At 58.6% G+C, this 57,671-nt stretch carries 49 protein-coding genes (1 of these 49 running past the window's edge); 23 read left to right on the plus strand and 26 right to left on the minus strand.

Features of this window, described 5'->3' with window-relative positions; translation table 11 throughout:
• Positions 1-267 precede the first annotated feature (267 nt).
• Positions 268-1,104 (plus strand): tRNA cyclic N6-threonylcarbamoyladenosine(37) synthase TcdA, encoded by an 837-nt coding sequence (tcdA, locus tag G5367_RS13515; protein ID WP_421244436.1) that lies wholly within the window; start codon positions 268-270, stop codon positions 1,102-1,104.
• A gap of 21 nt (positions 1,105-1,125) precedes the next feature.
• On the opposite strand, the gene G5367_RS13520 is transcribed toward tcdA, so the two are convergent.
• Positions 1,126-1,560: a SufE family protein gene (locus tag G5367_RS13520; protein ID WP_201948443.1), complete on the minus strand. Its 435-nt coding sequence runs from the start codon at positions 1,558-1,560 to the stop codon at positions 1,126-1,128.
• A 13-nt stretch (positions 1,561-1,573) separates the two neighbouring features.
• Positions 1,574-2,794, minus strand: a complete 1,221-nt coding sequence (locus G5367_RS13525; RefSeq protein ID WP_421244437.1) for a cysteine desulfurase — start codon at positions 2,792-2,794, stop codon at positions 1,574-1,576.
• 182 nt (positions 2,795-2,976) lie between these two features.
• Here G5367_RS13525 and rep point away from each other — a divergent pair, with 182 nt between their 5' ends.
• Positions 2,977-4,989, plus strand: coding sequence for a DNA helicase Rep (rep, locus tag G5367_RS13530; RefSeq protein ID WP_421244438.1), 2,013 nt, complete (start codon positions 2,977-2,979; stop codon positions 4,987-4,989).
• 2 nt (positions 4,990-4,991) lie between these two features.
• Here rep and G5367_RS13535 read toward each other — a convergent pair whose 3' ends face one another.
• The 5 genes from G5367_RS13535 to G5367_RS13555 all read right to left on the minus strand — a co-directional run bounded on the left by G5367_RS13535 (position 4,992) and on the right by G5367_RS13555 (position 11,039).
• The gene (locus G5367_RS13535) at positions 4,992-7,268 is read right to left on the minus strand and encodes a putative bifunctional diguanylate cyclase/phosphodiesterase (RefSeq protein WP_421244439.1); all 2,277 of its coding nucleotides are present in this window, start codon (positions 7,266-7,268) and stop codon (positions 4,992-4,994) included.
• Positions 7,269-7,352: 84 nt separating this feature from the next.
• Positions 7,353-7,808, minus strand: a complete 456-nt coding sequence (locus G5367_RS13540) for a c-type cytochrome (protein ID WP_236348940.1) — start codon at positions 7,806-7,808, stop codon at positions 7,353-7,355.
• Positions 7,809-8,004: 196 nt separating this feature from the next.
• On the minus strand, positions 8,005-9,033 hold the full coding sequence (tdh, locus tag G5367_RS13545) for an L-threonine 3-dehydrogenase (protein WP_005340852.1): 1,029 nt from the start codon (positions 9,031-9,033) through the stop codon (positions 8,005-8,007).
• A gap of 55 nt (positions 9,034-9,088) precedes the next feature.
• Complete coding sequence (locus G5367_RS13550; RefSeq protein WP_005342487.1) at positions 9,089-10,279, minus strand: glycine C-acetyltransferase; 1,191 nt, start codon at positions 10,277-10,279, stop codon at positions 9,089-9,091.
• Positions 10,280-10,394: 115 nt separating this feature from the next.
• Positions 10,395-11,039: a TetR/AcrR family transcriptional regulator gene (locus G5367_RS13555; RefSeq protein ID WP_421244440.1), complete on the minus strand. Its 645-nt coding sequence runs from the start codon at positions 11,037-11,039 to the stop codon at positions 10,395-10,397.
• Positions 11,040-11,197: 158 nt separating this feature from the next.
• Here G5367_RS13555 and rfaD point away from each other — a divergent pair, with 158 nt between their 5' ends.
• The 6 genes from rfaD (at position 11,198) to G5367_RS13585 (ending at position 18,119) form a co-directional block, all read left to right on the plus strand.
• Positions 11,198-12,157 (plus strand): ADP-glyceromanno-heptose 6-epimerase, encoded by a 960-nt coding sequence (gene rfaD / locus G5367_RS13560; RefSeq protein WP_021230709.1) that lies wholly within the window; start codon positions 11,198-11,200, stop codon positions 12,155-12,157.
• A gap of 64 nt (positions 12,158-12,221) precedes the next feature.
• Positions 12,222-13,406 (plus strand): glycosyltransferase, encoded by a 1,185-nt coding sequence (locus G5367_RS13565; RefSeq protein WP_421244441.1) that lies wholly within the window; start codon positions 12,222-12,224, stop codon positions 13,404-13,406.
• Positions 13,403-15,163 carry a polysaccharide deacetylase family protein gene (locus tag G5367_RS13570; protein WP_421244442.1) on the plus strand — a complete coding sequence of 587 codons (1,761 nt, stop codon included), beginning with the start codon at positions 13,403-13,405 and terminating at the stop codon, positions 15,161-15,163. Before G5367_RS13565 ends, G5367_RS13570 begins: the two co-directional genes overlap by 4 nt.
• A gap of 3 nt (positions 15,164-15,166) precedes the next feature.
• A complete protein-coding gene (locus G5367_RS13575; protein ID WP_199416621.1) occupies positions 15,167-16,372 on the plus strand; it encodes an O-antigen ligase family protein in 1,206 nt (401 codons plus the stop codon).
• A complete protein-coding gene (locus G5367_RS13580; RefSeq protein WP_216979751.1) occupies positions 16,369-17,037 on the plus strand; it encodes a glycosyltransferase family 25 protein in 669 nt (222 codons plus the stop codon). The genes G5367_RS13575 and G5367_RS13580 overlap by 4 nt, the downstream gene beginning before the upstream one ends.
• Before the next feature lie 8 nt (positions 17,038-17,045).
• On the plus strand, positions 17,046-18,119 hold the full coding sequence (locus tag G5367_RS13585) for a glycosyltransferase family 9 protein (protein ID WP_199416619.1): 1,074 nt from the start codon (positions 17,046-17,048) through the stop codon (positions 18,117-18,119).
• A 27-nt stretch (positions 18,120-18,146) separates the two neighbouring features.
• Here G5367_RS13585 and G5367_RS13590 read toward each other — a convergent pair whose 3' ends face one another.
• Positions 18,147-19,208: a glycosyltransferase gene (locus G5367_RS13590; RefSeq protein WP_199416618.1), complete on the minus strand. Its 1,062-nt coding sequence runs from the start codon at positions 19,206-19,208 to the stop codon at positions 18,147-18,149.
• A 236-nt stretch (positions 19,209-19,444) separates the two neighbouring features.
• Between G5367_RS13590 and G5367_RS13595 the strand changes: the two genes are divergently transcribed.
• A complete protein-coding gene (locus G5367_RS13595; protein ID WP_083243847.1) occupies positions 19,445-20,644 on the plus strand; it encodes a 3-deoxy-D-manno-octulosonic acid transferase in 1,200 nt (399 codons plus the stop codon).
• 43 nt (positions 20,645-20,687) lie between these two features.
• Here the strand turns inward: G5367_RS13595 and G5367_RS13600 are convergent, their stop codons facing one another.
• Positions 20,688-21,227, minus strand: coding sequence for a hypothetical protein (locus tag G5367_RS13600; RefSeq protein ID WP_199416617.1), 540 nt, complete (start codon positions 21,225-21,227; stop codon positions 20,688-20,690).
• A 179-nt stretch (positions 21,228-21,406) separates the two neighbouring features.
• On the opposite strand from G5367_RS13600, the gene G5367_RS13605 reads away from it, so the two are divergent.
• The 6 genes from G5367_RS13605 (at position 21,407) to G5367_RS13630 (ending at position 26,240) form a co-directional block, all read left to right on the plus strand.
• On the plus strand, positions 21,407-22,228 hold the full coding sequence (locus G5367_RS13605) for a helix-turn-helix transcriptional regulator (protein WP_158114119.1): 822 nt from the start codon (positions 21,407-21,409) through the stop codon (positions 22,226-22,228).
• A 40-nt stretch (positions 22,229-22,268) separates the two neighbouring features.
• On the plus strand, positions 22,269-22,904 hold the full coding sequence (locus G5367_RS13610; protein WP_058059345.1) for a LysE family translocator: 636 nt from the start codon (positions 22,269-22,271) through the stop codon (positions 22,902-22,904).
• 57 nt (positions 22,905-22,961) lie between these two features.
• Positions 22,962-24,092 carry an ABC transporter substrate-binding protein gene (locus G5367_RS13615; RefSeq protein ID WP_421244443.1) on the plus strand — a complete coding sequence of 377 codons (1,131 nt, stop codon included), beginning with the start codon at positions 22,962-22,964 and terminating at the stop codon, positions 24,090-24,092.
• Positions 24,093-24,482: 390 nt separating this feature from the next.
• Entirely contained in the window at positions 24,483-25,139 is a 657-nt protein-coding gene (locus G5367_RS13620; RefSeq protein WP_421244444.1) for a DUF3313 domain-containing protein, read from the plus strand.
• Positions 25,140-25,239: 100 nt separating this feature from the next.
• Positions 25,240-25,602 carry a cystatin domain-containing protein gene (locus G5367_RS13625; RefSeq protein ID WP_042054283.1) on the plus strand — a complete coding sequence of 121 codons (363 nt, stop codon included), beginning with the start codon at positions 25,240-25,242 and terminating at the stop codon, positions 25,600-25,602.
• Positions 25,603-25,727: 125 nt separating this feature from the next.
• The gene (locus G5367_RS13630) at positions 25,728-26,240 is read left to right on the plus strand and encodes a cupin domain-containing protein (protein ID WP_421244445.1); all 513 of its coding nucleotides are present in this window, start codon (positions 25,728-25,730) and stop codon (positions 26,238-26,240) included.
• Between the two features lie 88 nt (positions 26,241-26,328).
• Here the strand turns inward: G5367_RS13630 and G5367_RS13635 are convergent, their stop codons facing one another.
• Positions 26,329-26,829, minus strand: coding sequence for a DUF1993 domain-containing protein (locus tag G5367_RS13635; protein WP_421244446.1), 501 nt, complete (start codon positions 26,827-26,829; stop codon positions 26,329-26,331).
• Positions 26,830-27,139: 310 nt separating this feature from the next.
• On the opposite strand from G5367_RS13635, the gene ydfZ reads away from it, so the two are divergent.
• From ydfZ to G5367_RS13650, 3 genes are all read left to right on the plus strand, one after another.
• The gene (gene ydfZ, locus G5367_RS13640; protein ID WP_005342516.1) at positions 27,140-27,337 is read left to right on the plus strand and encodes a putative selenium delivery protein YdfZ; all 198 of its coding nucleotides are present in this window, start codon (positions 27,140-27,142) and stop codon (positions 27,335-27,337) included.
• Positions 27,338-27,612: 275 nt separating this feature from the next.
• Positions 27,613-28,143: an REP-associated tyrosine transposase gene (locus G5367_RS13645; RefSeq protein ID WP_139394847.1), complete on the plus strand. Its 531-nt coding sequence runs from the start codon at positions 27,613-27,615 to the stop codon at positions 28,141-28,143.
• 427 nt (positions 28,144-28,570) lie between these two features.
• Entirely contained in the window at positions 28,571-28,717 is a 147-nt protein-coding gene (locus tag G5367_RS13650; protein ID WP_421244447.1) for a hypothetical protein, read from the plus strand.
• A gap of 465 nt (positions 28,718-29,182) precedes the next feature.
• Here G5367_RS13650 and uvrD read toward each other — a convergent pair whose 3' ends face one another.
• Positions 29,183-31,354 carry a DNA helicase II gene (uvrD, locus tag G5367_RS13655; protein ID WP_421244448.1) on the minus strand — a complete coding sequence of 724 codons (2,172 nt, stop codon included), beginning with the start codon at positions 31,352-31,354 and terminating at the stop codon, positions 29,183-29,185.
• Positions 31,355-31,860: 506 nt separating this feature from the next.
• Here uvrD and G5367_RS13660 point away from each other — a divergent pair.
• The 4 genes from G5367_RS13660 (at position 31,861) to G5367_RS13675 (ending at position 36,596) form a co-directional block, all read left to right on the plus strand.
• Positions 31,861-32,859 carry a BMP family lipoprotein gene (locus G5367_RS13660; protein WP_005340803.1) on the plus strand — a complete coding sequence of 333 codons (999 nt, stop codon included), beginning with the start codon at positions 31,861-31,863 and terminating at the stop codon, positions 32,857-32,859.
• An 85-nt stretch (positions 32,860-32,944) separates the two neighbouring features.
• Positions 32,945-34,510 (plus strand): ABC transporter ATP-binding protein, encoded by a 1,566-nt coding sequence (locus G5367_RS13665; RefSeq protein ID WP_100644783.1) that lies wholly within the window; start codon positions 32,945-32,947, stop codon positions 34,508-34,510.
• On the plus strand, positions 34,510-35,628 hold the full coding sequence (locus G5367_RS13670; protein WP_005357011.1) for an ABC transporter permease: 1,119 nt from the start codon (positions 34,510-34,512) through the stop codon (positions 35,626-35,628). Before G5367_RS13665 ends, G5367_RS13670 begins: the two co-directional genes overlap by 1 nt.
• Positions 35,629-35,630: 2 nt before the next feature.
• Positions 35,631-36,596, plus strand: a complete 966-nt coding sequence (locus tag G5367_RS13675) for an ABC transporter permease (RefSeq protein ID WP_005340795.1) — start codon at positions 35,631-35,633, stop codon at positions 36,594-36,596.
• Positions 36,597-36,861: 265 nt separating this feature from the next.
• Here G5367_RS13675 and G5367_RS13680 read toward each other — a convergent pair whose 3' ends face one another.
• On the minus strand, positions 36,862-38,853 hold the full coding sequence (locus G5367_RS13680) for a bifunctional 2',3'-cyclic-nucleotide 2'-phosphodiesterase/3'-nucleotidase (RefSeq protein WP_421244449.1): 1,992 nt from the start codon (positions 38,851-38,853) through the stop codon (positions 36,862-36,864).
• 357 nt (positions 38,854-39,210) lie between these two features.
• Between G5367_RS13680 and G5367_RS13685 the strand changes: the two genes are divergently transcribed.
• Positions 39,211-40,152, plus strand: a complete 942-nt coding sequence (locus tag G5367_RS13685; RefSeq protein ID WP_421244450.1) for a hypothetical protein — start codon at positions 39,211-39,213, stop codon at positions 40,150-40,152.
• 81 nt (positions 40,153-40,233) lie between these two features.
• On the opposite strand, the gene mgtE is transcribed toward G5367_RS13685, so the two are convergent.
• The 14 genes from mgtE to argS all read right to left on the minus strand — a co-directional run.
• On the minus strand, positions 40,234-41,658 hold the full coding sequence (gene mgtE, locus G5367_RS13690) for a magnesium transporter (RefSeq protein ID WP_157161738.1): 1,425 nt from the start codon (positions 41,656-41,658) through the stop codon (positions 40,234-40,236).
• Positions 41,659-41,804: 146 nt separating this feature from the next.
• Entirely contained in the window at positions 41,805-43,205 is a 1,401-nt protein-coding gene (cysG, locus tag G5367_RS13695; RefSeq protein WP_421244451.1) for a siroheme synthase CysG, read from the minus strand.
• Between the two features lie 12 nt (positions 43,206-43,217).
• Positions 43,218-44,030, minus strand: coding sequence for a nitrite transporter NirC (gene nirC, locus G5367_RS13700; RefSeq protein ID WP_158114104.1), 813 nt, complete (start codon positions 44,028-44,030; stop codon positions 43,218-43,220).
• A 57-nt stretch (positions 44,031-44,087) separates the two neighbouring features.
• Entirely contained in the window at positions 44,088-44,405 is a 318-nt protein-coding gene (gene nirD, locus G5367_RS13705) for a nitrite reductase small subunit NirD (protein ID WP_041202829.1), read from the minus strand.
• Positions 44,405-46,951, minus strand: a complete 2,547-nt coding sequence (gene nirB, locus G5367_RS13710; protein WP_421244452.1) for a nitrite reductase large subunit NirB — start codon at positions 46,949-46,951, stop codon at positions 44,405-44,407. The genes nirD and nirB overlap by 1 nt, the downstream gene beginning before the upstream one ends.
• 305 nt (positions 46,952-47,256) lie before the next feature.
• Positions 47,257-48,345, minus strand: coding sequence for an ABC transporter permease (locus tag G5367_RS13715; RefSeq protein WP_005355575.1), 1,089 nt, complete (start codon positions 48,343-48,345; stop codon positions 47,257-47,259).
• Between the two features lie 3 nt (positions 48,346-48,348).
• Positions 48,349-49,458, minus strand: a complete 1,110-nt coding sequence (locus tag G5367_RS13720) for an ABC transporter permease (RefSeq protein ID WP_421244453.1) — start codon at positions 49,456-49,458, stop codon at positions 48,349-48,351.
• Positions 49,455-51,224 (minus strand): ATP-binding cassette domain-containing protein, encoded by a 1,770-nt coding sequence (locus G5367_RS13725; protein WP_421244454.1) that lies wholly within the window; start codon positions 51,222-51,224, stop codon positions 49,455-49,457. The genes G5367_RS13720 and G5367_RS13725 overlap by 4 nt, the downstream gene beginning before the upstream one ends.
• Positions 51,221-52,189, minus strand: a complete 969-nt coding sequence (gene hlyD, locus G5367_RS13730) for a secretion protein HlyD (RefSeq protein WP_421213217.1) — start codon at positions 52,187-52,189, stop codon at positions 51,221-51,223. Before hlyD ends, G5367_RS13725 begins: the two co-directional genes overlap by 4 nt.
• Before the next feature lie 85 nt (positions 52,190-52,274).
• Positions 52,275-52,916: a TetR/AcrR family transcriptional regulator gene (locus G5367_RS13735; RefSeq protein ID WP_421244455.1), complete on the minus strand. Its 642-nt coding sequence runs from the start codon at positions 52,914-52,916 to the stop codon at positions 52,275-52,277.
• A gap of 262 nt (positions 52,917-53,178) precedes the next feature.
• Positions 53,179-54,507 (minus strand): HslU--HslV peptidase ATPase subunit, encoded by a 1,329-nt coding sequence (gene hslU, locus G5367_RS13740; RefSeq protein WP_005340773.1) that lies wholly within the window; start codon positions 54,505-54,507, stop codon positions 53,179-53,181.
• A 64-nt stretch (positions 54,508-54,571) separates the two neighbouring features.
• Positions 54,572-55,105, minus strand: coding sequence for an ATP-dependent protease subunit HslV (gene hslV / locus G5367_RS13745; protein ID WP_005342555.1), 534 nt, complete (start codon positions 55,103-55,105; stop codon positions 54,572-54,574).
• Positions 55,106-55,292: 187 nt separating this feature from the next.
• Positions 55,293-56,135, minus strand: a complete 843-nt coding sequence (locus G5367_RS13750) for an SPOR domain-containing protein (RefSeq protein ID WP_421244456.1) — start codon at positions 56,133-56,135, stop codon at positions 55,293-55,295.
• A 3-nt stretch (positions 56,136-56,138) separates the two neighbouring features.
• Positions 56,139-57,671, minus strand: the 3' portion of a protein-coding gene (argS, locus tag G5367_RS13755) for an arginine--tRNA ligase (RefSeq protein ID WP_421244457.1). The gene runs 213 nt beyond the window's last position; 1,533 of the gene's 1,746 nt are visible here — the last part of the coding sequence; the start codon falls outside the window, past its right edge — the gene reads right to left on this strand; the stop codon is at positions 56,139-56,141.

The raw sequence follows: 57,671 nt of genomic DNA on the forward strand, positions 1-57,671 counted from the left end.
GAACTCAGAAGTGAAACGCGGTAGCGCCGATGGTAGTGTGGCATTCGCCATGCGAGAGTAGGACACTGCCAGGCACCCAATACAAGAAACCCCGCTCATCGAGCGGGGTTTTTTATTGCCTGCAATTCAGCAAATAGCCTGATAATTGACCGTTCATTCTCTCTTCTCCGCCGTTTCTCTGTTTTCCCTCCCCGATTTTCTCCGGTTATGCCATCGCCGCTGGCTCTGGTTGCCGTTATAATGGCCGCCCTCAAGCAAGGTGGTGGTATGAAAGCGGAATATCTACAGCGATTCGGGGGCATTGCCCGTCTTTATGGTCAGAACGCCTTGCGTTCCTTTAGCCAGGCCAAGGTCTGTGTGGTGGGGATCGGCGGCGTAGGCTCCTGGGTGGCCGAGGCGCTGGCCCGTGCCGGTATCAACCAGATCACCCTGATCGACATGGACGATATCTGCATCACCAACACCAATCGCCAGATCCACGCCATGCAGGGGACTGTTGGTCGCCTCAAAACCGAGGTGATGGCTGAGCGCATTCGCGGCATCAATCCGGATTGCGAAGTGATCGAGGTGGACGATTTCGTCACCGCCGACAACCTGGCCGAGCATATCAAGCGAGAGTTTGACTATGTGGTGGACGCCATCGATTCGGTCAAGGCCAAGGTGGCGCTGATTGCCTTCTGCAAGCGTAACAAGATCCCGGTGATTGTGGCGGGTGGTGCTGGCGGGCAGATGGATCCGACCCAGATCACTGTGGCCGATCTGGCCAAGACTATTCAAGACCCGTTGGCGGCCAAGGTGCGTTCCGATCTGCGCCGATTGCACAACTTCAGCAAGAATCCGGCGCGCAAATTCGGGGTGGAGTGTGTCTTCTCAACCGAGCAGCTGAGCTATCCGGATGGCAATGGTGGCACTTGCCAGGCCAAGGCAGCCAGCGATGGCACTATGAAGATGGATTGCGCCTCCGGTTTTGGCGCCGTGACGCCGGTGACGGCAACCTTTGGGCTGGTTGCCGCGTCCCGGGTATTGAAGAAGATTGCCGAGCGGGGCGCCCGCGCCGAGAAAGAGGCAGGGAATGAAAACGCCGGGTCGATTGGCGAAGCCTAATCGACCACTGAACAAGGCGGGTTAGACTGCCTGCTCCCGGATCGCCAGCACGATCGCTCTGAGCCCGTTACCTCGTGACGGGCTCAAGTGTTTCTCAAGTCCCAGTTCGGTGAAATACCCTTCCATATCAAATGCCTGGATCGCCGCAGACGATTGGTGGTTGAGTGCCGCCAGCACGATGACGATGAGGCCACGCACGATGCGAGCATCGGAATCACAGGCAAAGTGCCAGCAGCCATCCTCGCTTTGTTCTCCCTTCAGCCAAGCCTGGCTTTCACACCCCTTGAGGCGGAACTCCTCCTGCTGCCATTCGCCGGGTAGCGCTGGCAGCTGCTTGCCGAGCTGGATGATGAGCCGATACTGGTTCTCCCAGCCGTGGGCGGCGGCAAACTGCTGGCGGATGGTGTCGGCGTTGGGCTCAAGGCCAATCTGGGTATAGCTTGCGAGGTCACTCATTCGGTTGTCTGCCTTAGAAGAAGTCACTGAGTTTGTGCAGAGCGGCCAGCAGGGCGTCGATATCATCCCGATTGTTGTAGCAGGCCAAGGAGGCGCGCAGGGTACCGCCGATCCCGAGCGATTCCATCAGCGGCATGGCGCAGTGATGGCCGACTCGCAGGGCGATCCCCTGCATATCGAGCAGGGTGGCGGCATCTTGCGGGTGGATATCCTCCAGCAGGAACGAGACCGCACCGGCGCGCTGGTCGGGTTCGCCGATTAGGCGCAGCCCCGGCACCTGTTGCAGGCCTGCGACCAGATAGTTGGTCAGCGCCTCTTCATGCTTGGCTAATGAGCTCCGGTCTTGCGCCATCACAAAGTCGATGGCGGTGGCGAGGCCGATAGCGCCAGCGATATGGGGAGTGCCCGCCTCGAACTTGAAGGGCAGGGTATTGAATGTGGTGCCGCTGAAACTGACCCGATCGATCATCTCGCCACCGGCTTGCCAGGGTGGCATCCGCTCCAGTAGCTCGGTGCGGCCCCACAACACACCGATGCCGGTCGGGCCATAGAGCTTGTGGCCGGAGAAGGCGTAGAAGTCGCAACCGATGGCTTGCACATCCACCTCGAGATGAGCCGCCGCCTGGGCGCCGTCGATCAGGGTAAGAGCGCCGACTGCCTTGGCCGCTGCCACCATCTCTTTGACTGGATTGACGGTACCGAGGGCATTGGATACGTGGGCCACGCTCACCAGCCGGGTGCGTGGCCCCAGCATGGCGTGATAGGCGGCCAGATCGAGATCGCCCCGCTCATCGAGGGGGATAACCCGGATGACTGCGCCGGTGCCCTGGGCGACCAGCTGCCACGGGACTATGTTGGCGTGGTGCTCCAGGGTGCTGAGGATGATTTCATCCCCCGCCTTGAGCTCGCTCATCCCCCAGCTCTGGGCAACCAAGTTGATCGCTTCCGTGGTGCCGCGGGTCCAGATCACCTCGCGAGAGTAAGGCGCATTGATAAAGCGGGCGACCGTTTCGCGGGCGGCCTCGAAGGCGCGGGTTGCGCGACCACTCAGAGCGTGGGCGGCGCGGTGCACGTTGGCGTTGTCGGCCCCATAGTAGTGAGCGATGGCATCCAGTACCGCTTGCGGCTTCTGGGTGGTGGCGGCGTTATCCAGATAGACCAGAGGGTGGCTGTTTACCACCTGCGCCAAGGCCGGAAACTGGCTGCGCAGTTGGTCGTGCTGTTGCTGATTCATGCTCCCCCTCATCATCCGGAAAAAGTCATCATCTCGAAAGGTCGGCCATGATCCTGAAAATAGCGCCCGAAAACAAGGCGCGATAAGCCGGAATGGCGGTTGCCTGCCATGCAGCAGGTACGGCTCGTCGGGTGATTTCTGGTACAATGCCGCCCCTCATCATAAGCCAAGAGATCCGGCCCATGAAGCTCAACCCCAATCAGAACGAAGCGGTCAAGTATGTTTCCGGCCCTTGCCTGGTGCTGGCGGGTGCCGGATCGGGCAAGACCCGCGTCATCACCAACAAGATTGCCTATCTGGTGCAACAGTGTGGTTACAACGCGCGCAACATCGCCGCAGTTACCTTTACCAACAAGGCGGCACGGGAGATGAAGGAGCGGGTTGGCCAGACTTTGGGCCGCAAGGAAGCGCGGGGGCTGATGGTCTCCACCTTTCATACTCTGGGGCTCGAGATCATCCGCCGGGAGCACAAGAGCCTGAATCTCAAGGCGAACTTCTCCCTGTTCGACGACACCGATCAGCTGGCGCTGCTGAAAGAATTGACTGAAGACGAGCTAGACAACGACAAGGACAAGCTCTCGGCCCTCATTACCCAGATCTCCAACTGGAAGAACGACCTTATTCTGCCTGCCCGCGCGATGCGTATTGCTCGCGGGCCGGACGAGGTGTTGATGGCTCAGCTCTATGAGCGTTATCACCGCCAGATGGTGGCCTATAACGCGCTGGATTTTGACGACCTCATCGTGATGCCGACCCTGCTGCTCAAGAGCAATCAGGAGGTGCGCGAGCGCTGGCAGAACAAGATCCGCTATCTGCTGGTCGATGAATACCAGGACACCAATACCAGCCAGTACGAGCTGGTGAAGCAGATCGTCGGCGAGCGGGCCCGTTTTACCGTGGTGGGGGACGACGACCAGTCCATCTACTCGTGGCGCGGTGCCAAGCCGCAGAATCTGGTGCTGCTGAGCGAGGATTTCCCCAGTCTCAAGCTGATCAAGCTGGAGCAGAACTACCGCTCCAAGCGGCGTATCCTCAAGTGCGCCAACATCCTGATCGCCAACAACCCGCACGTCTATGACAAGGCGCTCTTCTCCGAGCTTGATGAGGGGGTGAAGCTCAAGGTGCTGTTCGCCAAGAACGAGGAGCACGAAGCGGAGCGGATCGCCGCCGAGATGATGGGCCACAAGTTTATGAACCGCACCCGGTTCAAGGATTACGCCATCCTCTATCGGGGCAACCATCAGTCGCGCATCTTCGAGAAGGCGTTGATGACCAACCGGATTCCTTATCGCATCTCCGGCGGCACCTCGTTCTTCTCCCGCACCGAGATCAAGGACATCATGGCCTACCTCAAGCTGCTGGTGAATCCGGATGAGGACACCGCCTTCCTGCGGGTGGTCAACCTGCCGCGTCGCGAGATCGGCCCCACCACCCTCGAAAAGCTTGGCCAATACGCCAACCAGCGCGGTAAGAGTCTGTTTGCTGCCAGCTTCGAGCTGGGGCTCGAGCAGCACCTCTCCGGGCGGGGCCTCACTGCATTACAGGCCTTTACCAACTGGCTGGTTCGCCTTGGCGATCAAGCGCTGCGCGGCAATCCGGTGGAGGCGGTGCGGGACATGATCAAGGAGATCCACTACGAAGAGTGGCTATACGAGACCTCCCCCAGCCCGAAAGCGGCCGAAATGCGGATGCAGAACGTCTCCACCCTCTATCGCTGGATCACCGAGATGCTGGAAGGGGATGAGCTGGAGGAGTCGATGACGCTGGCTCAGGTGGTCACTCGACTCACCCTGCGCGATATGATGGAGCGCAATGAGGGGGAAGACGATGCCGATCAGGTGCAGTTGATGACCTTGCATGCCTCCAAGGGGCTGGAGTTCCCCTATGTCTACATGGTGGGGATGGAGGAGGGTTTGTTGCCTCACCAGACCAGTATCGACGAGGATAACGTGGAGGAGGAGCGGCGTCTCGCCTACGTGGGTATCACTCGTGCTCAGACCGAGCTTACCTTCACCCTCTGCAAGGAGCGACGCCAGTTTGGCGAGTCGGTACGGCCAGAGCCGAGCCGCTTCCTGCTGGAGCTGCCGCAGGACGATCTGGAGTGGGAAAACCAGAGGAAGGTGACTGCCGAGGAGCGCCAGCAGAAGGGGCAGGTCGGTGTTGCCAACCTGCGGGCGCTGTTCAAGAAGGATTAACGTTAAGGATTGGCCGGGGTAAGCAGCGGCACTATGTCTGCTCCCGGCATCGGGGGAGAGATATAGCGCCCTTGCCCCATCCGGCAGCCAATATCGATTAGCTTCTGCAACTGCTGCTGGTTCTCGATCCCCTCGACTACAAGGGTGTAATCGAGATCCTGACAGATATCCCGCATGGCGCGGATCAGAGCCAAATCTTTGGGCGATTGCAGCATCCGCTGGGTAAAGCTGTCATCCACCTTGATGTAATCTACCGGGAAGTGGAACAGGGCGTTGAGGGAGGAGAAGCCGGTACCAAAGTCGTCCAGGCTGATCTGAATGCCCTTGGCACGCAGTTCATGCAGGGAGGCTAGCGCATCGGAATCCTGGCGTGATAGCTCCCGTTCATTGAATTCAAAGATCAGATAGCCAGGTGCTATCCCTTCCTCATCGATAATGTCCACCAACCGCATGATGTGTTCATGGTTGACCAGATGTTTGCCGGAGAGGTTGATGGCGACCTTGAACTTGCTCTGGCCCGAGATTGGCAGCCACACTTTCAGTTGCTGGCAGGTGTGGCGCAGGATCTGATAATCCAGCTCCAGAATAAGGCCACACTGTTCCGCCAGCGGAATAAAGTCGAATGCATCCTTGAGAATGCCCTCTTCGGTCAGCCAGCGCGCCATTACCTCCAGCCCGGTCAGACGGCTATCCTGTAGCCTGATAACTGGCTGGTAGTAGGGGACGATGCGTCCTTCCCGCAGAGCCCGAGCCAGCATCTCTTCCGGCGAGTTCCAGTTTTGATGAACACAATCCTCTGAATAGCTGACGATGCGGCTACGGCCATTACGTTTGGCCTGGTACATGGCCAGATCGGCCTGATGGAGCAACTGGCTGATATCCGATGTCTGTTCGGACACACTCGATACCCCCAGGCTGACGGTAATACTCAGCTCATTGCCGAGCAGCCGGAACGGATAGGAGAGACGGCTGATGATACGGTTGAGCACCGGGCTGATGTCATCTTCATGTTTGCTGCTATCAAGATAAATGACGAACTCGTCGCCCCCCAATCTGGCCACCATATCGTTTTGCCGGATGCAGGTCTGCAGGCGGCGGCTCACCTCTTTGAGCAGTTGATCGCCGGCACTGTGGCCCAGGGTGTCATTAATCTGCTTGAAGTGATCCACATCGATGAAGATCACTGCAAATCCCGGCGACTTGTAGCGGTTGTAGTGGGTCATGGCTTGATTAAGGTGGTTCATCAGCAGTGCCCGATTCGGTAGCTGGGTCAACGGATCATGCAGGGCATCAAATTGCAGCCTGCGCTCCAGCTCCTGATGCTGCTTGAGCTGCTTTTGCAGCCGAAGATTGGTCTGGCGTAGTTGCTGCAAGCGCTGGTTGATGGAGTCTTCACTATTGATGTCGTTGAGCTGCTGGCGGATCCGCCTCAGCTCCAGCAGCAGGGTCAGCTGACCACGCAGGAAGTCGAGAAAGAGCTTGTCGTCTGTCTCCAGCGGTTGCGCTGTGCTGATGATGAAGTGGGCGAAGTACTGTTGTTGCAGCCGTAGCGGCATGCTGTACCAGTCTATCGCCTCTCTGTTCACCTCGATATTGCTGGTGCTGTGGCACAAACTGCTGATGAATTCATCGCTTTGGCGAGGATGTACTGGATAGGTCTTCTCAAGAGCATGGCTGTGGACCCTGACTAGCAGCATATCCTCGATGGCAAGCATCTGGCGCAGCACAGCCTCCAGCTGGGAGAAGAGCGCCTGACCGGGCAAGGTGTTGGCGAGCCGCATGATGCGGCTGATGCTTTCAATTTTCTTTTTCCAGTTCGGGTCTTTGCGGATCAGGGGTGAAGGCAACTCGGTGAGATGGGAGCCCGCCTGGGTTTCGGTCAGCCGCTTGGAGAGACACTCCAGTAGCAGGCGCAGGGTCGGCAGGTCGGCTGGGGTACCGCGCGCCAGCAGCCACTGTATCTGACCATGCTCGATGGGGAAGACGCACCAACCTTCGGCTTCGTCCAACTGGGTGAGCTGATCGGTGATGCGGGACTGCTCCCGGCCCAGCTGTTGCTTGAAGATATCACTGACTTTGTAGGCGTAAAGCCAGTTAAGGCCGGTATCGGAGAGTCCCAGCATGCCGAAGTGTTGCAGCGGGCAGAGTTGGTCAATCTGCTGGATCAGGGCGTCGTAATCGTCAGACGTGGCGGTTTGTGGCGCCGGGAAGTCCATAATGGCAGAAACCAACGCCAACAGAGGAGTTGAGTAGTGGGGTTCGATTAATTGGGACGACATGTGCAACTCCCGATATGTCTACCTTACAAGAGTAGTCGGAAGCCGATAGATTGAAAGGGCCGCAATTGCGGCCCTTTCAAACACTTACAGCTTGTCGATCATGTAGTGGATGGCGTTTTCAATCTCTTCATCACTACAGTTTGCACAAGTGCCGCGTGGAGGCATCATGCCGGACTTGCCGGTAAAGCCTTCAATGGCATGTTTCTTGAGAGTATCAATACCCTGGGCGATACGAGGCTCCCAGGCGGCCTTGTCACCCCGTTTGGGGGCACCAGCGGCACCGGTGTCGTGACAGGCAAAGCAGGCACCCTTGAACACCGTCTCGCCATCGCGTGGGCCGGAAGAGGCGGTTGCCGCAGGAGCCGCACTCGCGCCGGCGATACCTTCCAGATCCTTGGCGGTATAGACCTGACCGATCGGTTTTATCCGCTCGGCAATGGCTTCCGGTGACATCTCATCGGCAGCAAGTACTGCCCCAGACAAGCTGGCGGCCGTCATCCCGACAGCCAGCAAATAGCTCAGTTTTTTCAACACGCTCATATACTCCCAGCAGTCTTTTATTATCCATGTAAACGACGGGATTATAACCGAATAGTTACAGCCATTTAAACGCTTGTGTGTGAAGTGTTAAACACTCTGCGTGCAAAGTTTCTCCTTAATCAGGTCCGTTCAATCGTTGCTGATAAAAAGAAACCCGGCGGATGCCGGGTTTCTTGCATATATGGGCTGAAAGTCGTTATTTGTCCCAGCTGAGGATCACCTTGCCGGAGTGGCCGGAGCGCATCGCATCGAACCCCTGCTGGAATTCGTCGATGTGGAATCTGTGGGTGATGATGGGGGAGAGATCCAGCCCGGACTGGATCAGACTGGCCATTTTGTACCAGGTTTCGAACATCTCTCGGCCATAGATCCCTTTGATAAACAGCCCCTTGAAGATCACCTTGTTCCAGTCGATGGCCATGGTGGAGGGGGGAATGCCGAGCATGGCGATCTTGCCGCCGTGGTTCATCTTGTCGAGCATCTCCTGGAAGGCGCTCGGGACGCCGGACATCTCCAGCCCCACATCGAACCCTTCGGTCATGCCCAGCTCGCTCATCACGTCTGCCAGCTTCTCCTTGGCCACGTTGACCGCGCGGGTGGCGCCCATCTTGCGGGCCAGCTCCAGCCGGTATTCGTTGACGTCGGTGATCACCACGTGGCGCGCACCCACATGGCGGCAGACGGCGGCGGCCATGATGCCGATAGGGCCCGCCCCGGTGATGAGCACATCTTCACCCACCAGATCGAAGGAGAGGGCGGTGTGCACCGCATTGCCGAACGGGTCGAAGATGGCGGCCAGCTCGTCCGGGATATTGTCCGGCAGCTTGAAGGCATTGAACGCGGGGATCACCAGATATTCGGCAAAGGCACCCGGGCGATTGACACCAACACCAATGGTGTTACGGCACAGGTGAGTCCGCCCGGCGCGGCAGTTGCGGCAGTGGCCACAGGTGATGTGACCTTCACCGGAGACCCGATCGCCGATGGCGAAGCCTCGCACCTCCTGACCGATGGCGACCACTTCGCCGACATATTCGTGGCCGACCACCATGGGTACCGGAATGGTCTTCTGGGACCACTCGTCCCAGTTGTAGATATGGATATCGGTGCCGCAGATAGCGGTTTTGCGGATCTTGATCAGCAGGTCGTTGTGGCCGAGCTCGGGAGCCGGCACATCCGTCATCCAGATGCCGACCTCTTTGTGCAGTTTGGAGAGTGCTTTCATGGCTGTTCCTTCAATATGAATGCAGAAAAAAGGGGCTGCAGCCCCTTGATTCAAATCAGATAACGCCGAGTTCACGGCCGATGCGGATAAAGGCGTCGATCGCCTTGTCCAGTTGCTCGCGGGTATGGGCGGCAGACATCTGGGTGCGAATGCGCGCCTGACCCTTGGGCACGACCGGGAAGGAGAAGCCCACCACATAGATGCCGGCTGCCAGCATGCGGCTTGCCATTTCGGAGGCCAGTTTGGCATCCCCCAGCATCACCGGAATGATGGCGTGGTCTGCGCCAGCCAGAGTGAAGCCTGCGGCGCTCATCCGCTCGCGGAAGTAACGGCTGTTCTCTTTCAGACGTGCGCGCAGGTCGTGACCTTCCGCCAGCATGTCGATCACCTTGATGGTGGCGGCAACGATGGAGGGGGCCAGCGAGTTGGAGAAGAGGTAGGGGCGGGAGCGCTGACGCAGCCAGTCGATCACCTCTTTCTTGCCGGAGGTATAGCCGCCGGATGCGCCGCCGAGCGCCTTGCCCAGGGTGCCGGTGATGATGTCGACCCGATCCATCACGCCGCAATATTCGTGGGTGCCGCGACCGTTTTCGCCGATAAAGCCGACGGCGTGGGAGTCATCCACCATCACTAGCGCATCGTATTTGTCGGCCAGATCGCAGATGGATTTGAGGTCGGCGATGACGCCATCCATGGAGAAGACACCGTCGGTGGCGATCAGCTTGAAGCGGGCGCCGTCGGCGTCAGCCTGCTTGAGCTGGGCTTCCAGCTCGGCCATGTCGTTGTTGGCATAGCGATAACGCTTGGCCTTGCACAGCCGCACGCCGTCGATGATGGAGGCGTGGTTGAGGGCATCGGAGATGATGGCATCTTCGGCACCGAACAGGGTCTCGAACAGACCGCCATTGGCATCGAAACAGGAGGAGTAGAGGATGGTGTCTTCGGTGCCGAGGAAGGCAGACATCTTCTGCTCCAGCGCTTTATGCTGGTCCTGGGTGCCGCAGATGAAGCGCACCGAGGCCATGCCGAAGCCGTGGCTGTCGAGTCCCTGATGGGCGGCAGCGATCAGATCCGGGTGGTTGGCCAGCCCAAGATAGTTGTTGGCACAGAAGTTCAGTACCTGCTCACCGCCGACGGCGATGCTGGCCTGTTGGGCGGAGGTGATTATGCGCTCCTGCTTGTACAACCCTTCAGCTTGCACCTGGTTCAGTTGCTCGGTCAGGTGACGATAGAATCCGTTAGACATCCTCGATCCTTATTGGCTATTTCAGCTGCGTATCAACAGAGGGCGACATTTTACTGCAATCTGTTGCGGTAAATTCAAATGATTGTGCTGATATTCAACAAATGTGAAACAGATCTCACACAGCTGGTTGGGCCAGCTGGCGGTAGTGCTGCTCCAGCTGCTGGATCTGTCCGGCTACCTGGGGTTGCACATAGGGGCGCAGCAGGAACAGCACCTTCAACACGCCTTGATAGAGCAGCGGCTTGGTGATGCGGGTGTTGGGGGCCTGGGCAATCTGGAACGGGATCCAGCAGGTCACCACCATCTTGATGGTCTGGCCCAGATCCGGCAGGTCTTCATCGCTGACATCGATAATGCCCCCTTCGCGCAGGCTTCTGAGCAGCGCGACCACGGAAGAACGCATCTGCTCCTGGGCCTTGAGGTACTTCTGTTGCAGCGGTTCGTCACGGCTCAGGATGTCCGGCAGATTGGCGTAGAAGAAGCGGAACTGCCACATCAGATAGAAGATGGCATCCAGATAGCCCATCAGATCTTGCAGGGTGATTTCGCGGTTGCGGGTCGGGACGAAGCTCTCGCTCAGGTGGCGGGCATACTGGTCGAAGATGGAGTGGATGATGTCTTCTTTATTGCGGAAGTGGTAGTAGAGGTTGCCTGGGCTGATGCCCATGTGCGCCGCAATGTGGTTGGTGGTGATGTTGCGTTCACCCTGATCGTTGAACAGCTCGGTCGCGCTGTGAATGATCCTGTCTCTGGTTTTCATCACTCATTCCTCCAACAGGTTCCGCTCGGGGCAGTTTTGAACAAGGTCGAATCCCCGGACGGCCCGTGATAAACTTTTCGGCAATTTCAAATTGGCTCACTATACACAGCTTTAACAAGCAGTCACATGTAGCCATCAACGTACGAGAGGCAAACTCCATGATCGTAGTAACTGGCGGTGCTGGCTTTATCGGCAGCAATCTGGTCAAGCAGCTGAACGCTCAAGGACGGACCGATATCGTGGTCATTGATGACCTGACCGACGGCACCAAGTTCGTCAACCTGGTCGATCTGACCATCGCTGACTACATGGACAAAGACGAGTTTCAGGCGCGCATCGTCTCCGGTGACGAGTTTGAAGAGTGGGACAACGGCATCGAGGTGATATTCCACGAAGGTGCGTGCTCTGCCACCACCGAGTGGAACGGCAAGTTCATCATGGAGGTCAACTACGAGTACTCCAAGGATCTGTTCCACTACTGCATCGAGCGTGAAATCCCGTTCATCTACGCCTCTTCTGCCGCGACCTACGGTGGCCGTAACGACAACTTCATCGAAGATCCCAAGTTCGAACAGCCACTCAACGTCTACGGCTACTCCAAGCAGCTGTTTGACCAGTATGTGCGCCGCTGGATGCCGGAGATCAACTCTCAGGTCGTTGGCCTCAAGTACTTCAACGTCTACGGCCCGCGCGAGCAGCACAAAGGTTCCATGGCTTCCGTTGCCTTCCACCTCAATACCCAGGTGAAGAAGGGCGAGAATCCCAAGCTGTTTGAAGGTTGCGATGGCTTCCCGAACGGTGGTCAGATGCGTGACTTCATCTATATCGACGACGTCTGCAAGGTAAACCTCTGGTTCTGGCAGAATCCGCAGCACTCCGGCATCTTCAACTGCGGTACCGGCCGTGCCGAGCCGTTCCAGAACGTGGCCGAAGCGGTGATCAAGCATCATCAGAAGGGGGCCATCGAGTACATTCCCTTCCCAGATCACCTCAAGGGCCGCTATCAGAGCTTCACCCAGGCTGACATGACCAAGCTTCGCAGCGTGGGTTATGACGCCGAGTTCAAAACCGTTGCCGAAGGGGTAGCGGATTACATGGCCTGGCTCAACCGGGCTTAATTATTCGCTCTTGCGGAATGGCCGCCAATCAGGCGGCTTTTTCATTATTTTCTATGTGGTAAGCATGAAGAAAAAAGTTTTATTTATAATGGAAACATTGGGCGGAGGAGGCGCCGAAAAGGTCCTTATTGAAACGCTTAAGCGTTTGGATTTTAGTAAGTACGCTATAACTTTGCTTTTATTGAGGCGTGAGGGTGTATATTTATCTCAGGTCCCCAAAAATGTAACAGTAAAATTTCTGTTGCCGACCGAACCATCGGGGTGGTTTCAGCGGAAAATTTTATTTTCTATTAAAAAACGTTGGTGGAATTTTGTTGTCAATACCAAATGCTTGGCCAGTTTCATATTTAGCGAACGATATGATGTCGGTGTGGCATTTTTGGAAGGCAATAGCTCGCTGTTGTTATCCCACCTGAATGCGATTGTACGAAAAATAGCGTGGGTCCATATAGACTTGATATGTCATCAAATTCTTCCCAGGAAAGTTGAACGAAAAGTTTATAAGGAAATGGATGAGATTGTTTGTGTCTCTAAAGGTGCACAAGATGCATTATTGAATTTGTATCCTGAGGTGAAATCATATACTCATGTGGTTTATAACCCTGTTGATATCGATGGCATAATGCAGAAGAGTCATGAGCCTATTACGAGTGAAGGGAAAATAAAAGTTATTGCTATTGGACGGTTATGCAATGCCCAAAAAGGATTCGATATATTACTTTCTGCTCATAAGATAAATATTGATGCCGGAGCTAATTATCACCTTACTATTTTAGGGGAGGGTGATGATAGAGCGGGGCTCGAGTTATTTATAAAAAACAATAATATTGGTAGCAGTACAAGTTTACTTGGATTCAAAGAAAATCCATATCCATTTCTTGCTGCTAGTGATCTATTTGTCATGTCTTCATACTATGAGGGTTATCCAGTTGTACTCGTTGAGGCGATGACGTTGGGAAAGGCCATTGTGTCAACAGATTGTACTGGACCTAATGAAGCTCTTGATGGTGGAAAATATGGTGTTCTTGTTCCTGTCGGGGATGAACATGCGCTGGCATTGGCAATACGCCAAATGGTTGAAAATAAAAAGATGCTATCAACATATAGTTCCTTATCGAAGGAGCGAGCCAAGATTTTCAATCTGCGGGAGAGTATGAGACAGATCGAGCAGTTATTGGATGGTGAGAGCAAACACTCTTCCCATTGTGTGATATGTTCGGGTATTTTTGGCGGAGGGCGCACAGGATGAATATATTGATGGCACTCTCCCAGCTCGAGGTAACGGGAGCTGAGGTCTATGCCACTACGGTCGGTAACGAACTGACTCGGCGTGGTCACAATGTTTTTTACGTTTCAGACACCCTGACCAAACCGACTCTTGGCCCCGTCTTCACGCTGAGATTCAACAAACGCAGCATTCTGCGACGCTTCTGGCACGTCTTTTACCTTATATACCTCATCAAGAAACACCATATTCAGTTGGTGCATGCTCACTCCCGCGCCTCCGGCTGGAGCAGTTATGTGGCTTGCAAGTTGACTGGCACCCCGATGATTACCACGGTGCATGGTCGCCAGCCGGTGCACGCTTCGCGTAAAGCCTTCCATGCTCTCGGCTATCGGGCGGTTGCCGTTTGTGAGGATATTGCCCATCAGATAGTCGACAATCTGGGGGTCGATCCCGCGATCGTGCAGGTGCTGCGCAACGGTATCGAAACCGACAAATTCCAGCCTGTGCCTGCGCCGGACAACCCAAAGCCGGTGATCGCCATCATTGGGCGCCTGAGCGGCCCCAAAGGGGAGCTCTGTTACCGCCTGCTCGACGAAGTGCTTGATCTGGATGCCTGTCGGGTGCGGATTGTCAGCGGTACCAAGGTGCCGGAGCGCTTTGCCCGTTTCGAAGGTCGCGCCGAGTTTGTCGGTTATGTCGATGATGTGCCCGCTCTGCTGGCGAGTTGCGATCTGGTGATTGGTGCCGGTCGGGTGGCGATGGAAGCACTGCTCTGTGGTCGGCCCGCCTTTGCCATTGGTGAAGCCAGGGCAATCGGTCTGGTGACTGAACAGAATCTGGATGAAGCGCTGGCTAGCAACTTCGGTGACATTGGACCCAAGGATCTGGCCATTGATTTTGCGGCCCTGAAGGGAGAGATCGCATCTGCTCTGGCCAGCAAGACGGTGCCGGAAGTCATTCGCCAACGCATTCAGGATGAGTATGGCTTGCAGGGGGTAGTATCTGGCCTCGAAACCATCTATCAGGATGCCGTAGTCGAAACCCTGCGCCGGGAGATGCCGATCATCATGTACCACCGCTTTATCGCGCAGGATAGCGAGAAAGGAGTGCACGGCACCTGGATGCCGATCGGCATGTTCGAGAAGCATCTGCGACTGATGAAGTGGCTAGGCTACGAAACCCTGACTTTCCGCGATTTGGCGGACAAAGGTTTCATCCACCGTCTGCAATACGGCAAGAAGTACCTGATGATCACTGCCGATGACGGCTATCAGGACAACCTGACCCGCATGCTGCCGCTGCTGGAAAAATATGGTTATAAAGCCGTGGTGTACGTGGTTACCGGTGAAGGCTATAACCGTTGGGATGTGGAGCATCCGACCAATCCGGATACCAAGGTTTCATTGATGAGTGGTGAGCAGGTCAAGGCGCTGGCTGCCAGCGGTCATGTGGAAATTGGTGGTCATACTCTGACTCACCCCCGTTTGAGCAAGCTCACCCCCGAACAACAAGCCCATGAAATTCAGGAGAATAAACGCCAACTGGAGGCCCTGCTTGGCCATCCGCTGCTCTCATTTGCCTACCCTTACGGAGATATGAACGAGAGTGCCAAGGAGCAGGCTATCGCCGCCGGGTATCGTTTTGCTGTCGCTACCAATAGTGGCCCCAAAGCAATGCACCAGGACCCTTTTAAGATCCGCCGGATTGCCATCTTCCCACGTACTGATGTATTCGGGTTGTGGCGCAAGATCCGCGGGAATTATGTATTCAGGAAGTAATCAATGTCATCTGCCATGAGCGTCTTGTTCGAACGCCTGACCACTATATTATTTTCCACAACATTAGCATTTACTTTTTGTGGTCTTTTCCTATTGCCAAATGGAAAGAGTATCCTTGCTAATTTATTGGTAATCTCGATCGTGATCGGATTCATTAATCTTATCATATGGAGAAAATGGGATATAGGGTTAAAAGATCGTCGCATATTATGGCTATTTCTTGGATATGCCGGATTCATCTTTATTAACCGTATTATACATGGTGATCAGTATGGTGTGATGCGTAGTCTGGTGTATGTCGTTTTATTTGGTTTTTTGGTTCCTAGAAAAGAAATTGTTATAAAAATCAGCCAATACGCCATCATTATTGGTGGGATTAGTATGGGGTGTATAAGCCTATGGCAGCAATATCAAGGGGCGTCTAGGGTTGATGGATTTACCAATGCAATTCTATTTTCACAGGCATCTTTGGTTATTGCTTTATTGGCTTGGGGATTATGCAAAGAGATATATCTCCCAAGATGGGAGAAAGGGGCAGCATTATTGTCTATTTTGATGGCTCTTTACAGTCTCTATGCTTCGCAGAGCCGTGGTGTTTGGCTGGCATTTATAGCCGTTATTGGGTTGATTGTGCTTATCAAATCGATAAAAAAGCCGCTCAAATATTTCATCTTTTTGATTATGTTGTTGAGTGGCTGCACTGCGTTTTACCACCACAGCAATGTGCTGCAAGCACGGGTTCAGGCCAGTATTTCTGATCTCAAGAACGCAGAGGCAGGTTCTTATGGAACCTCTTGGGGGCTGCGTCTGGTAGCCTGGCAAGGGGCGTGGCAAGGTTTTCTCTCCGCTCCCATTTTTGGGGTGGGTACGGATGGGTTTGATGCCATAAAAAAATCATTAGTCGCATCTGGAGTTAGCTCTCCTTTATTACTACATCCGTCTTTAGCTCATTCTCACAATCAATATATGCAAAACTTGATTATTCGTGGTGCTGTTGGTGGTGTAGCAATTTTATTATTTTTGGGACTTCCCATATGGTGGGCTGCAAAGCTCTGGGGTGTAACTTCAATTGCAGTGTTACTACCAATTTCTTTAGCCATTGATGGTTTGAGTGATGTTCCTTTTGAGCATCAAAACATATTGTTTCTCTACACATTGGGGTTATTATTTATCTGGCTCCAGAATCAAGATAATAGAGGTGTTAGATGATTCCTATTTTTGTTATTAGTTTATTGCGCAGCCATGATCGGCGCTTAGCTATTGAAAAGCAAATGGCTCACTTGGGATTATCTTTTACATTTTGGGACGCTGTAGATGGAAAACAGCTAAGCGATGCGGACCTAGCTAATGTTGATATTAATTTGGCAGAGCAACTTTGTGGCCATTCACTAAGCTTGGGGGAGGTTGGTTGTGCACTAAGCCATATTAAATTATATGAGATGATGGTGAGTAAGAAAATCGAAAAAGCCATTATATTAGAAGATGACATATATCTTCATATGCATTTCAAAAGTATCATTGATGTGGCATTACAGAAAATGTCTTCGGATATAATATTTATCCATCATGGGAAGGCAAAGAAATGGCCTTGGACGCGAAAGCTACCTGAGGGATACCGCTTGGCAAGTTATTGTCGGCCTAGTAAAAAATCAAATAGAGGTATTATATCCACAGCTGGATATATTTTATCCTTAAATGGTGCTCGTAAACTTTTACAGCATGCTTACCCAGTTAGAATGCCTGCGGATTATCTTACTGGCCGCTTGCAGTGGAATAAATTGAGTGCGGCTGGCGTAGAACCTTGCTGTCTGGATGTAGGCCTATTTCAGTCTACTATTGATGACAGGAATTATGGTCAGCATATAGAAAAATAATGGAGGTGATGACTGTGATTAAATCCTTGCAGTTTTGGAGGGATATGCTTCGCCGTAAGCTAGGGATCCTGCTATTTGATCGTAGCCCATCGGCGACTTCGTCATCAAATGGTGTCACTGTTTTTGTCCGATGGGATGCAAAGCTTGGTGATGCAATCGTCTCCTCTTGGGTGGCACGGGAGATTAAAAATAAATTTCCAAATAGGAAGGTTTACGTTATCACAACCCCCACAATGGCCCCGCTGTTCAGAGATTTTTTTAATTTTGACTGTGTTTTTGAAATACCAAAGAGAGCTAGCTATATAGAGCTAAAAAAGTTGGCCAAAGAGTTGGGTAACGTGGACTACCTCGTGCATTTTAGCCAAAAAATGAAGATGAAAGATCTTTATTTTGTTTCTAAAGTTGGCAGCAAACATGTAGCCGGGGTTGATGATGAGCTTGATTGTATTAATCTCAAGCTGGGTCAAAAAACGGCTGGGATGCACTTTTCAACAAAATTTAAGGTACTGTTGGAGCATATGGGTGTGGTTAACCCAGACACTAGCTATATTGTGCCTTATATCGAAGATTATGAAGATAGGGTCGAGTCTTGGTGGCCAAGTAATAAAACTTTGTGTTTCAATCCATATGGTAGCGGTACATCCCGTTGTTTCAGTATTGAGAAAACTATAGAGCTAGTCAACACAATGTTGGATTCATCAGACTATAATATTTGTCTATTATATCCACCGGGGCGTGAGAAGGACGTTAAATATATCATGTCTCGTGTTTGTGAGCCGACCAGGGTCGTTATTGACCATCATAGCCCATCCTTGGCTGCGCTTTTTGCACAGGTAAGGCATTGTGCCGGCATGGTGTCTGTAGATACAGCCACAGTGCATATAGCAACAGGTTTGAATAAACCGGTTCTTGGTATTTACAATGAAAATTTTGGGATGCCAGAAAATGTAGAGTGGCATCCAAACAATCCTCGCTCAAGTATTATCTATGCAGAAACAAAGTCTGGACAACAAGATGTGAATTATATAAATATTGCGGAATTTAGAGCGGTATTTGAAAAATGGTCTGCTGATTATCTCTAGAGAGTTGGGGAATACCCCAACTCTTGCTCATAGCGATATAAATTTCCTAGTTACACTTCCACTAGAAAAAAGTCGATAACTGTCTGGATTAACAATTGTTCTTTTATTATCAACAACTTTAATTGCCATAGCCAGTCCATTGATATCTTCTAGCGGTATTAGAAACTTATCAAGTGGTAACGTCAATATTTCAGCAGGTCCAGATGGACAATCTACGCTGATAACTGGTGTGTGGCAGATAAGTGCTTCAATAAGCACTGTTGGCAGCCCTTCAGCATCGGATGTCAGGATAAGTGCCTGCGCAGCTTTGATATAGGGATATGGATTCTTCTGAAAGTCGATTATCTTCACCTGGTTGGCAAGATTCATCTCCGCGATCATGGCTTCAATGTGAGGACGTCGCTCCCCTTTGCCCATCAGGACGAGTGGCGTATCAACGCCACTTAGCTGATATGCCTGCAAGAGGCGATCGTGGCGTTTCCGCTCTTCGAAGGTGCCGACATGGATAAAGTACTTGTCGAATGGCTTGCTGAAAGGCTCATTAGCCAACGCCTGAATTTTCTCGATATCAAACGGATTGTATATAACCTGACACGATTTTGGTGTGGCTTTTACATTTTGTAAAATGTCGTCCACGATGCCACGAGATACGCAGATCAGTTTCTTGCCATTATAGAAACGCTTGAATTTTTCATATCCTTTGGCATTGTCTTTGGCAAAGCCGGTGACATTTCCGTGTATCCAGTAATAAATATTCAGTGTATCAGGCAGGTGTCTGGTAATTTTGTCACATGAGCATGAGATAATTACGTCAGGCGAGATCTCTTTGACTTTTTTCAAGATCAGAGATGCTTGTATTTTTTCAACCGCAACATTGGATATGGCTTTAGTCAGCTTTGTGACAATGCCAAGATTAATCGGGTGAATGTTGTCAGGTAGCGTATGGTCTATTTTTTCCCGCAAGGTAAACAAGGTAACATCGACACCTGCATCTTTTAGCAAGGATGCGGTATTGAGCAGAACCTTTTCCGCACCACCACCATACAAGTCTTCAACAATGAATAAAAACTTTTTAACTGGTGGGGTCATAACTGCTCCGCGGGTCTCATAACTGACTGGTAAATCTACTAAAAATGTGAATCGTAAACGAGCAAAATCAGGTGGCAACTGTTAAAGTCGTTAGCAATTTTTTCAATAGGTGTGGATCAATGATTGGTCTTAGTGGGCGCTACCATAACGCATTATTCGCGGCCTGTATATTTGCCGGGCTGCTGCTCTCCTGGTTGTTTTCTGTTAATCAGCTCCTCACCGGCGACCAGACCCAGATGCTCTACAAAGGCTACCTTGGGGCTTATGAGGGGGTCTGGCTCAGCTATGGCAATGCGGCGAGTGCGGTGGGCAATGTGCCGGGGAGCTTGTCGGCCTGGCTGATTGGCGGGCCGCTGCTGCTGTGGGATTCTCCCTATGCCCCCATGGTGTTGCTGCTGGCGATGCGGTTGGTCGGTTTCCTGCTGTTTGATGCGGTGATCCGCCAGGTGTTTGATGACAGGGTGCGTCTGCTGTTTCTGGTGCTCTGCTGGCTCAACCCCTGGTTCCAGTACGAGAGTCTGCTCTACAACCCCTCCTATCTGTTCCTCTTCTCGGCCATGCACTGCTGGTCGGCCTGGCATATGCGCGAGCGGGCCTCCTTCTGGCACATGATCGTTCACCTGCTGGCCATCGGCATGGCGATGCAGCTGCACTACTCCTGGCCGCTGCTGGCGGTAATGTCCACCTATCTGTTCTGGCGCCGCATTCTCAAGGTGAGCTGGAGCGGGGTGGTGGTGGCGACCCTGCTGATCGGTGCCTCCCTGATCCCTTACGCCATGGAAGTGATGAGCAACAGCCATATTACCCAGAACGTCGATCCCGAGGCGCGCCAGCGCTATATCGGCTGGGGGTTGGTGCATGTCTATCCGGTGCTGAAATCAGTGCTCTACTGGCTGCGCTACGGCTCCTGGCTGTTTGCCAGCAAGCTGGTCAACGACACCCAGTTCATCTGGCTGGCGGGGCACGAATACCTGCAGATGGCGGCAGTCTGGCTGTGGCGGGTGGTGATTTACGGGGTAGGCTCGGCGACTGTGCTGCTGGCGGCCAAGGCCAACTGGCAGCTGTGGCGGGAACTCAAGCCACGTCTGCTGCGTAGCGATCGCGCGCCAGTGGATGGTGAGAGCTGGCTCGGCCTCTATGCGCTGGCGGCGGTGCTGGCGGTACTGGTGAGTGCGGCGCTCTCGCCCATCATCTTCAACTACTGGCACCTGATGCTGATCTTCCCCTACGCCCTGTTTCCGATCCTGCTGCTGCTGGTGCGTTGGAGCCGCCGTTACCCGCAGTGGGTTGGCAAGGGGCTGCTGGCAGCCACCCTGTTCTGCACCGCGGTGAACCTGATCGCGGCGTGCGACAGCACCAAGTTCTCCTATCAGGCGGACTACAAAACCCAGGTGCTGGAGTATCTGCAAGAGATGAAGCTGCAACCCAAGCAGTGAGTCATCCACGGCCAGCTCCCCGATCTCGGGGAGCTGGCTGTCACTATTCTAAACGGTCCATATGGGCGAAGTTTTTGGCTTCGGCAACCCAACCCTCACGCCCCTGCTTGTCCCGGATTTTTACCCACCACTGGCTCTTCGGCGTGGCAACATATTTGATCTGGTTGCGCTCGTAGTCATAGTCCAGGGTATAGGTCTTGCCCTTGTACCAGAACTGCATCGCCCCTTCCCCGAGACTGGCCAGCGTATACAGCTGCTCGCCTGCTTTCAGCTTGAGCAGCGGGCCTTCACTCTTGTCGTTATAACCGAGTGTGACCGGTTTAAGAACCTTCACTATCCCCGGCTGTTCGACGATGACGACACCCGTCAGTCCCTCTACATGCTGGCCGCGTGGCACCTTGAACAGGATGTTGGCGGCCAGCGAAGGCTCTGCTCTGGCGACCACCTCCTGTTTGGTTGTCCATTGCTGATAGGTACAACCTTCAAAAGGGCATCGGCCCCAGTCGTAATAGGGAACCTGTGGCTTTTCATCTGCACTCACCGCCACTGCAAAAAAGGACAACAGCGCCAATAACACTCTCATGAGTTTACCTGTGATAGGGGTTGGTGAATGGAGCCGCCAATATACTCCAGAGATAAAAACAACATCAAAGTTAAGGTTGATTAGCGGTGAGCATAATTGCGAGGTTGAGCAGGACTACTGCACGGCCGAAATACAATAATCTACAAGCCCAAAGCCTGTTTCTGGTGTATCTATAACCCATGAATACCACCGATTCCCTCATCCGCTACTGGCAATCCCCGCACCTGCCGGGGGTCGAGCTGTCACACTCCCACCACAGGGCGTTCAGCTACGGCCGCCATGTCCATCTCGACTACCATATCGGGCTGGTGCAGCGGGGTGGCCAGAAGTTTATCCACAAGGGCAACAGTCACCATCTGGTGCGCGGGGTGCTCTCTACCGTCAACCCGGATGAGGTGCACGACGGCCTCAGCCTGCTGCCGGAAGGGTACGAGGTGCGGGTCTTCGCCATCGATCCGCAGCAGCTGGCGCTCTGGCTGCCGGAGCAGCCTGAACCCTTCTTCGACAAGGGATTGCAGAGCCGCCCCGACCTCTATCAGGGCTTTGCCCAGCTGCACGGCTATCTCGACAACCCCAAGGCCGATGGCCTGCTTATCGAGAGCCAGCTGCTCGCCCTGCTGGGAGAGCTGCTGCATCTGGCCCCCGAGGTACACCAGTTGGCGGATCCCCAGTTGCGATTTCTGCGCGACTACCTGATGGCTACCCTCGACGAACCCCACTCGCTGGAAGAGTTGGCGGGTCTGCTCGGGCTCGATCGCTTCGCCTTCCTGCGCCAGTTCAAGAAACGCAGCGGCATGACCCCCTACGCCTGGCTGAAACGGCTGCGGCTGGAGCAGGGCAAGCGGTTGCTGGCGAGCGGGATGGCGGTGAGCGAGGTGGCGCTGGCGGTCGGTTTCTTCGATCAGAGTCACTTCCACCACGGCTTTCGCCAGGCATTCGGTCTGACACCCGCCGAATTTCGTGCCCAGATGCAATCTTTTACAAGCCGCGCCCCCCGCTGATCCGCCATGCTGGCTCTCCGTCGTTAAAGCGAGAGTTGTTATGCTGACCAGTCTGTTCGTTACCCTTGGCCTGATGCACCTGATTGCACTGGCCAGCCCTGGCCCCGATTTCGCCCTGATCCTGCGTACCAGCCTGCACCGGCCGACCGCTCTTGGCGCGGCGCTGGGCATCTCGCTGGCGATCATGGTACATGCCACCCTGAGCCTGACCGGGATCAGCATGCTGATCGCCAGTCACCCGCTGCTGTTTATGGTGATCAAGTGCTGCGGCGCCCTCTATCTGGGCTGGTTGGGGTGGGGCGCCCTGATGGCGGCTCGCCAGCAGAGCAGTACCGTGATGGCCAGCGCCGCCAACGAGCTGCGCGGCTGGGGTAGGGGCGTGCGCACTGGCCTTGCCACCAACCTGCTTAACCCCAAGGCGCTGGTGTTCTTTATCGGTCTGCTGGCCGCCATGGTGACGCCAGAGGTGGACGGGATGACCCGCAGTCTGCTGGTGGGCGAGCTGTTCATCATCTCCCTCTGCTGGTTCGGGTTGCTGGCGTGGAGCCTCTCCACCGATCGCGCCCAGCGCCTGCTGCTGCGGGTGCAGCGGCCGCTCAATCTGGTGACCGGCGTGCTGTTTGCGGTGGTCAGCCTCTCCATTCTGGCGAGCATGGGCGCCGAGCTGGTGGCCTGACGAGTCGGCGCATGGGCCTATACTCCAGCAAGGTTTACCTGTCAGGAGTGCCCGGCCATGCGTCTACTGCCTCTTTGCTGGTTGCTGGGGATGACCCCGGCGCTGGCGGCCCCGGTTCAGCTCAAATTGCTGGAGTGGGGCTATCTGCCAGCGGGTTATGAACAACAGTTTGCCGACTACGCCAAAGCCCATGGGGTGGAGGCGACGGTCAGCCGGATCGAGCCGCTGCTGACTGATTTCGACAGCGTCTACCGCGCCCTGCGCACCCGCAGCTCCGATGTGGTGCTGCCGACCAGCTACTTCTACAAGGCCCATCACCAGCCGCTGTTCAAGCTGCTGCTCCCCATCGATTTCAGCCGCCTGCAGCACTACCCCGAGGTGAAACCCGCCCTCAAGAACACCGAGTATGACAAGCAGGGGGAGCGCAACTACTCGGTGCCCTTCTCCTACGCCATGTTCAGCCTCGCCTATGACAGCAAACAGGTGCCGCAAGCGCCCACCAGTTGGCAGGTGCTCGCCAACAGCTCGCCGCCGGGCCAGTTTGCCGAGTTCTGCGACCAGTTCGAGCCACTGCTCTTTTCGGTGCTGCTTTCGCTGGGCAAGTCGCCCGCCCTGTTTGCCAGCGGCGAGATGCTGGCCGACAAGACCTTGCAGCAAGAGGTGGAGCAGCAACTCTCGCAGCGGCTGCGAGCCAGTCGAGGCTTCTGGTTCAATCAGGCCAACCGCTGTGAGGATCTGCGCCAGCAGACCTTTGCCACCACCTGGGGGCTGGAGCTGGTGGAGTGCAACAAGCAGAACGAGCAGCAGTGGCGGATCGCCATGGTGCAGGAGGGGGCCATCTATGCCCTCGATGCGATCTCCATCGCCCGCCATGTCGGGGATGATCCCGCACGGCTCAAGGGTGCCTACCTGCTGGTGGATTTTCTGCTGAGCGCGCCGCTGCAACGCCAGATGCTGGTGGGTACGCCCACCATCTCGGCCAGCAATATTGCCTCCCGGCCGCCCCTCAGCCCGCAGGAGCAGGCGGTGCTGCCGGATCGCCCGCTGCCGGAGTTTGACGAGCGGCTGCTGGTGCCCGCGTTGCCCGCCCATATCAAGAATCGCTACAAACGGATGGTGCAGCAGGCGATCGTCGCCAGCGGCAAAGAGGGGCTGGTCAAGCAGTGCCCCTGGGATCTCGATAACTGATGAATGAGCCTGCCGCTTCTCCGGCGGCAGGCAAGTTTGCGCAAGATGGCTGATGATCGGTCATCGCCCGTTCCAGGGCATTTCCCCGTTCAACTCACGCCGCTCGCGGGCCCCCATCGTTTGAAAAAACTGAGCGCTTTCCGCAATCCCATTTAGCCGGATTAAACAACCGAACCCTCGCCAGATTGCCGTTCGTACCCTGGCTGACCCTGTACAAAAGTGCCTCAATTGTGACAACTTGGATGTGAGCTGAACAATCCTGATCCTTCCCTTGTGGGAAAGTGATGAATAGGTTATTTCTCTGTGACATTGGCGGCATCCGGCACGGGTTCTCCAGCCATGTGGTGCGAAATCCACAGCAAAAACAAACAGTAAAATGCAGGAGCAAATATGAAAAAGGTCGTGATGGTTGCCGTGGCTGCGGCCCTGCTGGGTGGCTGCGCCGTCAAGAATCAGGTATCCCACAGCTTGCAGGCGATCCCGCTGACAGCCTTCCAGCAGAACGAGAGCAACCCCAATCAGCGCGTCTACAAGGAGCCGGGTGTTGATCTGCGCCAATACAATGAGGTGCTGCTCGATCCGCTGCAGTTTATTCGTCAGGAGAACGGTCAGTGGTATCTGCTGACCGCCAATGAACAGAACCAGATTGGCCGCTACTACCACGACAAGTTCCAGAGCGAGCTGATCAAGCAGGGCGTCAAGATCGCCACCGCACCCGGCCCGAAAGTCATGCGGATCCAGGCCGCCGTCACCAACTTCGACCTGACCCGCCCCGACCCCAAGCTGCGTGACCTGCTGCCCGCCAAGATCGCCATCAATGTCACCCGCGAAGTGATCGGCAAGGAGCCTTACCTGCTCAAGGTGGGCAGCATGGCCCAGCTGCTCGACTCCCAGAGTGGCAAGCTGCTGGTGCGGGTGATGGATGCCCGTGAGAGCACGGATACCACCCACAAGGATGAGCCCATTACCGCCGAGGAGATGGAGAAGATGATCGACCAGTGGGCGGCCAGCCGCGCCAAACAGCTGGCGGACAATCTGGGGCGCTGAACGATTGGTGCGTCCAAGCGGGGCGCAGCGGGAGCCTTTTGGGCTGCAATAATGGCAAGATGTTGATAAGGTGGTCATTTTGCAGGCAGGAGAAAATGATATGAAACGCGTGTTGTTACCCATCCTTGTTGCTGGCCTGTTGAGTGCCTGTAGCACCTCGTCACCCACGCCGGAGTGTGCGCCGATGGCGGGTGGCTGGCAGAGTCAGCCGTTGCCCAATGCTGAAGGGGAGGCTGCGTTGGCCAGCGTGCTGGCTCGCATGAACACGGCCGCCAAACTGCAGAGCATCCGCGAGGTGCGCAGCCAGGTGGTCTCCGGGGTCAACTACGACATCGAGTTCCAGCTCGACAACGGAGAGGTGTGGAACACCCGTGTCTATCGGGATCTTGCCGGCAACTACCAGATGACCCGCCCAGCTGCACAGGGCGAGCTTCCTCCCTTGCCTTGCGTCAAGGCCAAGTAATTCCTGCTTGTTGAGCCCCTCGTCAGAGGGGCTCATCTGACCAGAAAATTTCTGCTTTTCTCCCCGCATTCTGACAGTCAGGATGACCCTTCCCGTGACCGCATCCTCATGGAAAAGGAACCGCTATGACCCGCCCCCCCTGCATCAAACACTGGAGCGAGCTGCAAGAGCAGACGCCGCGCTACTACTCCGGCAGTCAGGAGCCCCTTTCTCGCGGCTGCGCCCTCGGCAAGCACTTCGGCTTTAGCCGCATCGGCATTCACCACGAGATCGTCGAACCCGGCCATCGCACCAGCTGGCCCCATGCCGAAAAGACCGAAGACGAGTTTGTCCACGTGCTGGAAGGGATGCCGGATGTCTGGCTCGATGGCGTGCTCTATCGGCTGCAACCGGGCGACTCGGTGGGCTTCAAGGCCGGTGACGGGCTGGCCCACGTCTTTATCAACAACACCGAAGAGACTGTCCGGCTGCTTTGCATCGGCGATACCGATCGGGAGGACAACCGCATCCACTACGCCGTTCACCCCGAGCGTAATATCACCCTCGGCAAGCTGCACTGGGACGACGTGCCCGAGCGCGAGCTGGGGGATCACGACGGCCTGCCCGACCAGCTGCGCGAGAGCAAAGGCCCCTTCTAGGGCGGAGCCTTTCTGCGCACCCCGACATAAAAAAGCCTGCCGCGTGGCAGGCTTTTGCTATCTGTTTGCCGCCTGTGGCGAGCGGCGCTTATTGCAGGTTGAGCCCGCCCAGATAGTCGCGCTTGCCGAGATCGACCCCGGCGCGGCGCAGCAGGGCGTAGGTCATGGTGAGGTGGAAGTAGAAGTTGGGAATGCCGTACTCATGGACGCAGGTATGGCCATCCATCCCCTTGCCGCCCGCCCAGTGGGGTACGTAACGGCCGCTGGCATACTGGCTGTAGTCCGCGTCCAGCTTGCCCTGCAGATAGGTGATGGTCTTGCCGATATGGGCGCGCAGATCGGCCATGGTTTTGGGCTCATCGCCCATGGCCGGCAGCTCGCTGTGGCTGGCGGTGGCGACCACGGTGCGGGCCGAATCGCAGCAGATCAGCACCTGCTTGCTGAAGGGCAGCATATCGACGATCAGCCGCTCGCCGAAAAAGTTCTCCACGTTGAACTGCTTCGCCGCGGCGTGGGCCTCGGCCCTGGCCAGACAGTGGTCGAGGTTGGTCAGCATCTTGATGAACTGGGCGGTGATATCGCGATTCATGAGCACTCTCCATCTTGTTGAAACAGCGGCCCGCTTGCGCGGCCACGGTGAATGAGACTGGCTAATCGGCCACCAATATACCCCAACCGCTGCCGGGTTCGAGCCTACCACGATGAAAACGGCAGGGCAGCGCTACTTCGCGCGACAACCGTTGGCCAAGGGGCAGCGCTCGCTTTTTGAGCCTGTGAGTCCCTTATCACCCCTTTTTTGATCTGTGACATAAATCACCTTTTTTCAGGGGCGTAGGCTGAATGCGTTGTCCTGGACACGCGCCTGCACATCCGCCAGGACACAAGAAAAGGAGAATGAGATGAAGATCTATGACCGTAACCGCAATGTGCTGAACCTGGGTCAGCGCGTGATGATTGCCGCCACTGGCGCAGTCGACTTTCTGAAAGAGGCCCACACCGACAATATGACCCCCTATCAGGCGGAGCATGAGAAGTGCGTGCTGCTGGCAAACTCCGGTGAGCGCTACGCCCCCATCGAGTTGATTAGACTAGGCTGATCCCTTTCACTGTCACCCTACTCTTTACAATTCACCCGGCCGCCGCGCCCCATCTGGCGGCCGGGTTTCTGAGTTCCCCTCTCTGCTTTACCCCCATCAATTACATCGACTCAAGCTGCGTTGAGTCATCGTGTAGGTTCGATTAGCGAAGCGTAATCGGACGATCGCGTAATCGAACATCCGCGTAATGGAATATCCGCACCATCACGACCGGCAAGCAGATCGACGTGAGGCAAGACTATGCTTGGCTTTTCGGTCTCAACGAGGGGAAAAGGATGGCCAATTGGCGGCGGGCATGGTGGCCCGGAGGAACCTGGTTCTTCACCGTCAACCTGCTGGAGCGGCGCAACAACCGGTTGCTGGTGGAGCAGATCGACCTGCTGCGCCATAGCGTTGCCAAGGTACAGCAGGCTCACCCCTTCGCCATTCATGCATGGGTGGTGTTGCCCGACCATCTCCACTGCATTCTCTCTTTGCCGGAAGGGGACACCGATTTCCCCCTGCGTTGGCGGCTGATCAAAAGCCACTTTTCCCGCGCCTTGCCAATGAACGAACGGCGCAGCCAGACCCGGTTACGCCACGGGGAGCGGGGCATCTGGCAACGCCATTATTGGGAGCATCTGATCCGGGATGAGCAGGATTACCGCCGCCATATGGATTACGTCCATATCAACCCGCTCAAGCATGGTCATGTTACGCGGGTGGCCGATTGGCCATATTCCACCTTCCATCGTTATGTGGCGAGCGGCGTCTATCCACCGGATTGGTGCGGGTCGGTGGATGGGGCATCGGGGGGATTGGAGTAAACCCCTAAAAGGGTTGTTCCGTTGTAAGCGTCCGATTACGCGAACGTCTTACGCGATCGTCCGATTACTCGATCGTCCGATTACGCTTCGCTAATCGAACCTACGATCCTGCGTCATTTAACCATATGAATATATTGTGTTTTTGTGCTTCTCTGAACGTTGGGGTATCACAAATAGTGATATATTTTCATTGACGGCTAGGGCACGATTGTCCATGATTCCGGTTACACATTTGACTCACAAATTGTAAGTTAAGGGTGTAAAAAAGGGCCCGAAGGCCCTTGGTTAGATCTGGTAATACTGCACTTTGGTTGCTTCTGGTGTGCGAGACCAAAAGTAATCGTTGAAATCGTGCGGGACTACACTAAGCAGAAATAAAAACACAAATCCTACAAGCTTTTGTCTTAAAGCGTCTAGGAACCCTGATATGAGCCACCTGATCCATTTTGGAAGGGTGGCTTTATCATTTGTAGTCTTTGGTGTTGAACGACGTGAACGTCGTGGTCTTTTTGGCATAGATAACCTCCATCATTTGCCATGGGATGGACATAGTTTTGCCCGGGAAGGGTTTTGATACTTCGTTTATCACCATGAGTTGCTCCTCATTTGATGTAAAACCACTATATGTGGTGCTCCTGCCGCTTCGTAACACAAGATAATGGTGCAGAGACATAGTTGCAATGTGTGGATAACTGGCGTGCTGTGGATAAATTGTGAGTCCCACCCTGTCTGTTAGTATCCACTCACACTGAGCGGGTTTTCATCCGTCCGCTCCGCTAAATACAAGTCTCCCGATCAAGGATGGAAAATTTAAATAACTTTTTTTGCTTGCGAAAAGGGTGCTTTTTTAATAGCAAACTTAAGTTGAATATACCTTGCCCAATATGGGACAAATATTGTTCTTCCACAGCTTAAACACAGCTGTAGGTTCGAATAGCGAAGCGTATTCGGACGATCGCGTATTTAAAGTTGTCGCGATAGGCAATATAAAAATCAACCCGGCCTAAGCCGGGTTGGTTATTTCAAAAGGCAGGAAAAATCAGAGCGCTTCCAATCTGGCATACGCCGTCACCAGCCACTTGGCGCCGACGTCGTCGAACTGGATCTGCACCCGGCTCTGCTGGCCGACCCCTTCGAAGTTGAGTACCACCCCTTCGCCGAATTTCGGATGGAGCACCCGCTGGCCGAGCTTGATGCCGCTGGCGTCGAAGCTCTGCTGCACCTCGTTCTGGCTAAAGCGGCCGTACTGGGTGGGGCGGCTGACCTGGGTGCGCAGCCGGATCTCTTCCAGACACTCGGCGGGCATCTCGCGGATAAAGCGGCTCGGTTTGTGGAACATCTCGCGGCCGTAGATGCGGCGGCTCTCGGCATAACAGATGTAGAGCTTCTCCATGGCGCGGGTCATGCCGACGTAACAGAGGCGGCGCTCCTCTTCCAGCCGGCCCGACTCCTCGGTGGATTGCTGGCTGGGGAACATCCCTTCCTCGACGCCGACCAGCAGCACCAGCGCGAACTCCAAGCCCTTGGCGCTGTGCAGGGTCATCAGCTGCACCGCATCGGCATATTCGTCGGCCTGATTCTCGCCGGACTCCAGCGCCGCGTGGGCGAGGAAGGCGGAGAGATCGCTCATATCCTCCAGTTCGTCCGGGCGCTGGTACTGGCGGCAGGCGGTGACCAGTTCGTCCAGGTTCTCTACCCGTGCCTGGGATTTCTCGCCCTTTTCCGCCAGATACATCGCCTTGAGGCCGGAGTTCTGGATGGCGATATCCGCCTGCTGGTGCAGCGGCAGCATGGAGACCTGCTCCTCCAGCGCGTCGATCAGCTCGACAAAGCCGCGCACCGCGTTGCCGGCGCGACCGGTCAGCACCTTGTCATTGAGCAGCGCCTTGGCCGATTGCCACAGGTTGAGCCCCTGATCGCGGGCGTTGCCGCGCAGGATCTCGAGGGTGCGATCGCCGATGCCACGGGTCGGGGTGTTGACCACCCGCTCGAAGCTGGCGTCGTCGCCACGGTTGTTGATAAGCCGCAGGTAGGCCATGGCGTCTTTAATTTCCTGCCGCTCGAAGAAGCGCAGGCCGCCGTAGATGCGGTAGGGCATGGCGTCCTGCATCAGTGCCTCTTCCAGCACCCGTGACTGGGCGTTGGAGCGATAGAGGATGGCGCAGTCGGCCAAGAGGCCGCCCTTTTCCTTCCAATCCTTGAGACGGCCGACCACGAAGCGCGCTTCGTCCACCTCGTTGAAGGCGGCGTAGAGGGAAATCGGCTCGCCCTCGGCCCCTTCGGTCCACAGCTCCTTGCCAAGGCGCTCGGCGTTGTTGGCGATGACGCTGTTGGCCGCTTTGAGGATATTGGCGGTGGAGCGGTAGTTCTGTTCGAGGCGGATGGTCTCGGCGCCCTGATAGTCGGTCAGGAAGCGCTGGATGTTCTCGATTTTGGCGCCGCGCCAGCCGTAGATGGACTGGTCATCATCGCCAACGATCATCACCTTGCCGCTGTTGCCCGCCAGCATTCGCAGCCAGGCGTACTGGATGCCGTTGGTATCCTGAAACTCGTCCACCAGGATGTTCTGGAAGCGGTCGCGGTAGTGCTCGAGGATGTGGGGTTTGTTCAGCCACAGCTCGTGGGCGCGCAGCAGCAGCTCGGCAAAGTCCACCAGACCGGAGCGATCGCAGGTCTCCTGATAGGTCTTGTAGATCTGCTGATAGGTGCGGGTGACGGGGTCGCCGTAGAGGTCGATGTCGCCGGGGCGCAGCCCCTCGTCCTTCTTGCCGTTGATGTAGCCCATCACGGCGCGCGGAGCCCAGTGCTTCTCGTCGAGGTTGAGCGCTTTGAGCACCCGGCGGATCAGCCGGTACTGGTCGTCGGAGTCGAGGATCTGGAAATCCTGCGGCAAGCCCGCATCCAGATGGTGGGCCCGCAGCAAACGGTGGGCGATGCCGTGGAAGGTGCCGATCCACATGCCGCGCACGCCGTCGCCGATCACCTTCTCGACCCGGCCGCGCATCTCGGCCGCCGCCTTGTTGGTAAAGGTGACCGCGATGATAGAGAAGGGTGAACAGCGTTCCACCTGCATCAGCCAGGCGATACGGTGCACCAGCACCCGGGTCTTGCCCGAACCGGCACCGGCCAGCACCAGCAGGTTGCTGCGGGGCGCCGCAACGGCATCTCTTTGCTTGTCGTTGAGCCCGTCGAGCAGGGTTGAAACGTCCATCACCACTCCTGTTTATTTATACAGGCGGGGATTATACGGCCATCCCCCTGCCAGACCAAATCCAAACTCGGGGGGAGGGGGGAGATGGGGTCTTGCAAGGGCGCCGGTGCGGCCTTTTTTGGCTGGCGCAGAGAGAACGGGACGGGGAGGTCTCCAGCTGTAGCCAATCCTTGCTCGCGCGGTTTGTGGGGATTTTGCGAGCCGGATCACGGGCTTGCCGGGGGGCTGGATGAATAAGAGGGGAAAACGGTTTACAGTAACTTGCTGAACAATAAGAGAAATGTCGTTTGGGTCTTTTGGTTGTTAGCATAAAAAACTGAAAAGTAGCTAAAAAACAACTGCTTATAAGGTTATTTGCTTAGAATTCAAACCGTTAACGCAAACGTTTTTCCCTTATCATTTGCTTGACCCGCATCGGGGCTGACTTAGAGTAAGCCTGCGTGCTAGATAGCCTGCTCTGACAGGCAAGCAAGTTCCCTCACTTAATAACAATCAAGGATACGATCGTGACTAAAGTGCTCAAGCTGGCCACTGTGGCCTCCCTCACTCTCGCTGCTCTCTCTGCTCAGGCTGCTTCCGAGCCAGCCGTCATTTATGACACCGCGGGCAAGTATGACAAATCATTCAACGAAGCCGTGTTCCGTAACGGCGTCGAGCTCTACAACAAGGACAAGGGCGTCAAGGTCAAAGAGTTTGAACCCCAGAACGAAGCCCAGCGCGAGCAGGGCCTGCGTCGTCTGGCCAGCCGTGGCAACGGCCCGATCGTGGCGGTCGGTTTCAACATGGGCTCTGCCGTAGAAAAAGTGGCGACCGAATTCCCGAAAACCCAGTTCACCATCATCGACATGGTGGTCGACAAGCCGAACGTCCAGTCCGTCATCTTCAAGGAGCATGAAGGTTCCTTCCTGGTGGGCGCGCTGGCTGCCATCGCTTCCAAGAGCGGCAAGGTCGGCTTCGTGGGTGGCATGGATATCCCGCTGATCCGCAAATTCCAGTGCGGTTACGAGCAGGGTGCCAAGTTCGTCAATCCGAAGATCGAAGTGTTCCAGAACATGGCGGGCTCTACCCCGGCCGCGTTTGCTGACCCGGCCAAAGGTGCCGAGCTGGCCAAGTCCCAGTTCGCCAAGGGCGCTGACGTGGTTTACGCCGCAGCTGGCGGTACCGGTATCGGTGTCTATCAGGCAGCCAAGGACAGCGGCAAGTTCGCCATCGGTGTGGACTCCAACCAGAACCACCTGCAACCGGGCACCATGCTGACCTCCATGGTCAAGTCTGTGGGTCTGGCCGCTTACCAGACCTGGGATGACGCTGCCAAAGGCGAGTGGAAACCGGGTATCAAGAACCTGGGTCTGGCCGAAGGCGGTGTGGATTGGGCGCTCGACAAGGACAACGAGAAGCTGATCACCCCGGAAATGAAAGCCAAGGTGGATGCCATCAAGGCTGAAATCATCGCTGGCAAGGTCAAGGTTCATGACTACATGAGCGATAACACCTGCAAATACTAATTAGATAGTTGCTACGACTCTCAACGCACCACCGGCCCGCACGGGCCGGTTTTTAGTCTTATTTCATGAAACGCAGGGCTGCATCATGGACCAGACAGATCGCTATGCCATCGAATTAAGAGGTATCGATAAGCGGTTCGGCGAAGTGTACGCCAACAAGCTGATCGACCTTAAGGTTCGCAAAGGCAGTATCCACGGCATTGTCGGCGAAAATGGCGCCGGTAAGTCCACCCTGATGAGCATCATTTATGGTTTCTACCATGCCGACAAAGGCGAGATGCTGATCGACGGGAATCCTTTCAAACCCCATGGCTCACAAGATGCGATTGCCGCAGGCGTGGGCATGGTTCACCAGCACTTCATGCTGGTCAATAACTTCACCGTATTGGAAAACGTCATCCTCGGCGCTGAGAACGGCTGGCACCTTCAGCAGAGCGTGGCGTCAGCCGAAAAGTTGCTGGGCGAACTGGCGCGAGATTATGGCCTAGACGTGCCGCTGCACGAGAAGGTCGAAGATCTGCCGGTTGGCTTGCAACAGCGGGTCGAAATTCTCAAGGCGCTCTATCGCGGCGCCCGCATCCTGATCCTCGACGAGCCGACCGGGGTACTGACCCCGCAAGAGGCGGATCACCTGTTCGAGGTGCTGAAAAAGCTGCGGGATCAGGGGGCGACCATCATCCTCATCACCCACAAGCTGCGGGAGATCCTGGCCATTACCGATCAGGTTTCCATCATGCGCCGTGGCGAGATGGTGGCCCACGTCGCCACCAAGGATACCGACAAGGAGCAGCTGGCCGAGCTGATGGTGGGCCGCAAGGTACGCCTCAAGGTCGACAAGGGGCCAACCCAACCCGGTGAAGCCAAGCTGAAGATCGAAGGGCTCAGCTATTTCGACGCCAGCAAGGTGGAGCGGGTCAAATCGGTCAGCTTCGAGGTGCGGGCCGGTGAAGTGGTCGGCATCGCCGGGGTCTCAGGCAACGGCCAGTCCGAACTGCTCAGTCTGCTTGGCGGCATTCTCAAGCCGAGCAAGGGTGGCTTTACCATCAGCAGCCGCAGCGGCGTGCACAAGGTGAGCGCGGAGCACCCGGCTGATCCCGAGCTGGTGCGCAACTACGGCCTCGGCCATGTGCCGGAAGACAGGCACAAGATGGGGCTGATCAACCGCTTCGAGGCGAAAGAGGCCTTTATTCTCGGTTATCACCGTCGCCCGCAATACAACAAGGGGTGGCTGCAGAACAAGGAGGCGATCCAGCAGGATTGTCAGGCCAAGATGGAGAAGTGGGACGTGCGCCCGCCCCATCCCGATCACAAGACCGCCAACTTCTCCGGTGGCAACCAGCAGAAGCTGGTGATCGCCCGTGAAGTGGAGCAGGACCCGGATGTGCTGTTGATCGGTCAGCCGACCCGCGGGGTCGACATCGGCGCCATCGAGTATATCCACCAGCAGATCATCGCCATGCGTGACAAGGGCAAGGCGGTGTTGCTGGTCTCGGTGGAGCTGGACGAGATCATGAGCCTCGCTGACCGGATCCTGGTCATTGCCGATGGCCGCATCGTCGGCGAGCTGGATGGTGCCAAGGCGGATGAGCGCACCATTGGTCTGATGATGGCGAATATCGTTCCCGATGACGTTGCCAAGGAGGCCCACTGATGAGCCAAGTACGTATTCCTGCCTGGGTCTCCGTAGGCGTCTTGTCTGCGGTCAACATCCTGCTGGCCTTCCTGGTGTCGGCCATTCTGTTCTACTACCTCGACATCAACCCGGTCGATGCCGCCAAGATCATGTGGTACGGCGCGTTCGGCACAGGTGAAGGGGTCGGCTTCACCCTCTACTACGCAACCGGCTTTATCTTTACCGGTCTGTCGGTGGCGGTCGCCTTCCACGCCGGTCTGTTCAACATCGGTGGTGAAGGTCAGGCCTATATCGGCGGTCTCGGTGTGGGTCTGGTCTGTCTGATGCTCGGCGATGTGCTGCCGTTTGCCCTGCTGTTGCCGCTCTCCATCATTGCCGGTGGTCTGTTCGGTGCGGCCTGGGCCTTTATTCCGGCCTGGCTGCAAGCCAAGCGCGGCAGCCATATCGTTATCACCACCATCATGTTCAACTTCATCGCCGCCTCGCTGATGGCCTATCTGCTGGTGGAGGTGTTCAAGCCGCCCGGCTCGATGGCGACCGAGAGCAAGGTGTTTGCCGAAGCAAGCTGGCTGCCCAAGATGAGCGGGCTGGCGAACCTGTTCGGGATGGAGATCCCCAACAGCCCGCTCAATATCAGCTTCTTCTGGGCGCTGATCTGTGCGGCGCTGGTGTGGGTCTTTATCTGGCACACCCGCTGGGGTTACGAGATCCGCTCGGTCGGCGCCAGCCAAAGCGCCTCCGCCTACGCCGGTATCTCCTATCCCAAGGTGGTGATCCTGGCCATGGTCATCTCCGGCATGCTGTCGGGCTTCTTTGCCCTCAACGTGCTGCAGGGTGAGCTGCACCAAATCAAGCTCAACTTTGTGGAAGGGTTCGGCTTCACCGGTATCGCGGTGGCGCTGATGGGGCGCAACCATCCGGTCGGCGTCATCATCGCCAGCCTGCTGTTTGGCTTCCTCTATCAGGGGGGCGCCGAGCTCAGCTTCGAGTTCGGTGTCGACCGCAACATCGTGGTGGTGTTGCAGGGTCTGGTGATCCTGTTCTGTGGCGCCCTTGAGCACATGATGCGTCCGCGCATCGAGCAGCTCTATCTGGCGTTTGCCAACCGCTCAGCCGCGCAAGCTAAAGGAGTCTGATCATGTTTGAAATTCTGATCCTGATGCTGGATGCGACCATCCGTACCGCGCCGCCGCTCATTCTGGCCGCCATGGCGGGCATGTTTTGCGAGCGCTCCGGGGTGGTCAACATCGCGCTGGAAGGCAAACTGCTGGCGGCGGCGTTCGCCAGTGGTGCGGCTGCGGCGGTCTCCGGTTCTGCCTGGGTAGGTCTGGGTGCCGGGGTGGGTGTCTCCATCCTGTTTGCTCTGATGCACGGCTTTGCCACCATCACCCACCGCGGTGATCAGGTGGTGAGCGGCATGGCCATCAACATTCTGGCGGCCGGTCTGACCGTGACCCTGGGTCGTTACTGGTTCGATCAGGGGGGCCAGACTCCAGCGCTCTCCGGTGATGCCCGTTTCGCCCCCATCGATCTGCCCTATGCCAAGGAGCTGTGGGATGTGCCGGTGATCGGCCAGCTCTACAGCGAACTGCTGAGCGGCCACTCCCTGCTGGAGTACGTGGCGTTCGCCTGCGTACCGCTGGCCTGGTGGGTGATGTTCCGTACCCGCTTCGGTCTGCGTCTGCGGGCGGTGGGCGAGGCGCCCGCAGCGGTCGATACCGCCGGTATCTCTGTGGTGCGGATGCGCTACACCGCGCTCCTCATCGGCGGCCTGCTGGCCGGTATCGGTGGCACCTATCTGGCGGTGGCCCAGACGGCCCAGTTCATCCCCAATATGAGTGCGGGCAAGGGCTTTATGGCACTGGCGGCGCTGGTGTTCGGCAAGTGGCGTCCCTGGAATGCCATGGCCGCCTGTCTGCTGTTCGGCTTCCTCGATGCGGTCGCCATCCGCCTGCAAGGGGTCAGCATCGGTGGCTTCGCCATTCCGGTGCAGGCCATCGAGGCACTGCCCTACATCCTGACCGTGTTCCTGCTGGCCGGCTTTATCGGCCGCGCTGTGGCCCCCAAGGCACTTGGTACACCTTATGTGAAGGAGCGGGAGTAGCGCCCTTTAGCGCGATACTCCCACCCACGCAGATAACAGCAGGCCCACTTCGGTGGGCCTGTTTTTTTATGGGCGGGATGGGGCAGACCAGCCGGGATCTGGATGGTGTGATAGAGGGGGATGATGGCGTGAAGGGATAAACGGGCTGCGTGAGTTGCTGCGGGGAGCGGCTGGCGTACAAGAGCTGACCCTCTGCCTGCACCATCAAAAACCCCCTCGTATCAGGAGGGGGTTGCAGAGGTTATTGCCGGATTAACCCTGAGGTTCAGGGTGCCAGCACCAGCTTGTAGACGCCAAAGCCGGGGTGTTTGGCATCGGTGGGCGGCAGGGTCTCTACATAGTTCAGCTTGCCGCCGGTCAGGGCTTGCGCTTCGCTGCGTGGCGAGCTGTAGATGCGCAGATCCAGATTGGCGGGCAGGGGGGCCAGCTGCCAGTTGTTGTCTGCCGGGGGCTCGAAACCGGCCGGATTCTTCTCTGCCAGATCCTTGAGGTATTCGGAGAGCACTTCGCGGGTTTCGAACTGATCTTCATGGACGATCACCTTGGCGTTGATGCCCGGGAAGTTGCCACCACCGCTGGCGCGGTAGTTGTTGGTCACCACGTAGAACATCTGGGTCGGGTCGATTGCCTTGCCCTGATAGGTGAGGTTGGTGATGCGGTAGCTGTCGCTCACCTTGTTGCCATCCACATCGTAACGGGCAGGTTTGGTCACATCGACCTGATAGTTCACTCCGTCGATCACGTCGAAGTTGTAGGTGCGGTACTTCTCGTTCACCAGCCACTGGGTAGCGGTGCTGGCGGCATCGATCTTGTTGAACTGGACGGCGCTCTTCTCCAGCCACTCCTGTACGGTCGCGCCATTGATGGCGACCACCTGCAGGGTGTTGGGGTAGACATAGAGGTCGGCCACGTTGCGCAGGGAGATATCGCCAGCCGGTACATAGGTGAAGTCGGTCGGACCGTTGCGACCGCCACGGAATGGCGCGGCGGCGGAGAGGATGGGCCATTTCTCCTTGAGCTGACCATCCTGTTGCAGCTTCTTGGCGTGCCACAGCTGGGCGTCGCTGACGATCTGGATGGAGGGGTCATCCTGTACCAGCGCGAAGAAGCTGTGGATTGGCTTGGTGATCTTGCTGAGGGGCTCGTCCAGCCACTGGTTGGCCTGCTCGTGCTCGGCAATGACCTGATCGACTACCGCCTGATCTTCGGTGCTGCTGGCGCTGCTGTCGATTTTGCGCAGCTGGGACTGGCTGGAGGCCACTTCCCAGCGACCCTCTTTCCAGGTCATGTGCAGGTCGATGATGCCGAGGTGGTTACCCCAGACACCCGGCATCACGGTCGGTACCCCCGCCAGGGTGCCTTTCTCGTTGTCCACGTCGGTCATGTTGGGGTAGTCACCCGGGAAGGTGCGGTGGGCGTGACCCAGCAGCAGGGCATCGACCCCTTTTACCTTGGCCAGCGGCAGGGCGGCGTTCTCCATCATGGGTTCGCGCGGGTCACCTATGATGCCGGTGTGGGCCACGACCACGACGATGTCAGCGCCCTTGGCGCGGATTTCGGGTACATAGTGCTCGGCGGTCTCGACCATATCGGCCACCACCACCTTGCCTTCCAGATTGCGCTTGTCCCACTGGGTGATCTGGGGGGGTGTCAGCCCCAGCACACCGACCTTGATGGTCTGGGTATTGCCGTTGGCATCCTTCACCTGACGATCCAGCACCACATAGGGTTTGAACTTCTGCTTGCTCCAGTCGATGGTGCCCTTGCCATCACGGCTGAAGGCATCGGCCTGGAAGACGTTGGCGTTGATGTAGGGGTAGTTGGCCCCTTTCAGGGTCTCTGAGAGGAAGTCGAGACCGAAGTTGAATTCGTGGTTGCCCAGGTTGCCGACATCATAGCTCATGGTGTTGAGCGCCTTGATGGCGGGATGGGTCTGCTTGCTCAGCCACTGCTGTTTGACCTGCTGGTCGTGGATATAGTCGGCCAGCGGGGTGCCCTGGATCAGGTCGCCGTTGTCGATCAGTAAGTTGTTGGCGTTCTCTTCGCGGGCCTTGCGGATCAGCACTGCGGTGCGGGCAAAGCCCAGCGAGGCATCCGGCTTGTTCTGGTAGTAGTCGTAGCTCAGCAGGTTGGAGTGGATATCAGAGGTTTCGATCAGCCGCAGGGTGAGGTCACCGGGGGCCTGGGCATCGTTCTGGTTGCAGCCTGACAGCAAAAAGATAACTGCCACCGCGCTCAGTTTGAGGGTGGTTTTCATTGTTGAATTCTCTTGTTATGGGTATGCCAGCGTGGTGCATTCTATCGATAGCAAAAGAATCCGATTGTGAGCCGGCTGGCAATTCGGGTTAATTGTCTTCCTGTTAATAGAGTTATGGCTCTGATTTTCATCTCTTTTTTCTCTTCCTTCAGGGCCACCACCCTCGCTGCTTTTCCGCAGTGAGTCACTTGGTAGTCACCGCCGTGCGGTCGGGGCAAGCGGCGCGGCCTGCTGCTCCTGCGAGGCTGTAATGGTTGGTTACAGATCTCCATTCGACTGATAGATGACCTTTCCCTTAAATTCAGCGGCGATTGATTGCATCTAAAAATTCAAAGCGACAGCAAGGAATAAAACCTCATGAAAATGCACAACAAAGCGCTGCTGGCCATCGCCTGCGCTGTAGCCCTGTCTGCCTGTGACAGCGAAAAAGCTGCCAACAGCATCGCCAAGCGGGTGCCGCTGGCCCTGCCTGAGGCGGGTCTTTACCAAGCGAATCTGATGAGCCGCGACGGCGACAAGGCGACGCCGCGCATGATCAAGGATCTGGATGGTCTGGCGCTGGTCTACCCGAAGGGTGAAACCGTGCAGCATTGGGGTGTCTGGGTGGATCATCAGGTGGGCAATGTCGAGACCAACAGCCAGTGGCTGGGTCAGGCTGACCAGAAAGCCGACAAAGACGGGATCTACCCGGTGCAGTTGATCCGCAACAGCGAGCGACTCGGCACCAGCACGGCGCTCAGCTCGGTGACCAACGACCACAACCTCATCACCTTCCAGGATCAGCAGGTCATCGATCTGCAGGGCAAGGAGATCAAGCGCTGGGTTTTTGATTTCACCCGGACTGGCACCAAGTTCTCCGACAACTCCCCCATCTATTCCGGTTTCAGCGGTCATGTGGCTGTGACGGCCCTGACCACCAAAGCGGTGACCACGGCCAGCTGGGGTGCCACGGACAGCGATGGCTTCAGCAGCGACATGGTGGGCAAGGTGGATACCACCAACAACGGCGGCAAGTTGACGGTAGCGATCGAGTTCCCGGCGGCAGGTTGTACGCTGGTGGGCGAGGGGAGTGCCACTGCCGGGTTGAGCAAGCTGACCATGACCGGGTTTGGCAAGTGCAACTTCAAGCAATCCGCTGCCGCCACGCCGATCGAAAACCTCTGGAATGCCGCTCTGGCCCGGGCGATGGATAACCGCGTCGCCTATGTCACCACCTATACCGCGGATGCCAAAAAAGAGGCGCTGGTCATCGGCTTCCCCGACACCAATGGCCTGCTGATCACCGCTGACAAGCGATAAGCAGCCCAACGGCAGGGGCGGGCAAACGCGCCTGAAACAACAAGGGAGCCAGTGGCTCCCTTGTTGTTTTCAACGCACGGTTTACAGCAGGAACAGGGTTGCCAGCCCGAGGAAGATAAAGAAGCCGCCGGTATCGGTGATGGCGGTGATCATCACGCTGGCCCCCACCGCCGGGTCGCGGCCGAGGCGGGTCATTGTCATGGGGATAATCACCCCCATCAGAGCGGCCACCAGCAGGTTGAGCATCATGGCGAGCGTCATCACGGCGCCGAGCGCCGCATCCTGATAGAGCAGATAGGTGGCAATGCCCATGGTGCCGCCCCACACCAGCCCGTTGATAAAGGCGACGCCGAGTTCCCGCAGCAGCAGGAAGGAGAGGTTGCCCGCCTGAATGTGCTGCAGCGCCAGCGCCCGCACTATCATGGTGATGGTCTGGTTGCCGGTGTTGCCGCCGATCCCGGCGACGATGGGCATCAGCGCCGCCAGCGCCACCAACTGGGAGATGGTGTGCTCGAACAGGCCGATCACCCGCGAGGCGACAAAGGCGGTGCAGAGGTTGATGGCGAGCCAGGCCCAGCGGGTCTTGACCGCCTTGGAGACCGGGGCGAACACATCTTCATCCTCGCTGATACCCCCCATCCGGCGCAGGTCGGTGTCACTCTCCTCATAGACCAGATCTACTACTTCTTCGACGGTGAGGCGGCCCATCAGCTTGCCCTTGCCATCCACCACGGCGGCGGAGAGCAGGTCATCCCGCTCGAAGGTGCGGGCCGCCGCTTCGTCGTTATCCTCCGGATCGAAGGTGACCGGATCTCGCTCCATCACATCGCTCACCAGAGTGGCGGGTTTGTGCAGCAGGACAGTGGTGAGCGGCAGCTCCCCCAGCAGATGGTTGCGCCGGTCGATGACGAACAGCTTGTCGGTGTTGGCGGGGATCTTGCCGCGCAGGCGCAGATAGCGCTGCACCGTGGCCAGACTCACCTCGGGTCTGATGGTGATGATCTCGAAGTCCATCATGGCGCCGACGGTGTGCTTGCCGTAGCGGATCACCTCCCGCACCCGATCCCGCTCGGCGGGGGCCATATAGGTGAGCAGCCGCCCCATCAGGTTGCGGGGCAGGTACTGGCCCAGATAGATCTGGTCGTCGATATCCAGGGTGCGCAGAGCGTGCAGCAGCTCCTTGTCGCTCATCCCGCTGATGAGGCTGTCCCACACCGTCTCCGACGCTTCGACCAGGATCTGGCCGCGCTTCTCCTCCTCCACCAGCGCCCACAGGGCATGACGCTCATCGGGCGGCAGCGACTCCAGCGCATCGGCGACGTCGGCGGCAGGCAGCCCGTTGACCAGTGTGGTGAGTTCGCTGGTCTGATCGCGTTGCTCGGCATCCTGCACCACCTGCGGATCGAGCAGGCTGTCGGTGAGGGCATCATCGCGCAGCAGCAGGGTGAGAATGCGGGATCTGTCATCCGCGCGCTGCCGGGCGCTGTTCTTGATGGGAAGAGACATGGGATGAATTCCTGAGATGGTAGCCAAGGGCTCAATGCCCATAGGATACCAGACTTAAAACAACAGGTTATGACCGTGATAGGGGAAGAGGGAGGTAAAAGTGAGGCCACCTGCTGGTGGCCTCATGGTGATTTGCCGAGGATCCCTCAGGCGAGGGCTTGCTGAACCTGCGGTGCCTCGCCAAACCAGGCGAGCCGGTCGGCAAGGGTCACCACGGATCCCACCATGATCAGCGCCGGGCTTTCGACCCCCACCGCCAGCGCGGGTAGCTCATCGAGAGTGCCGCGAATGACCCGCTGGCAGGGCTGGGTGCCGCGCTCGATCAGCGCCACCGGGGTGTTGCCCGCCTTGCCGTGGGCCAGCAGCTGCTCGCGGATGGTGGCGCAGGATGAGAGCCCCATGTAGAACACCAGCGTCTGTTTGTCTTTGGCCAGCAGTGACCAGTCGAGATCCCGGGCGCCCCCCTTGCCGTGAGCGGTGACGAAGCGCACGCTCTGGGCGTGGTCGCGATGGGTCAGCGGAATGCCGGCGTAGGCGGCGCAGCCGCTGGCCGCGGTGATCCCCGGTACCACCTGAAAACCGATGCCGCTACCGACCAGCGTCTCCAGCTCCTCGCCGCCACGGCCGAAGATAAAGGGGTCGCCCCCCTTCAGCCGCACCACCCGTTGCCCCTTCTGCGCCTCCTCCAGCAAGAGCTGGTTGATCCCCTCCTGCGGCACGCAGTGGTTGCCCGCCTGCTTGCCGACGAAGATGCGCTTGGCGTCGCGGCGCACCAGCGCCATCACCTCGTCGGAGACCAATCGGTCATAGACCACCACGTCGGCTTGCTGCATCTGGCGCAGGGCGTGCAGGGTGAGCAGACCCGGATCGCCGGGGCCGGCCCCCACCAGCACCACTTCGCCAGCACTCTGGCTTTCGTCGGCAAACAGGTTGTCGGCCAGCTGGTTGGCAGAGGCGTGATCGCCCCGCGCCAGCGCCTGACCGAGTCGGTCTGCCCCGAGTAGCCGCTCCCAGAAGCGGCGCCGCTCGCCCATGCTGGCGAAGCGGGCCTTGACCCGCTCCCGCAGGCTGCCGGCAAAGGTCGCCACGGCACCCAGATGTTGCGGCAGCAGGGCTTCCAGTTTTTCCCGCAGCAGCCGGGCCAGCACAGGCGCCTTGCCGCCGGAGGAGATGGCCACCATCAGCGGCGAGCGGTCGATGATCGACGGCATGATGAAGCTGGAGCGCTTCGGGTCATCCACCACGTTGGCAAAGATCCGCGCCCGGTTGGCGCTTTGGTAAACCAGCGCATTCACCTCGCGCCGATCGGTAGCGGCCACCACCAGCCACTTGCCCGCCAGTTGTTCCGGCACAAATTCACCGGCCAGCCACTCGATGCTGCCGTTGGCAGCCAGTTCCGCCAGCTCGGGGTCGAGCTCGGGCGCGACCACGGTGAGCTGGGCACCGGCATCCAGCAGCAGGCGCGCCTTGCGCTCCGCTACCTCGCCGCCGCCGACCAGCAGCACGGGTTTGTTGTCGAGTCGGCAAAAGATGGGCAAGTAGTCCATGGGGCCTCCGGATCAGGCGGTTCGGGTCTGGTTGGCGGTGCTGGTGGTCTCGTGTACCGCGACCGGGCGCTCTGCTTTCGGGGTTGCATACCAGTAGCCGAGGCCCATAAAGAGAACGCCGGAGACGGTGTTGCCCAGGGTTACCCACAGCAGGTTGTGGCCGATGCCGCCCAGGGTGTAGGCCTCGGAGTGGGCGCCAAACCAGGAGAGGGCGAACAGGGTCATGTTGGCGATGGAGTGCTCGTAGCCGGAGGCGATAAAGGCCAGCAGGCACCACCAGATGGCGATGAAGCGGGCGGCCCCTTCGGTGCGCAGCGCCATCCAGATGGCGAGGCAGACCAGCCAGTTGCAGAGGATCCCCTTCATAAACAGGGTCAGGGCCGGGGCCTGAGTCTTGGCCAGCGCCACCTTGTGGGCCAGACTGCCCGCGTCCGGCAGCAGACTGCCGCCGTAGGAGTAGATGAGCGCCACCACGACGGAGCCAATCAGGTTGCCCGCCCAGGTCTGCGGCAGGATACGCAGCAGGTCGGCCATGGTGATTTTGCCCGTCTTCACCCCGAAGGTGAGGAACATGGTGTGGCCGGTAAACAGCTCGGAGCCGGCGATGATCACCAGCGTCAGGGCGATACCGAAGGTGGCCCCCATCACCAGCGGCCGGATGGCGGGATCCACCAGATTGCCGAGGGTGAAGATAAGGATGATGCCGAGGCCCACATAGGCCCCCGCCATGGCGGAGCTGAGCCAGAAGCCGAGCTTGTCGCTGCGCTCGAAGCGGTTGATGCGGGCCGCGTTGGCGGCGCACTTGTTGATGGTTTCCGTGTACATCTAGTGAGTCCTTGAAAGGGCTGCCCTCTGGCAGCCCGAAAGAGAGTGAATTTGGCTTTAGACGGCAACCCAGACCTGCTGGTCGCGTACTTCAACGGGGTAGCTTTGAACCGACATCGCAGGGTTGTCGAAACAGTGGCCATCGCTCAGGCGAAAGCGCTGCTTCTTGAGCGGGCTGGCGACCCAGAGCTCGCCGTCGTGTTCGCAGATCAGGCCCCGCGACAGCACGTTGGCGGCGAAGAAGGGATCCCGGTTGTCGATGGCGAACACCTCGGCGGCCGCGCTCGGGCGGAACAGGGCGATCTGGCGACCTTCAATGAGTGCGCAGACACCGGTTCCCGGCAGGATGTCGTTGAGTTGGCAGGCAAGTTTCATCATTTGGTCTCCACCTCGATCTGGTAGACGGGGATGCGCTCGGCCGGGGTCGCCGGTCGGTGCTGGTCGCGCTCGGCGACGAACTGAACGTCCGGATCGCGCTTGTCGCTGTTGATGAAGTGGCTGAAGCGCTTGAGCGCCTCCTCTTCATTGAGGGTGCGCGACCATTCGCACTCGTAGCTGTTGATGAGAGTCTGGATATCGCGCTCCAGCGTCTCGGCCAGCCCCAGCTTGTCATCGACGATCACTTCGCGCAGGTAGTCGACACCCCCTTCCAGATTGCCGAGCCAGACCGAGGTGCGCTGCAGTTTGTCGGCGCTGGTGACGTAGAACATCATAAAGCGGTCGATCAGCTTGATGAGGGTCTCGCGGTCGAGGTCAGACGCCAGCAGATCGGCGTGGCGCGGCTTCATGCCGCCGTTGCCCCCCACATAGAGGTTCCAGCCCGCGTCGGTGGCGATGATGCCGACATCCTTACCTTGGGCTTCCGCACATTCGCGGGTACAGCCGGAGACGCCGAACTTCATCTTGTGCGGGGTGCGAATCCCCTTGTAGCGGTTCTCGAGGAAGACCCCGAGGCCGACGCTGTCCTGCACGCCGAAGCGGCACCAGGTGCTGCCGACGCAGGTTTTGGCCATGCGCAGTGCCTTGGCGTAGGCCTGACCTGTCTCGAATCCGGCTGCCAGCAGCTTGCGCCAGATGGCCGGCAGATCATCCTTCTGGGCCCCGAACAGGCCGATGCGCTGGGCGCCGGTGATCTTGGTGTAGAGCTTGTAGTCGCGGGCCACTTCGGCCACCGCCAGCAGCCCTTCCGGGGTCACTTCGCCACCGGCCATGCGCGGGATGACTGAGTAGCTGCCGTCCTTTTGCATGTTGCCGAGGAAGATGTCGTTGGTGTCCTGCAGCGGGATGTTGCGCGGGCTCAGCACATGCTCGTTCCAGCAGGAGGCGAGGATGGAGCCGACGGTCGGTTTGCACACCTCGCAGCCATAGCCCTGACCGTGCTTGGCCAGCAGTTCGTCGAAGCTCTTGATCCCCTCCACCTTGACCAGATGGAACAGCTCCTGACGGGAGTGGGGGAAGTGGGCGCAGAGGTGGTTGTTGACCTCGATGCCTTGCTTCACCAGTTCGGCGTTGAGCACCTGACTGATGAGCGGCACGCAGCCGCCGCAGCCGGTACCGGCCTTGGTGTGCTGCTTGATGGCGGCAAGGGTGGTGTGACCCTCGGCCACCGCCTTGGCGATGTCGCCCTTGGAGACGTCGAAGCAGGAGCAGATCTGGGCGCTCTCCGGCAGGGCATCCACCCCCAGTGTCGGCTTGGCACCGGCGTAGGCGGGCAGGATCAGGGTGTCCGGGTGGCTCGGCAGCGGCAGGGCGTTGAGCATCATCTGCAGCAGGTTGCCGTAATCTTCCACGTCACCCACCAGCACGGCGCCGAGCAATCGGCTGTTGTCTTCGCTCACCACGATCTTCTTGTAGACGCCAGCCTGGTCGTCCTGAAACACATAGCTGTGGCTGCCCGGGGTGCGACCATGGGCATCACCGATGGAGCCGACGGAGACGCCGAGCAGTTTCAGCTTGGCGCTCATGTCCGCCCCCTCGAAGCGGCTATCGCCGCCGAGCAGATGGTCGACGGTGATCTGGGCCATCTTGTAGCCCGGTGCCACCAGCCCGAAGAAGCGGCCCTGCCAGGCGGCGCACTCGCCGATGGCATAGATGTCGGGGTCTGAGGTGAGGCAGTGATCGTCGATGACGATGCCGCCGCGCTCGGCGATGGCGAGATCACCGTAACGGCCCAGGGTATCTTGCGGGCGAATGCCGGTGGAGAAGACCACCACGTCCACTTCCAGCTGGCTGCCGTCGGCAAAGGCGAGGCGGTGTTTCGCCTGTTCGCCGCCATGCATCAGGATCTCGCTGGTGCTCTTGCTGGTGTGTACCTGCACGCCCATGGATTCAATCTTGCGGCGCAGCAGCTGGCCGCCCTGACCGTCGAGCTGCTCGGCCATCAGTACCGGAGCAAATTCCACCACGTGGGTCTCTAGACCCAGTGCCTTGAGGGCACCGGCGGCTTCCAGGCCAAGCAGGCCGCCACCGATCACCACCCCGCTCTTGCCGCTCCTGGCGGTGCTGCGGATGGCTTTCAGATCCTCGATGGTGCGATAGACGAAGCACTCGTGGTGCTGACTGCCCGCAATGGGCGGTACCCAGGGGTAGGAGCCGGTGGCCAGCACCAGCTTGTCGTACCCGACCACAGTGCCCTTGTTGGAGTGCACTTCGCGGTTGGCCCTGTCGATTTTTTTCACCGCTTCGCCGAGCAGCAGGCGGATGCCGTGCTTGTCGTAGAAGCCGGGTTTGACGAGGGAGAGATCTTCGCTGGTGTGATGGGAGAAGTAGGAGGAGAGATGGACGCGATCGTAGGCGGGACGGGGTTCTGCACCGAAGACGGTGATCTCGTAGCGGCCCGGGTCGGCCCGCTCGATCAACTCTTCAATGAAGCGGTGCCCCACCATGCCGTTGCCCACAACGACCAGTCTGACTTTGCTCATGATTGCCTCTAGTTTGGAGTAATAAAACATCATTCTGGGGCTAGGCTACCCAGTCAGTCGGGGCGGGCAATTGATGCAAATCAAGTGTCTATTTATATATCTCGTCAGGGGTAATTCGATAAAATTCAAAGATATACAAAATTAGGTATACCAGTTGATGATTTCTGGTGTGGCTCGGGGTGAGGGGTGGCTGAGAGCAAGAGCGCTTTAGCAAAAGCCGGGGAGTGAAAACTTCTGGCGGAAAAGGCCGGTCTCGCGCTGGGCGAGACCGGCATCAATGGGTATCAGCCGAGCAAGGCGGCGCGTCAGGCGATATGGCGGCGGAACATGGCGAGCGCCAGCGACAGGGTGACGCCGGCGATGGCGAGCAGTGGCCAGAGCAGGGGCCAAGCGGCCGACCAGTCGAACCCCTTGAGGAAGACCCCCTTGAGCAGCACGATGAAGTGGGTGAGGGGGTCGATGGCCGCCAGCCACTGGAACACCTGCGGCATGTTCTCTACCGGCGAGATGTAGCCCGAGAGGATCACCGCCGGTACGGTGAAGGAGAAGACCCCGAGAAACGCCTGCTGCTGGGTCGAGCAGAACGACGAGATGAAGAGCCCGATCCCGGCCAGCGCCAGCCCGTAGCAGACCATGCCCGCCATCAGCAGGCTGAGGCTGCCGGCAAAGGGGAGGTGAAAGACAAAACGGGCGGCCAGCGCGACTATGCACCCTTGTCCCACCGCCACCATGATGCCGGGCACCGCCTTGCCCGCCATGATCCAGCCCGCGGTGAGGGGGGAGACCAGCAGCTGATCGAAGGTGCCCTCCTCCCGCTCCCGTGCGACCGAGAGGGCGGTGACAATCAGGCAACCGGTGGTGGTGATGATGGCCACCAGCGCCGGCAGGATATGCCAGTGGAACTCGACGTTGGGATTGTAGAGGTTGCGTACCGCCAGCTCGGGTTGCCCCTTGCCCTCACTTTGCCAGCGGGCGATCACCTGACTGATGTAGCCCGCCGCCACCTGACCACCGTTGGAGCGGCGGCCGTCGATGATCAGCTGTACCTTGGCCGGTTCGCCGCGCGCCAGCCGGCGCGAGAAATCCCCCGGAATAATCAGCCCGAGCAGTGCCTGTTGCCCGGTGATGGCCTCGGTCATGCCCGCCTCGCCTTGCACCGGGATGATGGTGGTAAAGGCGGGCATATGGGTGAGGCGCTCCAGCAGCTCGCGGCTCTGGGCGCCGCCATCCTGGTTGTAGATGGCCAGCGTGTTGCCGGTTACCTCCAGAGTGGCGGCGAACGGGAAGAGGGCGGTTTGCAGCAGCACCGGCATGATGAGCAGAAAGCGCCCCTGGGTATTGCCCATCAGGGCCTGCAGCTCTTTTCGGATCAGCCACCAGAGTCGGATCAGCATGGGTTACTCCAGAGTGCGCCGCGTCTTGCGGGCGGTCAGGACCAGCCAGAAACCGGCCAGCAGCAGCAGACAGAAACCGTTGACCAGCAGGATCGAGAAGACGCTGCCCGCCTGATAGAGGGTCTGCAAGGAGCTTGCGAAGTAACGGGCCGGAATGAGGTGGGTGATGGCCCGCAGCAGCGGCGGCATGCTGGCGATCTCGAACACGAAGCCCGACAGCATCACCGCGGGCAGAAAGGCGGCGATCAGCGCCGCCTGCGCGGCGTTGAACTGGCTGCGCATCACGGTGGAGAGGAACAGCCCGAGCCCGAGGGCGCTGCCGAGAAAGACGCTGGTGACCAGAAAGAGCAGCAGCAGGGAGCCGCGCCACGGCACGCCCATTACCGCCACCGAGAAGAGCAGGCAGAGCAGCATGGCGATGATGCCGAGGCCATAGTAGGGCAGTAGCTTGGAGAGCAGCAGCTCCCCCTTGGTGACCGGGGTGGCGAGCAGCGCCTCCATGGTGCCGCGCTCCCACTCCCGCGCCACCACCAGCGAGGTGAGCAGGGCACCAATGATGGTCATCACCACCGCAATGGAGCCCGGCACCAAAAAGTTGCGGCTCACCAGTGCCGGGTTGAACCAGGCGCGGCTCTCTATCGACACCGGCATGGCAACCCCTTCGCCCGCGAGCCACCCCTGCCAGATCCCCTGCACATAGTTGGTGACGAAGTTGGCGGTGTTGGGCTCGGAGCCATCGGTCAGCAGCAGCGCCTGCGGCGTGCCATTGCCCTGACCGGCCATGGCGCGGGAGAAGCCGTCATCGATCACCAGCAGGCCGCGGATCTCGCCACGGGCCAGACTGGCGAGCAGGGACTCCTTGCTCGGGCCGCTGTGGATCTCCAGCGCGGTTGAGCCGCGCAGGGCCTGCTCCAGCCGCACCGCCGGAGCGCCGCTGTCGGTACGCCAGATGCCGAGGCGCAGATGGTCCACATCGAGATTGATGGCGTAACCCATCACCACCAGCAGCACCACCGGCATGATGAAGGCGATGAGGATGCTGCTCGGGTCACGGACGATTTGCAGCGTCTCCTTGCGGCAGAGGGCCAGCAGTCGCCGACGGTTGATGCTCATGCTTCCTCCTCGCTGGCCCGCTCGACCAGGGTGATAAAGGCCTCTTCCATTGTTGGCAAAGAACAGGTCGGCAAGGAGCCGGTTGGCAAAGAGGTCGCCGCCTCTTTGGCAGCCAGCCCCTTGAGATCGTCCGGGGTGCCGAGCGCCAGCAGCTTGCCGCGATAGATGAGGGCGATGCGGTCGCAATACTCCGCCTCATCCATAAAGTGGGTGGTGACCAGCACGGTGACGCCGTGGTCGGCCAGCGCGTTGATGTGCGACCAGAACTCGCGCCGGGTTACCGGGTCGACCCCGGAGGTGGGCTCGTCGAGAAACAGCAGCGGCGGCTCGTGCAGCAGAGCGCAGGCCAGCGATAAGCGCTGGCGCAGACCGAGCGGCAGGGATTCCGCCTTCTGATCGAGCCAGGGGGTGAGGGCAAAGGCAGCCACCATGGCGTCGATCCTCGTCTGCTGGTGGCGGCCGAACAGGCCGTAGATACCGGCGAAGAAGGAGAGGTTCTGCGCCACGGTGAGCTGCTTGTAGAGGGAGAACTTCTGCGCCATGTAGCCGAGACGCTGGCGCGCCGCCGAGGGGCTGTGAGCCAGATCGATGCCGGTCACCAGCGCCTGCCCCTCGCTCGGACGCAGCAGGCCGCACTCCATCTTGAAGGTGGTGGACTTGCCCGCCCCGTTGGGGCCGAGCAGGCCGAAGATCTCGCCGCGGCGCACCGCAAAGCTGACATCATCGGTGGCGGCAAAATCGCCGAAGCGCTTGGTGAGGTGGCGCGCCTCGATCACCGCCTCGGGGGAGACTCCCTGCGGCAGTTCGGCTTCCCGCATCCCGGCTGCCAGACTTGACTCCCCGCCGGGGCCGCCGCCGAGCAGGTCGAAAAAGGCATCCTCCAGCCGGGGCTGGGCCGGTTGAAAGGCGCCGTTGGCCAGTTGCAGCTCCGCCAGCGGCGGGGGCGTCATGCCCGGGTGCAGCAGCAGGCGAACCCGCTCCCCCGCCACCGCGCCATCCATCACCGCCGGGTGAGCCAGTGCCCGGCGCAGCAGGGCGCGCCGCTCGCGGCCATCCAGTTGCCCCGCCTCCAGCAGCCAGCAGCGGCTGGCCATGGCTCCCATCAGATCGGCCGGGGTGCCGCTGGTGCGCACCTCGCCATCCGCCATCAGCAGCACGTGGTCGCACAGCTCCGCCTCATCGAGATAGGCGGTACTCCAGAGCACCGTCATCCCTCCCTTGGCCAGCTCGCGCACCATCTGCCAGAGGGCGCGGCGGGAGATGGGATCGACCCCGACCCCCGGTTCGTCCAGCAGCAGCACATCCGGGGTGCCGAGCAGGGCGCAGGCCAACCCGAGCTTCTGTTTCATCCCGCCAGAGAGCTTGCCCGCCGGTCGTGCGGTGAAGCGGGCAAGATCGGTGAAGGCGAGCAGCCGCGCAAAGGTGGGCGTGCGTTCGGGCTCCAGTATGCCGCGCAAGTCAGCGTAGAGGGTGAGGTTCTCCAGCACGCTGAGATCCTCGTAGAGGCCGAACTGCTGGGGCATGTAGCCAAGGCGCTGGCGCAGCAGATCTCCCTCGCTCACCGGATCCAGCCCCAGCACCCGGATGGTGCCCGCTTCCGGGATCAGCAGACCGGCCAGCAGGCGCAGCAAAGTGCTCTTGCCCGCGCCGTCGGGGCCCACCAGCCCGGTGATGCCGCCAGCCGGAATGGTGGCCGAGATGGTGTTGAGGGCGACCCGCTCGCCAAAGCGTTTGGTGAGCCCCTCAAGGGAGATTGCGCAGCTCATGGCGCCAGCCTGACAGTGACCGGCATCCCCTGTCGCAGGGCCGGGTCGGGATCCTGCACCACGATGCGCAGTCGGTAGACGAGGTGAGTGCGCAAGTCAGGCGTCTCCACCGATTTCGGGGTGAACTCGGCGGTCGGCGAGACAAATCCCACCACCCCGTGATAGGGCTTGTCCGGCCGCGAGTCGGTGGTGAGGGTCACTTTGGCTCCGCTCGGGAAGTGGCCGAGCCAGGGCTCTTCCACATAGGCGCGCACCCAGACTGGCGCAGTCAGGGAGAGGTTGAAGGCGGTCGCTCCGCTCTGCACCATGCTGCCGTTCTCGATGGCGCGGCTGATGATGATGCCATCGCTGGGGGCGGTCAGGCTGGCATCTGCCAGCGCCAGTTCGGCACTGGCGAGCGCCGCTTTGGCCCCTTCCAGCTGGGCATCGGACTGGGCGATTTCCTCCGGGCGGTAGCCGGTTTCGAGCTGGGCGAGCTGTTCGCGTGCGGAGCGTACCTGCGCCCGGGTCTGATCCCGCTGGGAGCGGGCGGTATCGAGCTGACCGCGGGAGATGGCGCCGGTGGCGGCCAATGCGCTCTGGCGGCGCCACTGCTGGTCGGCTTCCAGTGCAGCGGCTTCGGCGGCGGCCAGTGCGGCCCGGGCGCGGTCGGTCTCTTCGCTGCGATAGCCTTTGTGGATCAAGGCGTTGGCGGCAGTGAGCGCAGCCAGATTGGCGCGGGCGCTGTCGCGGCTGTGGGTGAGGGGAACCGGATCGAGGCGGGCCAGCAGTTGACCGGCTTTTACCCTATCCCCCTCATCAACCAGCACCTGATCGACGCGGCCGCCGACCCGAAAGGCCAGATTGACGTCGCGAATATCGACGTTGCCGTAGAGGATGGATCCGTCAGCCGGGCGCCCCTGCCACCAGAGGTAGCCACCGATAACGGTTAGCAGCAGGGCTACGATTGCAATGCGTTGCTTCATACCGCTTCTCCTTGAGGATGGCTCTGCAACCAGAGGTAACCACTGAGAACCGCCAGCAGCAGAGCTACCATCGCGATGCGTTGTTTCATGCCGCTTCTCCTTCTTTCATGTCGGTGGGGCGCAGGCCGCGCAGGGCCCATACCAGCCGCTGTCTGGCGGCCTCGGGGTTGTCTATCTGGCTGAGAAAGGGGGCGGCCTGTTCGGGCAGCCAGCCGAGCTGACGACCGCTGCCGGCGATCACCAGCGGCAGGCCGACCGACCCCATGATGAAGATCATCAGCTGGAGCGGGTGACCCGCGACCAGCGACCCTTCTACCTGTGCCATCCGTACCTGCTCGATCAGCAGCAGGGGATGACGGCGCGGCAGGCTGAGCAGAAAGCGCTGGGCCGCCCCTTCGCCCGCCAGCGCATCGCCAAACAGGTGGTTGATAAAGCCGCGCTGGCGCGCCACCAGCCCGATCAGCGCCTCCATGGTGGCCTCGAACATGGCGATGGCAGAGGGGTAGGAGCCTTTGGCTGCCACCGCCTTGAGCTCGTCATAGAGGGGGGCGTACCAGAGCTCGACCAGCTCGTCGATAAAGGCATCGCGGTTGCCGAAGTGGTAGACGAAGGAGCCGAGGTTCACCTCGGCCGCCGCCGCCAGCTCGCGCACCGTCAGGCCGCGCAGCCCCTTCTCGGTGGCGATGGCGAGGCCGGTATCGAGCAGTTTCTGCCGGGTTGGATTCATCTTTCTGGTTCCTGCTGCACAGATTTTGATCTGATTTATACGTATGTATAAATCAGCCACCGAGAATAGGAAAGATCTTTTTTTGAGCAGATTTCAGCGGGGATGAAAAACGGCGGGCGTTCGCAAGGAGAGGTTTGGAAACGGTTTTGGATTGAACGGGTTGCCGTAGGTGTGGGCGCTGGTGGCGAGATGAAGGAGGCGATTGAGAAATAAAAACGCCTCCGCGAAGGGAGGCGTTTTTCATCGTGATGGCTGGGCGAGCTTACAGAATAAAGCGGCTCAGATCCTCATCCTCGACAAGCGCACCGAGGTGGGCGTTGACGTAGTCGGTGTCGATGACAAAGGTCTCGCCGGACTTCTCGGAGGCGTCGTAGGAGATATCTTCCATCAGGCGCTCCATCACGGTGTGCAGACGACGGGCACCGATATTCTCGGTACGCTCGTTGACCTGCCAGGCCGCTTCGGCCAGACGGCGGATGCCATCCTTGGTGAACTCGATGTTGACCCCTTCGGTGGCCATCAGCGCCTTGTACTGATCGGTCAGCGAGGCGTTAGGTTCGGTCAGGATGCGCTCGAAGTCATCTGTGGTGAGTGCGGTCAGCTCGACCCGGATCGGCAGACGGCCCTGCAGCTCGGGGATGAGGTCGGACGGCTTGGCGATCTGGAAGGCGCCGGAGGCGACAAACAGGATGTGGTCGGTCTTGACCATGCCGTGCTTGGTGTTGACGGTGCAACCTTCAACCAGCGGCAGCAGGTCGCGCTGAACCCCTTCACGGGAGACATCCGGGCCCGAGCTCTCGCCACGCTTGCAGATCTTGTCGATCTCGTCGAGGAAGACGATGCCGTTGTTCTCGACCGCGGCGATCGCTTTCTGCTTCAGCTCTTCCGGATTGACCAGACGGGCAGCTTCCTCTTCGATCAGTGCCTTCATGGCCTCTTTGACCTTGATCTTGCGCTTCTTCTTCTGGTTCTGACCCAGGTTCTGGAACAGTCCCTGCAGCTGGTTGGCCATCTCTTCCATGCCCGGCGGGGTCATGATTTCGACGCCCATCGGGGAGGCGGAGAGCTCCAGCTCGATCTCCTTGTCATCCAGCTGACCTTCACGCAGTTTCTTGCGGAAGATCTGGCGGGTGTTGGAGTTGTCGGCTTTCTCTTCCTCACCCCAGGTGTTGCGCGGGTTGGGCAGCAGGGCGTCGAGGATGCGCTCTTCGGCGGCTTCCTCGGCGCGGTATTTCATCTTCTCCATCTCGGTTTCGCGCACCAGCTTGATGGCGGCATCGGTCAGATCGCGGATGATGCTGTCCACTTCCTTGCCGACATAGCCCACTTCGGTGAACTTGGTCGCTTCCACCTTGATGAAGGGGGCGTTGGCCAGCTTGGCCAGACGACGGGCGATCTCGGTCTTGCCGACACCGGTCGGACCGATCATCAGGATGTTTTTCGGGGTCACTTCATGGCGCATCTCTTCGTTGAGCTGCATCCGGCGCCAGCGGTTGCGCAGGGCAACGGCCACCGCGCGCTTGGCATCGGCCTGACCAATGATGTGACGATCCAGTTCGTGGACGATTTCTCTCGGGGTCATCTCGGACATGATGGTGTTCCTGTATCCGGGGCGGGCAGTGCCCACCCCTTGGGAAATTGGGTTGGCTGGCGCCTTATTTGGCGGCGTAGTCCAGCACTTCGATGGTGTGGTTGCCGTTGGTGAAGACGCAGATGTCGCCCGCAATCTTGAGGGACTTCTCGACAATGGTCCTGGCATCCAGCTCGGTATTTTCCAGCAGGGCGATGGCGGCGGACTGGGCAAAGTTGCCGCCGCTGCCGATGGCGATGAGATCGTGCTCCGGCTGCACCACGTCACCGTTGCCGGTGATGATGAAGGATTTGTGTTCGTCGGCCACGGCCAGCAGCGCTTCGAGGCGGCGCAGGGCGCGATCGGTGCGCCAATCTTTGGCCAGCGCCACGGCGGCGCGCTCCAGATTACCCTGATGGGCCTGCAGTTTTGCTTCGAAACGCTCGAGCAGGGTGAAGGCGTCGGCAGTACCGCCAGCAAAACCTGCCAGCACCTTGCCGTTATAGAGACGATGAACCTTGCGGGCGTTGCCCTTCATGACGGTGTTGCCAAGAGAGACCTGGCCATCGCCACCGATGACGACCTGACCGTTGCGGCGAACTGAAACTATGGTAGTCACTTTACTTACCTCGCTTGAGCCGAATAACGGCCTGACTGTGCATGGCAAGAAAGATGGGGATGGCAAACGGGCTTTTCAACCCTGCCTTTGGTCGGGATAAACGGGGTAGCAAACAGGGTGGGTGCGAGTGGCACCAAAAGAACAGGGCCGGGTGTTGCCACCCGGCCTTGCGTCATCGGTATGCGGATTACCCTTTCTTGGGAATGCAGCCGCTGATGCCGGAGCTCTGCAGCTTGCCGTTGGCCGCGTCGGCGGCCGCCTTGCCGTTGAAGGGGCCCACCATCACCTTGTAGACGGTGCCGTTGGCCGTGTTGACCACCTGCAGGCTGGAAGAGAGACCGGCGGTGAAGGCGATACGTGCCTTGAGCGACTCTGCGGAATCCTGCGAGCGCAGAGCCGCGCACTGCATCATATAGCGACTGCTGTCGGCGGCTGCGGTCTGGGCTGGTGGGGTAGCCGCTTTGGCCTTGGCTGCTTCGGCCCGCTCCCGCTCCAGCTCGGCACGGATCTCCCGCTCCATCCGTTCCCGTTCGGCCTGGCGATCGATCACCTGTTTCCGAGCGCTGGCAACGGGCGCACCGTTGTCAGGCGTTGTCGCCGGATTGGTCTGATAGGGTTTAGACTGGCCGATGGGCGTCCCCGGTTGGGGAATGTCGGTCGGTACCGGTTGCGGCAGCTTTTCCGGCTGCAGTGTCAGAGTATCGGCGGGGGGCGGTGGCAGCACGCCCGGCTGGGGCGGTGGCTCGATAACATCGACCTGCTTGTTCTCAAGCCGTTCGATGTAGCTCCACTTCTCCTGTGGCAACCCGTTGTTCTGTGGTTTTGGCTTGTTGGCCTTTACCTGCTCTTCGATGGTGGGGGCGTCGCTGCCCTTGCCATTGATCATGTAAAGGAAGCCACCAAAGCCTGCCAGCAGTGCCACGACCAGCAGCACTGGAATAACAGGAAAGCGGCGAGGGGCCGCTTTCTTGCTGTTTCGACCACCCGCCCGACGTCGCGGGCGGCTGCCGACATAATCCCGGGTTGCCATCTATTACATGCGCTCCAGGGTATGGATGCCCAGTACGCCGAGGCCCAGTTTCAGCACCTTTGCGGTGGCGGCGCACAGCAGCAGACGGCTCTGACGGGTTGCTTCGTCCACGCCATCCTTGTTGATCGGGCAGGCTTCATAGAAGGTCATGAAGTTGCCGGACAACTCGTACAGGTAGGTACAGAGCAGGTGCGGCATGCCTTTGTCGGCCACACCGTTGACCGCGTCGGAGAACTGGATCAGCTTCTGGGCCAGCACCTCTTCCGCTTCCTCGTGCAGGGTCACATTGCCGGTCAGGGTAGCTGCATCGACGCCAGCCTTGCGGAAGATGGACTGGATACGGGTGTAGGCATACTGCAGGTAAGGGGCGGTGTTGCCTTCAAACGACAACATCAGATCCCAGTCGAAGATGTAGTCGGTAGTGCGGTTCTTGGAGAGATCCGCATACTTGACCGCGCCCATGGCGATGGCGTTGACCACCTGGGCTTTCTCTTCGGCAGAGAGGTCGCTGTTGCGGCTCTCCAGCAGCGCAGCGGCGCGCTCTTCCGCTTCGTTCAGCAGATCAACCAGCTTGACGGTACCACCGGAGCGGGTCTTGTAGGGACGACCATCCTTGCCCAGCATCATGCCGAAGGCGTGGTGCTCGAGCGGCACGGATTCCGGCACATAGCCCGCTTTGCGGGTGATGGTCCAGGCCTGCATCAGGTGCTGGTGCTGACGGGAGTCGATGAAGTACATGACTCGGTCGGCGCCCAGCGTCTCATAACGGTATTTGGCACAGGCGATGTCGGTGGTGGTGTAGAGGAAACCGCCATCGCTCTTCTGGATGATGACGCCCATGGCCTCGCCATCCTTGTTCTTGAACTCGTCCAGGAAGACCACGGTAGCGCCTTCGCTCTCGACCGCCAGCCCCTTGGCTTTCAGGTCGGCAACGATCTCGGGCAGCATGTCGTTGTACATGGACTCGCCCATGATGTCCTTGTTGGTCAGGGAGACATTCAGGCGGTCGTAGTTGATCTGGTTCTGTTCCATGGTCATGTCTACCAGCTTCTTCCACATGGTACGGCAGTACTCATCGCCGCCCTGCAGCTTGACCACGTAGTTACGGGCACGCTCGGCGAAGGCTTCGTCTTCGTCGTAGCAACGCTTGGCCTGGGTGTAGAAGGCTTCCAGATCCTTGAGCGCCATGTCGCTGGCGTGCTCGTTGGACATTTTCTCCAGATAGGCGATCAGCATGCCGAACTGGGTGCCCCAGTCGCCGATGTGGTTGGCACGGATCACTTTGTGGCCGAGGAATTCCAGCGCGCGCGCAGCCACGTCACCGAGTACGGTGGAGCGGATGTGGTGCACCGCCATCTCTTTGGCCACGTTGGGGGCGGAGTAGTCCACCACCACGGTCTGCGGGGTCGGCAACTTCACGTTGGCGTTGGCAGAGGTCACCATGGCCTCGACCTGACCGGCCAGCCAGCGCTGGTCGAAGAAGAAGTTGATGAAGCCGGGACCGGCGATCTCGACCTTGGCGATCAGGTCGGAGGC

Origin of the sequence: Aeromonas sp. 604282 (assembly GCF_049170575.1) — a bacterium.
Lineage (GTDB): Bacteria > Pseudomonadota > Gammaproteobacteria > Enterobacterales > Aeromonadaceae > Aeromonas > Aeromonas veronii_A.

Bases quoted from the DNA above. Each gene is read 5' to 3' on its own strand.
- tcdA (WP_421244436.1), top strand. From the start codon at position 268: ATGAAAGCGGAATATCTACAGCGATTCGGGGGCATTGCCCGTCTTTAT.
- G5367_RS13520 (WP_201948443.1), bottom strand. From the start codon at position 1,560: ATGAGTGACCTCGCAAGCTATACCCAGATTGGCCTTGAGCCCAACGCC.
- G5367_RS13525 (WP_421244437.1), bottom strand. From the start codon at position 2,794: ATGAATCAGCAACAGCACGACCAACTGCGCAGCCAGTTTCCGGCCTTG.
- rep (WP_421244438.1), top strand. From the start codon at position 2,977: ATGAAGCTCAACCCCAATCAGAACGAAGCGGTCAAGTATGTTTCCGGC.
- G5367_RS13535 (WP_421244439.1), bottom strand. From the start codon at position 7,268: ATGTCGTCCCAATTAATCGAACCCCACTACTCAACTCCTCTGTTGGCG.
- G5367_RS13540 (WP_236348940.1), bottom strand. From the start codon at position 7,808: ATGAGCGTGTTGAAAAAACTGAGCTATTTGCTGGCTGTCGGGATGACG.
- tdh (WP_005340852.1), bottom strand. From the start codon at position 9,033: ATGAAAGCACTCTCCAAACTGCACAAAGAGGTCGGCATCTGGATGACG.
- G5367_RS13550 (WP_005342487.1), bottom strand. From the start codon at position 10,279: ATGTCTAACGGATTCTATCGTCACCTGACCGAGCAACTGAACCAGGTG.
- G5367_RS13555 (WP_421244440.1), bottom strand. From the start codon at position 11,039: ATGAAAACCAGAGACAGGATCATTCACAGCGCGACCGAGCTGTTCAAC.
- rfaD (WP_021230709.1), top strand. From the start codon at position 11,198: ATGATCGTAGTAACTGGCGGTGCTGGCTTTATCGGCAGCAATCTGGTC.
- G5367_RS13565 (WP_421244441.1), top strand. From the start codon at position 12,222: ATGAAGAAAAAAGTTTTATTTATAATGGAAACATTGGGCGGAGGAGGC.
- G5367_RS13570 (WP_421244442.1), top strand. From the start codon at position 13,403: ATGAATATATTGATGGCACTCTCCCAGCTCGAGGTAACGGGAGCTGAG.
- G5367_RS13575 (WP_199416621.1), top strand. From the start codon at position 15,167: ATGTCATCTGCCATGAGCGTCTTGTTCGAACGCCTGACCACTATATTA.
- G5367_RS13580 (WP_216979751.1), top strand. From the start codon at position 16,369: ATGATTCCTATTTTTGTTATTAGTTTATTGCGCAGCCATGATCGGCGC.
- G5367_RS13585 (WP_199416619.1), top strand. From the start codon at position 17,046: ATGACTGTGATTAAATCCTTGCAGTTTTGGAGGGATATGCTTCGCCGT.
- G5367_RS13590 (WP_199416618.1), bottom strand. From the start codon at position 19,208: ATGACCCCACCAGTTAAAAAGTTTTTATTCATTGTTGAAGACTTGTAT.
- G5367_RS13595 (WP_083243847.1), top strand. From the start codon at position 19,445: ATGCTCTACAAAGGCTACCTTGGGGCTTATGAGGGGGTCTGGCTCAGC.
- G5367_RS13600 (WP_199416617.1), bottom strand. From the start codon at position 21,227: ATGAGAGTGTTATTGGCGCTGTTGTCCTTTTTTGCAGTGGCGGTGAGT.
- G5367_RS13605 (WP_158114119.1), top strand. From the start codon at position 21,407: ATGAATACCACCGATTCCCTCATCCGCTACTGGCAATCCCCGCACCTG.
- G5367_RS13610 (WP_058059345.1), top strand. From the start codon at position 22,269: ATGCTGACCAGTCTGTTCGTTACCCTTGGCCTGATGCACCTGATTGCA.
- G5367_RS13615 (WP_421244443.1), top strand. From the start codon at position 22,962: ATGCGTCTACTGCCTCTTTGCTGGTTGCTGGGGATGACCCCGGCGCTG.
- G5367_RS13620 (WP_421244444.1), top strand. From the start codon at position 24,483: ATGAAAAAGGTCGTGATGGTTGCCGTGGCTGCGGCCCTGCTGGGTGGC.
- G5367_RS13625 (WP_042054283.1), top strand. From the start codon at position 25,240: ATGAAACGCGTGTTGTTACCCATCCTTGTTGCTGGCCTGTTGAGTGCC.
- G5367_RS13630 (WP_421244445.1), top strand. From the start codon at position 25,728: ATGACCCGCCCCCCCTGCATCAAACACTGGAGCGAGCTGCAAGAGCAG.
- G5367_RS13635 (WP_421244446.1), bottom strand. From the start codon at position 26,829: ATGAATCGCGATATCACCGCCCAGTTCATCAAGATGCTGACCAACCTC.
- ydfZ (WP_005342516.1), top strand. From the start codon at position 27,140: ATGAAGATCTATGACCGTAACCGCAATGTGCTGAACCTGGGTCAGCGC.
- G5367_RS13645 (WP_139394847.1), top strand. From the start codon at position 27,613: ATGGCCAATTGGCGGCGGGCATGGTGGCCCGGAGGAACCTGGTTCTTC.
- G5367_RS13650 (WP_421244447.1), top strand. From the start codon at position 28,571: ATGAGCCACCTGATCCATTTTGGAAGGGTGGCTTTATCATTTGTAGTC.
- uvrD (WP_421244448.1), bottom strand. From the start codon at position 31,354: ATGGACGTTTCAACCCTGCTCGACGGGCTCAACGACAAGCAAAGAGAT.
- G5367_RS13665 (WP_100644783.1), top strand. From the start codon at position 32,945: ATGGACCAGACAGATCGCTATGCCATCGAATTAAGAGGTATCGATAAG.
- G5367_RS13670 (WP_005357011.1), top strand. From the start codon at position 34,510: ATGAGCCAAGTACGTATTCCTGCCTGGGTCTCCGTAGGCGTCTTGTCT.
- G5367_RS13675 (WP_005340795.1), top strand. From the start codon at position 35,631: ATGTTTGAAATTCTGATCCTGATGCTGGATGCGACCATCCGTACCGCG.
- G5367_RS13680 (WP_421244449.1), bottom strand. From the start codon at position 38,853: ATGAAAACCACCCTCAAACTGAGCGCGGTGGCAGTTATCTTTTTGCTG.
- G5367_RS13685 (WP_421244450.1), top strand. From the start codon at position 39,211: ATGAAAATGCACAACAAAGCGCTGCTGGCCATCGCCTGCGCTGTAGCC.
- mgtE (WP_157161738.1), bottom strand. From the start codon at position 41,658: ATGTCTCTTCCCATCAAGAACAGCGCCCGGCAGCGCGCGGATGACAGA.
- cysG (WP_421244451.1), bottom strand. From the start codon at position 43,205: ATGGACTACTTGCCCATCTTTTGCCGACTCGACAACAAACCCGTGCTG.
- nirC (WP_158114104.1), bottom strand. From the start codon at position 44,030: ATGTACACGGAAACCATCAACAAGTGCGCCGCCAACGCGGCCCGCATC.
- nirD (WP_041202829.1), bottom strand. From the start codon at position 44,405: ATGAAACTTGCCTGCCAACTCAACGACATCCTGCCGGGAACCGGTGTC.
- nirB (WP_421244452.1), bottom strand. From the start codon at position 46,951: ATGAGCAAAGTCAGACTGGTCGTTGTGGGCAACGGCATGGTGGGGCAC.
- G5367_RS13715 (WP_005355575.1), bottom strand. From the start codon at position 48,345: ATGCTGATCCGACTCTGGTGGCTGATCCGAAAAGAGCTGCAGGCCCTG.
- G5367_RS13720 (WP_421244453.1), bottom strand. From the start codon at position 49,458: ATGAGCATCAACCGTCGGCGACTGCTGGCCCTCTGCCGCAAGGAGACG.
- G5367_RS13725 (WP_421244454.1), bottom strand. From the start codon at position 51,224: ATGAGCTGCGCAATCTCCCTTGAGGGGCTCACCAAACGCTTTGGCGAG.
- hlyD (WP_421213217.1), bottom strand. From the start codon at position 52,189: ATGAAGCAACGCATTGCAATCGTAGCCCTGCTGCTAACCGTTATCGGT.
- G5367_RS13735 (WP_421244455.1), bottom strand. From the start codon at position 52,916: ATGAATCCAACCCGGCAGAAACTGCTCGATACCGGCCTCGCCATCGCC.
- hslU (WP_005340773.1), bottom strand. From the start codon at position 54,507: ATGTCCGAGATGACCCCGAGAGAAATCGTCCACGAACTGGATCGTCAC.
- G5367_RS13750 (WP_421244456.1), bottom strand. From the start codon at position 56,135: ATGGCAACCCGGGATTATGTCGGCAGCCGCCCGCGACGTCGGGCGGGT.